General features: G+C 43.6%; 35 protein-coding genes (2 of these 35 only partly in view). 22 read left to right on the top strand and 13 right to left on the bottom strand.

All coding sequences use genetic code 11. The features are described from left to right. From pseB to EE116_RS03120, 13 genes are all read left to right on the top strand, one after another. Positions 1-190, top strand: the 3' end of a protein-coding gene (gene pseB, locus EE116_RS03180) for a UDP-N-acetylglucosamine 4,6-dehydratase (inverting) (protein ID WP_122873194.1). 809 nt of this gene lie to the left of the window's left edge; only the last 190 of its 999 coding nucleotides appear in the window; the start codon falls outside the window, past its left edge; it ends in the stop codon at positions 188-190. A gap of 193 nt (positions 191-383) precedes the next feature. Next, on the top strand, positions 384-1514 hold the full coding sequence (gene pseC, locus EE116_RS03175; protein WP_122873193.1) for a UDP-4-amino-4,6-dideoxy-N-acetyl-beta-L-altrosamine transaminase: 1131 nt from the start codon (positions 384-386) through the stop codon (positions 1512-1514). Between the two features lie 13 nt (positions 1515-1527). Next, on the top strand, positions 1528-2223 hold the full coding sequence (pseF, locus tag EE116_RS03170) for a pseudaminic acid cytidylyltransferase (RefSeq protein ID WP_122873192.1): 696 nt from the start codon (positions 1528-1530) through the stop codon (positions 2221-2223). A 6-nt stretch (positions 2224-2229) separates the two neighbouring features. Continuing rightward, a complete protein-coding gene (locus EE116_RS03165) occupies positions 2230-2454 on the top strand; it encodes a hypothetical protein (protein WP_122873191.1) in 225 nt (74 codons plus the stop codon). Next, a complete protein-coding gene (pseG, locus tag EE116_RS03160) occupies positions 2444-3304 on the top strand; it encodes a UDP-2,4-diacetamido-2,4,6-trideoxy-beta-L-altropyranose hydrolase (RefSeq protein WP_122873190.1) in 861 nt (286 codons plus the stop codon). The genes EE116_RS03165 and pseG overlap by 11 nt, the downstream gene beginning before the upstream one ends. Next, on the top strand, positions 3289-3765 hold the full coding sequence (pseH, locus tag EE116_RS03155) for a UDP-4-amino-4,6-dideoxy-N-acetyl-beta-L-altrosamine N-acetyltransferase (RefSeq protein ID WP_122873189.1): 477 nt from the start codon (positions 3289-3291) through the stop codon (positions 3763-3765). Before pseG ends, pseH begins: the two co-directional genes overlap by 16 nt. Positions 3766-3773: 8 nt before the next feature. Beyond that, a complete protein-coding gene (gene pseI / locus EE116_RS03150; RefSeq protein WP_122873188.1) occupies positions 3774-4802 on the top strand; it encodes a pseudaminic acid synthase in 1029 nt (342 codons plus the stop codon). Next, positions 4802-6871: a motility associated factor glycosyltransferase family protein gene (locus tag EE116_RS03145; RefSeq protein WP_206159233.1), complete on the top strand. Its 2070-nt coding sequence runs from the start codon at positions 4802-4804 to the stop codon at positions 6869-6871. Before pseI ends, EE116_RS03145 begins: the two co-directional genes overlap by 1 nt. Before the next feature lie 71 nt (positions 6872-6942). After that, complete coding sequence (locus tag EE116_RS03140) at positions 6943-7728, top strand: ABC transporter permease (protein ID WP_122873187.1); 786 nt, start codon at positions 6943-6945, stop codon at positions 7726-7728. Next, positions 7725-8948, top strand: coding sequence for an ABC transporter ATP-binding protein (locus EE116_RS03135; protein ID WP_122873186.1), 1224 nt, complete (start codon positions 7725-7727; stop codon positions 8946-8948). The genes EE116_RS03140 and EE116_RS03135 overlap by 4 nt, the downstream gene beginning before the upstream one ends. Beyond that, entirely contained in the window at positions 8941-12546 is a 3606-nt protein-coding gene (locus EE116_RS03130; protein WP_122873185.1) for a glycosyltransferase, read from the top strand. Before EE116_RS03135 ends, EE116_RS03130 begins: the two co-directional genes overlap by 8 nt. Then, entirely contained in the window at positions 12546-13577 is a 1032-nt protein-coding gene (gene gmd, locus EE116_RS03125; RefSeq protein ID WP_122873184.1) for a GDP-mannose 4,6-dehydratase, read from the top strand. The genes EE116_RS03130 and gmd overlap by 1 nt, the downstream gene beginning before the upstream one ends. Continuing rightward, positions 13567-14424 (top strand): NAD-dependent epimerase/dehydratase family protein, encoded by an 858-nt coding sequence (locus EE116_RS03120; RefSeq protein ID WP_122873183.1) that lies wholly within the window; start codon positions 13567-13569, stop codon positions 14422-14424. Before gmd ends, EE116_RS03120 begins: the two co-directional genes overlap by 11 nt. A gap of 282 nt (positions 14425-14706) precedes the next feature. On the opposite strand, the gene EE116_RS03115 is transcribed toward EE116_RS03120, so the two are convergent. The 8 genes from EE116_RS03115 to EE116_RS03080 form a co-directional block, all read right to left on the bottom strand. After that, entirely contained in the window at positions 14707-18423 is a 3717-nt protein-coding gene (locus tag EE116_RS03115; RefSeq protein ID WP_122873182.1) for a surface layer protein SapB11, read from the bottom strand. A gap of 199 nt (positions 18424-18622) precedes the next feature. Beyond that, positions 18623-22462: an autotransporter outer membrane beta-barrel domain-containing protein gene (locus EE116_RS03110; protein WP_122873181.1), complete on the bottom strand. Its 3840-nt coding sequence runs from the start codon at positions 22460-22462 to the stop codon at positions 18623-18625. Between the two features lie 216 nt (positions 22463-22678). Beyond that, positions 22679-26848, bottom strand: coding sequence for a beta strand repeat-containing protein (locus tag EE116_RS12695; RefSeq protein WP_241091620.1), 4170 nt, complete (start codon positions 26846-26848; stop codon positions 22679-22681). Positions 26849-27153: 305 nt separating this feature from the next. Then, positions 27154-30423 (bottom strand): DUF4214 domain-containing protein, encoded by a 3270-nt coding sequence (locus EE116_RS03100; protein WP_122873180.1) that lies wholly within the window; start codon positions 30421-30423, stop codon positions 27154-27156. Positions 30424-30534: 111 nt separating this feature from the next. After that, entirely contained in the window at positions 30535-31833 is a 1299-nt protein-coding gene (locus EE116_RS03095) for a TolC family protein (RefSeq protein WP_122873179.1), read from the bottom strand. After that, positions 31823-33106, bottom strand: coding sequence for an HlyD family type I secretion periplasmic adaptor subunit (locus tag EE116_RS03090; protein WP_122873178.1), 1284 nt, complete (start codon positions 33104-33106; stop codon positions 31823-31825). The genes EE116_RS03095 and EE116_RS03090 overlap by 11 nt, the downstream gene beginning before the upstream one ends. A 1-nt stretch (position 33107) precedes the next feature. Beyond that, entirely contained in the window at positions 33108-34841 is a 1734-nt protein-coding gene (locus EE116_RS03085; RefSeq protein WP_004321446.1) for a type I secretion system permease/ATPase, read from the bottom strand. Then, positions 34828-35940: a SapC family protein gene (locus tag EE116_RS03080; protein ID WP_122873177.1), complete on the bottom strand. Its 1113-nt coding sequence runs from the start codon at positions 35938-35940 to the stop codon at positions 34828-34830. Before EE116_RS03080 ends, EE116_RS03085 begins: the two co-directional genes overlap by 14 nt. 255 nt (positions 35941-36195) lie before the next feature. Here EE116_RS03080 and EE116_RS03075 point away from each other — a divergent pair, with 255 nt between their 5' ends. From EE116_RS03075 to EE116_RS03030, 9 genes are all read left to right on the top strand, one after another. Continuing rightward, on the top strand, positions 36196-38901 hold the full coding sequence (locus EE116_RS03075) for a DUF4214 domain-containing protein (protein ID WP_122873176.1): 2706 nt from the start codon (positions 36196-36198) through the stop codon (positions 38899-38901). Between the two features lie 168 nt (positions 38902-39069). Next, entirely contained in the window at positions 39070-41703 is a 2634-nt protein-coding gene (locus tag EE116_RS03070; protein ID WP_122873175.1) for a DUF4214 domain-containing protein, read from the top strand. Positions 41704-41962: 259 nt separating this feature from the next. Beyond that, on the top strand, positions 41963-43444 hold the full coding sequence (locus tag EE116_RS03065) for a flagellin B (RefSeq protein WP_122873174.1): 1482 nt from the start codon (positions 41963-41965) through the stop codon (positions 43442-43444). Positions 43445-43716: 272 nt separating this feature from the next. Next, positions 43717-45825, top strand: coding sequence for a type I DNA topoisomerase (gene topA / locus EE116_RS03060; protein ID WP_122873173.1), 2109 nt, complete (start codon positions 43717-43719; stop codon positions 45823-45825). A 327-nt stretch (positions 45826-46152) separates the two neighbouring features. Further along, positions 46153-47073, top strand: a complete 921-nt coding sequence (locus EE116_RS03050) for a biotin synthase (protein ID WP_338120537.1) — start codon at positions 46153-46155, stop codon at positions 47071-47073. 802 nt (positions 47074-47875) lie between these two features. After that, positions 47876-49048, top strand: a complete 1173-nt coding sequence (locus tag EE116_RS03045) for a cation:proton antiporter (RefSeq protein ID WP_122873170.1) — start codon at positions 47876-47878, stop codon at positions 49046-49048. Further along, positions 49045-50319 (top strand): citrate synthase, encoded by a 1275-nt coding sequence (locus EE116_RS03040; RefSeq protein WP_122873169.1) that lies wholly within the window; start codon positions 49045-49047, stop codon positions 50317-50319. Before EE116_RS03045 ends, EE116_RS03040 begins: the two co-directional genes overlap by 4 nt. A gap of 341 nt (positions 50320-50660) precedes the next feature. Then, positions 50661-51533 carry a 3'(2'),5'-bisphosphate nucleotidase CysQ family protein gene (locus EE116_RS03035; protein WP_122873168.1) on the top strand — a complete coding sequence of 291 codons (873 nt, stop codon included), beginning with the start codon at positions 50661-50663 and terminating at the stop codon, positions 51531-51533. A 171-nt stretch (positions 51534-51704) separates the two neighbouring features. Continuing rightward, complete coding sequence (locus EE116_RS03030) at positions 51705-52235, top strand: hypothetical protein (RefSeq protein WP_122873167.1); 531 nt, start codon at positions 51705-51707, stop codon at positions 52233-52235. A 167-nt stretch (positions 52236-52402) separates the two neighbouring features. Here EE116_RS03030 and tsaD read toward each other — a convergent pair whose 3' ends face one another. The 5 genes from tsaD to EE116_RS02995 form a co-directional block, all read right to left on the bottom strand. Next, the gene (gene tsaD, locus EE116_RS03020) at positions 52403-53401 is read right to left on the bottom strand and encodes a tRNA (adenosine(37)-N6)-threonylcarbamoyltransferase complex transferase subunit TsaD (RefSeq protein WP_206159258.1); all 999 of its coding nucleotides are present in this window, start codon (positions 53399-53401) and stop codon (positions 52403-52405) included. Positions 53402-53455: 54 nt separating this feature from the next. Next, positions 53456-53650: a hypothetical protein gene (locus tag EE116_RS03015; RefSeq protein ID WP_122873164.1), complete on the bottom strand. Its 195-nt coding sequence runs from the start codon at positions 53648-53650 to the stop codon at positions 53456-53458. A 418-nt stretch (positions 53651-54068) separates the two neighbouring features. Further along, entirely contained in the window at positions 54069-54872 is an 804-nt protein-coding gene (locus EE116_RS03010; RefSeq protein WP_122873163.1) for a toxin-antitoxin system YwqK family antitoxin, read from the bottom strand. A 508-nt stretch (positions 54873-55380) separates the two neighbouring features. Continuing rightward, positions 55381-56709, bottom strand: a complete 1329-nt coding sequence (gene creD / locus EE116_RS03000; protein ID WP_122873161.1) for a cell envelope integrity protein CreD — start codon at positions 56707-56709, stop codon at positions 55381-55383. A gap of 97 nt (positions 56710-56806) precedes the next feature. Then, positions 56807-57671, bottom strand: the 3' portion of a protein-coding gene (locus EE116_RS02995) for a hypothetical protein (RefSeq protein WP_122873160.1). It continues 38 nt past the right edge of the window; 865 of the gene's 903 nt are visible here — the last part of the coding sequence; its start codon lies beyond the right edge, outside the window; it ends in the stop codon at positions 56807-56809.

Raw genomic sequence — 57671 nt, 5'->3', positions numbered from 1 at the left:
CTACGAGTTTGACGACCACTACGTGATCAGTCCGTCGATCAAATTTACGAGCAAAGACGACGACTTTAGCACAAACGCGCTAGGCGAAAAAGGGCATCTCGTGGAGGAAAATTTCGAGTACAGCTCGGATAAAAATAAAATTTGGCTAGATAAAGACGGGCTTTTGGAGATGATCGAGGCTAGTAAATAAATTTGACTGAAATTTGAGTTAAGCGTATAAAATTTATAAAAAACGGGGCGAAGTATTTTTGCGTTTAGACGAGGCGGAAATGAGCCGAGCGAGGGCGCATACATATAGTATGTAACCGAGCTTCGGCGAAATTTCTAACGAAGTATAAACCAAAAAGACGAGCCTCCAAAAAGACAAGCCGAAAAGGATAAAAATGATACCCTACAGCAGACAACAAATCACCGACTCCGACATCGCTGCCGTCGTGAGCGCACTAAAAGACGATATCCTAACGGGCGGCGACAAGGTCGGCGAATTTGAGCAGGCGATCGCAAAATACGTCGGCGTAAAGCACGTCGTAACGATGAACTCGGCAACGAGCACACTTCACGTCGCATATCTGGCGCTTGGCGTGAGAGAGGGCGACGAGGTCGTAACTACGCCCATCACGTTTGCTGCGACGGCAAACGCAGCATTGATGGCTGGAGCAGAGGTTAAATTTGCGCCCGTTAAATTTGATGGAAATATCGACGAAAACGAGCTTGAAAGCCTCATCACGCCCAAAACCAAAGTCATAACGGCGGTTGATTTCGGCGGCAATCCCGTAAATTTGGGCGCTATCCTAAAACTAGCCAAGCAGCGCGGTATAAAGGTGCTTGACGATGCGTCGCACGCACTGGGCAGCTCGCAAGGCGGCGTAAAAGTCGGCGCAAAAGCGGATGTTAGTATTTTTAGCTTTCACCCCGTTAAGCCACTAACGACGTTTGAGGGCGGCGCGCTAGCAACCAACGACGACGAGATCGCGCGCCTAGCACGCCTTTACCGCTCGCACGGCATAGCTAAAAAACGTCTCTGGGACAGCGATCAGAGCTTGCTTGGCTACAACTACCGCCTACCCGACGTCGCCTGCGCGCTAGGACTAAATCAGCTAGAAAGGCTAGACGAAACCATCGGGGCGCGCGAGAAAATCGCTAAATTTTACGACGAAAAATTTGAGAAAAATCCATATTTTAGTACCATCAAGTTACCTGACGACGTCGTTAGTTCGCGCCACCTCTACCCTATCTTGCTATTTCGCCAGTTTTGGTGCGCCAAAGAGGACATCTTTGCCGCCCTTCACGCGCGCGGCATCGGCGTGCAGGTACACTACAAGCCGACTTATAAATTTAGCTTTTACCGCGAGCGCTACGGCGATATTTCGGTGCCTAGCGCTGAGGATTTTTACGCCGCCGAGCTTAGTATCCCGTGCCATCAGTGCATGGGCCTAGAGGACGCAAATTTTGTCGCAGATACGCTTTTTGAAGTTTTAAAGAGCTTTGACATGCCGCAAGGCTGCAGGGTTTAGGGCGGTAAATTTGATGAGAGACAACCAAAACCGCGCCCTTTGTGTCATCCCGGCTCGCGGCGGCAGCAAGCGCATACCGCGCAAAAACGTTAAAGATTTTCTAGGCAAGCCGCTGATAGCCTACAGCATTGAAGCGGCGCTAAATTCGGGCGTTTTCGAGCGCGTCATAGTGAGCACCGACGATGCTGAGATAGCGGACGTCGCCATCAAATTTGGCGCGCAAGTTCCGTTTATAAGAGACGCCGCGCTGAGCGACGACTACGCCACCAGTAGCGACGCCGTAGCGGACGCGGCGAGAAGGCTAGGCGGCGGATACTCTCATGTCTGTTGCCTTTACGCGACCGCGCCGCTTATCACGGGAGAAATTTTACGCGAGGCATACGGCAAATTTGAGGAAGCGGAGTGCGAGTTTTTATTTTCCTCGACCGAGTTTAGCTTCCCTATCCAGCGCGCGATTAGGCTTGGTGATGACGGCGCCGTAAATATGTTTTACCCGCAGTTTGCGCTCACTCGCTCGCAGGATTTAGAGCGAGCTTATCACGACGCAGGCGCGTTTTATTTCGGTAGGCGCGAGGCGTGGCTGGAGAAAAAACCGATCTTTGCGCCGCACTCAAGGGCGTTTTTGCTTCCGCGAAATTTAGTCTGCGACATCGACACGCCGGAGGATTTCGAGTTTGCGCAGAAGCTTTACCGGATAAATTACGACTGAGGACAAATGCAAAAAGATTACCTAAAAGCCAAAATATCGGTAGCTAGAACGCTCATGCAGATCTTTGCGGTTGCGGGGATCTTGCACATATTTTATCTAGCGGCTAACTACCGCGGGCTAAACGAGATTCAGATCCTATTTTTCGCCTCTGCCGGCGCAGTTTACCTCATCGCCGCCGTGTGTTTGACGCTTAGAATTTTAAATTTGGCGGAAAAACTTGATGAATTTTGACAAAATCTCAAATCTAAAAACCCTCATCCGCGCCGATAGCAGCTCGAAAATCGGGCACGGACACATTAGGCGCGATCTTATCTTGGCGCAAAAATTTAAAGACGTTAGCTTTGCTTGCATCGACCTACCGGGCAGCCTCGCAGGCGAGATACCCTACCCCATTTTCACGCTAAAAAGCATGGACGTAAGCGAGCTGGTAAATTTGATAAAAGAGCATAAATTTGAGCTGCTTGTGATCGATCATTACGGCATTAGCGCGGCGGACGAAAAGCTAATCAAAGAGCAAACGAACGTCCAAATTTTAAGCTTTGACGACAACTACAAAGAGCATTTTTGCGACCACTTGCTAAACGTAAATATCTACGCCCAGCCCCAAAAATACGCAAATCTAGTGCCGGAAGGCTGCGAGCTGATATTTTCGCCGCTAGTTAGGAGCGAGTTTTATGGCGAAGCAAAAATCAAACGCGAGAAAAAATTTAACTACCTCATCGCGCTAGGCGGCACTGACTCGCTAAATTTGACCGCCAAAATCGCCTCAAATTTGCTCGCTAAAAACAAAAAAGTAGCCGCCATCACGACGAGCGCAAACGTAAATTTAGCAAATTTGCAAATTTTAGCGGATAGCGAGCCAAATTTTAGCCTTTTTATAAACTCAAACGAGGTGGCGCGACTGATGAACGAGAGCGAAATTTTAGTGATTTCGGCTAGCTCGCTCGTAAATGAAGCGCTGGTTTTAGGCGCTAAATTTAAAGCCGTGCGCGTCGCGGATAATCAAAACGAGATGGCACAGTGGCTAACGGCAAACGGGCGCGAGATCTACGAGGCGGACGAGATATGCTTGAGCTTATAAATTTCACTGATCTAACTGACGAGCAAATTTTGATGATTTTGCGCTGGCGAAACGACGAGCGCGTCGCAAAATATATGAAAAACAAAAGCGTGAGCGAGCAAGAGCACAGAAAATTTATCGCAAATCTGAAAAACGACGAAACGAAAAGGTATTTTTTGGTAAAAGAGGATAGCGACTACATCGGCGTGATCGATTTTGTGGATATCGCGGCGAATTCTTGCGAATTTGGCATTTACGCAAATCCGGGGCTAAAAGGCAAAGGCAAAATCCTAATGCAAACCATCATAGAATACGCCGCCAAAACGCTTAAGGTCGGCGAGCTAAAATCGTGCGCCTACAACGAAAACGAAAAAGCGATCGCGCTATACCACAAATTCGGCTTTGAAATTTACGGGCGCGACGAGCAAATGAGCTATATGTCGTTATCTTTACGCAAACTTGATATAATGGCTAAAAGTTAGGAAAATTTATGAAAATAGCAAATTTCGACACGAACAAAAAGGTCTTTATCATCGCCGAACTCTCGGCAAATCACTCAGGCAGCTTGCAAACGGCGCTTGACACGATAAAAGCCGCCAAGCGCGCGGGCGCGGACGCCATAAAACTGCAAACATACACGCCTGATAGCCTCACGCTAGATTCGCGCGGCGAGGACTTCATGATAAAAGGCGGGCTGTGGGACGGGGCAAATTTGTATGAACTATACCGGCAAGCTCTGACACCGCGAGAGTGGCACGAGCAGCTTTTTAATGCGGCGCGGGACAAAGGGCTAGTCTGCTTTTCAAGCCCGTTTTGCAACGATGATGCGGACTTTTTAGAGAAATTTAACCCGCCCGCTTACAAGATAGCAAGCTTTGAGGTTACGGACTATGATTTCGTGAGATACGTCGCGCTCAAAGGTAAACCGATCATCATCTCCACGGGCATCGCGACCGAGCAAGAGATCGCCGACGTCGTGCAAATTTGCAAAGATGCGGGAAACGAACAGATCGCGCTTTTAAAATGCACGTCTAGCTACCCTGCTCCGCTTGATGGGATGAACCTGCGCACGATCGCCGATATGAAACGAAAATTTGGCGTCGAGGTCGGCTTTTCAGATCATACGCTAGGCATCGTAGCGCCCGTGGTCGCCGTGAGTCTGGGCGCTCGGATAGTCGAAAAGCACTTTATCCTAGATAAAAGCGTTCGCAGCGTCGATGAAGCTTTTAGCTTGGACGAGCGGGAGTTTGGCGAGATGGTAAAAGCCGTGCGAGACGCCGAAGCGCTGCTTGGCAAAGTAAACTACGAGCTAGATGATAAAGCCGTGCAAAATCGCCGCTTTTCCCGCTCGCTTTACGCTTGCGCGGATATCAAAGAGGGCGAAATCTTTAGCGAAAAAAACATAAAAAGCGTGCGTCCGGGATACGGCTTGCACCCTAAATTTTCGCCGGAGCTACTGGGTAAAAAAGCAAAAAGAGAGATAAAATTTAGCGAGAGAATCACAAAGGAGGATATATAATGGCTAAGAAAAAAGAGGACGAGTACCTAAAACTAAATAGCTTACAAAAAAAAGGCGCTCGCGAAAATCAAACAAGCGACAAATGCGATAAAAATATCGATGAAACCGTCACAAATATCGCAAATCCTATTTTCAAAAAAAATCTTCAAGCGCTTTTTCAACAGGACGAAATTTTAGCCGCGCGCCTTTGGGGCATGAAAGAGACCGAAAAATACGATGTTTTTATAGGAAAAGATCCGATAGATATAAACATCATCGACAATAAAACCCTAAAATACGTCTACGAAAGTCCGGCTAAAGACGTTCTGCACTCTTTAGAGCTGATCGAAAAAGAGTATAAAAGATATCCTATCATGTACTTTTACGGTCTTGGCAACGGTATTTTTTATAAAGCCTTGCTAAAAAACGAAACGCATCAAAAAGTCATAGTCGTAGAGCCCGAGATAGAGATTATTTATATAGCATTAAATTTAATCGACTTATCCGAGGAGCTGATTAGCAAAAGGCTGGTTTTATTTTTCTCAGAATTCGCAACATACTCGCAGTTTTATTTTACAATCTCAAAAGAGATTTTTTCATCTTACGCTAAAACTTATAATCTGCATATCCATACGCCATTTTATCAAACTTTTCATGAAGATATAGTGAGAATAAATAAAGACTTCACTAGAGCCGTATCTCAAATAGTGGTAGCTCACGGCAATAGCATAGACGATACCCTAATAGGCATAAAACACCACATAGAGCATATTCCGGAGATGGTTACAAACTATTGCTATACGGATTTAGTCAGAAAAAGACACGGGCTCATGGATACGGCAATCATAGTATCTACCGGCCCGAGCCTAGATAAACAGCTTGAGGCGCTTAAAAAATTCGCTCCGTATTTTACGGTTATCAGCCTTGACGCATCGTATCCTATTTTGTTAAAGCACGGCATAAAACCAGACTACGTAACATCAATCGAGCGCGTAGAAGCTACGTCCAGCTTTTTTAAAAACAAAAACAAAAAAATAGACGAAGATATTTATTTTATAGTAGCGTCGCTAACGCATAAAAAAACGGTAGATAATATTTTACCGCGCCGCCTAGCTCTTACGATGAGACCGCAACAAAGCGAAATAGTATTTAATATGCCAAAATACGGCTATCTCGGCATCGGCCACTCTACGGCAAACCAGGCTTATCAGTTAGCTTACGCTCTCGGACATAAAAATATTATTTTAATAGGTCAAGATTTAGCCTTTGCCCCGGACGGCAAATCTCACGCCAGCGGGCATGCATTTGCTCAGGCTGACGAATACCTATACGTAGAAGCTTACGGCGGAGAAGGTGAAGTAAGAACGACCTATATATGGGATAAATTTAAAAATCAGTTTGAAAAAGATATAGAGCAGGCTAAAAACGAGCAAATCACTACCTATAACTGCACGGAAGGCGGTGCTAGAATACAAGGAAGTATCGAAAAACCGTTTTTGGAAACTGCAGAAGAGCTTAGTAAAGATAAAAAAGTAAAAAAACTACCGCACATAGAAAAAAACAGCGAAAAAACAGCAAACAAAGACCTGCTCAAAGCCTACAAATTTATCGTAAAAAAAGTACAAACTCAAAATAAAGCAAAACAAAGAATAGAAAAAACATTCCTAGAACTAGTTCCCAAAATCGATAAGATAATGAAGATCAAAGATGAAGGCAAAGTAGACGAAAGTCTATTTGATCCACTAGTAAAAATTATCGACAAAATAGATAAGCTAAAAAATTACATTAGCGGACAAAATCTAAAAAAATATATAGAAAACGTCTTGCAAATCGCCGTATATCATCAAGAACTAGAGCTAGCCAAAATTTCGGTCGCACCCAGCGATACTAAAATGGAAAAAGTAAACAAGCTGCTCGAGTGGGCCGAGATGCACAAATACTGGATGTTTTCGGCTGCAGGCGGCATAAATGCAGATATGGAAGTAACCAAAAAAGCGTCCGAAAATTTAGTCAAAGAGCTAAAGAAGCGAGGACTAATAGAAACAAGCGAAATCGGAGAGGTAAAAGAGGAGTTTAAGCTAAGCATTTAAATTTCGATTTTTCTTTATTTTTAGCCTTTATTTGATAAAATCACGCAAATTTAGCTAAATCGGACGAAAGATTGTTTTCAAATATTTATACGTATAGGTTTTTTATCGTAAATTCGGTCAAAAACGAGTTTATAACCAAATTTGCAAAAAGTAAACTGGGCGTAGCGTGGGCGATACTGCATCCGCTAGCCCAGGTGCTCATCTACGCGACCATACTCTCCTCAGTACTCTCGGCCAAGCTGCCCGGCATCGATAACAAATACGCATACGCGATCTATCTAATGAGCGGGATGCTTTGCTGGATGCTTTTTAGCGAGATTTTTTCGCGCTGCATCGGAATTTTTACCGATAACGCCAACATAATCAAAAAAATGTCTTTTCCCAAAATCGTCCTTCCGGCTACCGTAGTTTTAAGCTCAGTGATAAATAATCTCATTTTATTCGCCGCAATAGCAGTCGTATTTGCTTTTTTGGGACATTTTGCCGGCGTAAATTTGATCTTTTTGCCGATTTTATCCGTCATTACTATGATGTTAGCCGTAGGTTTTGGGCTGTTTTTCGGCGTGATAAACGTCTTTATGCGCGACGTAGGCCAGATCATCGCTATCGTCTTGCAGTTTTTATTTTGGCTAACGCCCATCGTTTATATGACGAGCATTTTACCGTCAAATTTGCAAGAGCTTATCTACATAAATCCGCTTGTGGGCGTCGTTAGCGGCTATCACGATATTTTGATCTACGATAAGACGCCGGATTTTTCGCTTTTGATTTATCCGATTATTATCGGCGCGGCAAGCCTTGGAGCTGCGTTTTTCGTTTATAAACGAGCCGAAGAAGAGATGGCGGACGTTTTATGATTTTATCGGTTCAAAATATCTGTAAAACTTACTTGGATTACGAGAGCAACTTTAAGCGATTTGCCTCGTGGTTTAGCAAAAATAAAGAAGAAAAAAACGTAAAAACCGTGCTAAAAGACGTAAGCTTTGACGTGGGAGCCGGCGAGGTAGTCGGGCTAATCGGTCAAAACGGAGCGGGCAAGAGCACACTTTTAAAAATCATATCGCACACGCTAAAGCCCTCAAGCGGCCGCGTAACGAGCGGGGCTAAAATTTCGTCCATATTAGAGCTAGGCATGGGCTTTCACGGCGATCTAACCGGCAGGCAGAATGCCTACCAGTCCTGCTCTCTCATGGGATACTCGAAAGAGCAAATCGACGAAATAATAGCCTATATCGAAGACTTTGCCGAGATAGGCGAGTATTTTGATTATCCAGTGCGAATTTACAGCAGCGGCATGCAGATGCGCCTTGCTTTTTCGGTCGTCACGGCAAACCGCCCAGATATACTCATCATCGACGAAGCGCTATCGGTAGGCGATGTGTATTTCCAGCATAAAAGCTTTGATAAGATAAAAGAATTTAAAAGCCTAGGCACTACGCTCATCATAGTTTCGCACGATAGCGGTGCGATAAAATCGATCTGCGACCGAGTAATCTTGCTAGAAAAAGGGCAAATTTTAAAAGACGGCGAGCCTGAAGCCGTACTTGATTATTACAACGCCCTAATCTCAAAAAAACAAGACGTACAAATCTCGCAAGTAGCCCTAGAAAACGGCAAAATCGCAACCGTATCCGGCAACAAAAAAGCCTGCATAAAAAACGTTGAAATTTTAGACGCCGCAGGCAAAAAGATACAAAATTTAGAAGTCGGCAAAAAAATCAAACTAAAAGTAACGGTGCAAGCAAACGAAAATTTGCTCTCGCTAGTACTGGGCTATCAGATCAAAAATCGCTTCTCGCAGGTCGTCTACGGCACAAACACTTACCACCTAAAGCAAGCTTTAAAAAATCTCAAAAAAGGCGAGGAGTACGACTTTAGTTTTGAATTTGACGCAAATTTGGGCGTCGGATCGTTTTCCGTAACGATAGCGCTGCACGATAGCGACAACCACCTGCAAAACAACTACGAATGGCGCGACAACGCAATCATTTTTAACGTCGTAAATTTTAGCAAGCCCGATTTTGTCGGTCTTGCGTATCTTGAACCGAGTTTAGAAGTAAAGAGAATAAATGGATAAATTTTATAAAAGTTTCGAGGATAAATTTAGGGGAGATAAGAGCGAGATCAAAAAACGCCTGCTTGCTTATGAGCCGTTTTTGCAAATTTTAAAGCAAAATAACGAAAAGCCGGCGGCGGTCGATCTAGGCTGCGGCAGAGGCGAGTGGCTTGAAATTTTAAAACAAAACGGCTTTATCGCGCGCGGTTGCGACGTTAGCGAGGAGATGATAAAAGAGTGCGAGAAAAACGATCTTGAGGCCAAAAAACAAGGAGCGATAGAGTTTTTAAGCGAGCTAGAAAACTCAAGTCTTGCGCTTGTTAGCGCATTTCAGCTTGTGGAGCATTTAGAGTTTAGCGAGCTTTGCGAGCTAATAAAGCAAGCGCGCCGAGTTCTAAAAGACGGCGGTATCTTGATACTTGAAACGCCAAATCCTGAAAATTTACGCGTCGCTACGCTAACTTTCTATTTAGACGTTACGCACGTAAAGCCTATCCCACCGATGTTACTTGAGTATCTGTGCAAATTTGAAGGCTTTAGCGATACTTTTATGATGAGACTAAACTCAAATTTGAGCTTTAGCGAGGATTTGCAAAATCAAAACGTCACGTTAAGAGACGTTTTAAGCAGCGTCGGGCTTGATTACGCAGTTTTGGGGCTTAAAAACGGCGACGAAAAAACCCGCGAGGCGTTTTTGAGCGCGGCTAAAAGCGGCTATAGTTTTGAAGAGTTAGCCGATAGGTTCGACGTAGGGGCGTTTGAAAATAAAACTCAGATGCTCGAGCTAAAAAACGATGTTTGGAAGGAGTCTTTGGAGACAAAAGAGGCTCTTTGGAAAAGCTCGCTTGAGCTGATGGAAAGCAAAAATCAAATCGCAAATTTGCAAAACGAAAATGCGCGCCTACACGAAGATCTAGAAAATCTACTCGGCAAATATCTCGCGCTAAACCACAAAGTCTACGTCCTAGAAAACGAGGCTCCCGTTATCAAAAACGATATCGAGCATCTTAAAATTTTCGTCGCCAAATTTAAAAGGGTCGCAAAGCCGCTTATTTGGGTATATAAGTTTTTGAGATTTTGTAAAAATTTAGCTAAAGATAATCTCAAAAAAGCACTCAAATTCGGTATAAATTTAACCGAAAAGACGGCAAATAACAATCCTAAATTTAAAAAGAATCTCAAGATATTTTTAAATAAATTCCCGGCTCTTAGGGCGAGAATCTTTAGCCTCAAAGGGCAAATAAGGGACGATATCTACGTCTCGCAAGAGGGCGTTTTCGAGCCGAACGTTTTTGAACTAAAGCACTCAAAAGAGTACGAGCAAAATTTGGAGCTAAAAAATCTCAAATTTAACGAAAACTTTAGCGAGCTAACGGTAATCGGCAATATCAGCGGACACTACAGTCTAGCCGCGATAAACAGAAACATCATATTTAGACTACTAAACAAAGTAAAAAACGTCTTTGTTATCTGCTATCACGCAAACTATTTCGATAAAATCGAAGACATCGCGATAACCAAAGACGAGTATGAAACTCTAAGAAGCATAGTGCCGGATAAAAACGCACCCGCAATCAGAAGCGACGACAAGGTCGCGATCTACCACCACTACCCGCTAATCGAAGACGTGCGCGAAGGCTACGGCTTTGAGATCGCGGTATTTTTCTGGGAGGAGTCGCGTATCCCGCCTAGGACGATCGAAATTTTAAACGCCAAGTATAGAGGCATTTTAGTTTCGACGTTTTTTATCAAAAAAATCCTAATAGATAACGGCTGCTATACGCCCGTAAAAGTAGCCGACATCCCGCTAAAAATGCCGCCCGAGCCAAGCGTTTTGCAAGAAAATAGCGAACAAAAGCGCGAGATAAAGCTCTTTCACATCTCGTCGTGCCTACCTAGAAAGGGTGCCGACGTGCTACTACGAGCCTTTAACGAAGCTTGCAAAAAAGCTAAATTTGAGCTAAGCCTAACGATAAAAAGCTTCCCTAATCCGCACAACAGCGTAACCGAGCAAATCGAGCTTTTAGTCGATAAAAAATACAGAAGCAAAATCCGCGTCATACTAAACGAAGATTTAACCGCGCTTGACGTGGCGAACCTCTACGAGCAGTGCGATATCGTCGTACTACCGACGCGCGGCGAGGGACTAAATATGCCCGCGATCGAAGGCGTACACTACAAAAAGCCGGTTATCTCCACCGACTATAGCGGCCAGTGCGAGTTTCTGGACGATAGCTGCGAGTTTATCGGATACAAATTTGCGCCGGCCGTTACGCATTTTAATCTAAATTATTCATTTTGGGCGGAGCCTAGCGTCAAGGATCTAAGCGAAAAGATCCTCAAAGTAGCCGAGCAAATTTTACAAAACCGCACGCCAAACATAGAACCGCTAAAACAGAAGGTCGATGAAATGATGTTTGGCGAGAAAAACGCGCTAAATTTTATCTCGAGCATCTCGCATCTAAAGTCCTTTAAAAACGAGCCAGTAGGGCTAAAAATAGCCTATTTTTCGACGTATAACGCCGTTTGTGGTATAGCCGAATACTCAAAATACCTAACGGACGAGCTTGCGCGGGCGGGCGCAGATTTGCAAATTTATACTTGGAGCGAGCAAAAGCGCGCCAAGGATTCAAATTTAAGTAAAGAAAACGACGAGATCAAAGTCTTTGAAATAGAGCGCGAAAAGCTACTATCGGGGCTTGAGACGGATGCGAATATAATTTGGCTACAACATCATTTTACCTTTTTCGAGATAGACGAAAAGCTAAAATCAGACGTCCTCGCTCTAAAATCTCAGGGAAAAATTTGCTTTATCACGCTTCACAGTACTAAGCAAATCCTAAACTACCCGCACCAAACTCAGCAAAACTGGCACGATACGCTTTACGAATTCGACCGAGTTTTCGTCCACAGCATCGACGATCTAAATACGCTTAGACTACTCGGGCTTGCCGATAACGTCACGCTAGTGCCGCACGGAACGCAAAATTTAACGAGCGCTCAAATCAAATGCAAAGAAGCGGACGGCAAATTTAGGGTAGGATTTTTAGGACTGCTATTTGCGCATAAAAACCTACCTGTGCTACTAGAAGCTTTTGCGAAATTCAGTCAAAATATAGACGCAAAACTAGTGATAATCAGTCCGGTCGCAAGCGCGGACGGCGAGGCGGAGCTACAAAGATGCCGCAAGATTTGCGAAAAGCTAAATTTGAGCGAAAAAATAGAGTGGCATACGAGCTTTTTACCGATAGAAACTGTAAACGAAAAACTAAGTTGTTGCGATGCGATCGTATTGCCGTACGGACAGACCGACGAGGGTAGTAGCGCAGCAGCCAGAGTCTCTCTAAGTCTTTGTAAAAACGTTATAGTTACGCCGTCAAGAATCTTTAGCGAGATGCAAAATATCACGATAGCGGCGGATGGTTTTAGCGACGAGGATATCCTAGAACAACTAGAAAAAGTAAAAAATAATGAAATAGATGGTAAAATTTATGATAAGCGCATAAAATGGCTAGAAGAAAACAGCTGGCAAAATATCGCCGGTCTTTATTTAAGAATCTTTAAAGCCATAAATACTGATCATAATTTTATGCGACATTTAAAAAACGGAGAAGAATAATGAAAAAAGCTATAATCACGGGCGTCGGAGGCCAAGACGGCGCGTATCTGGCTAGATATCTGATCGATCTAGGATACGAGGTCTACGGCGGATACAGGCGAGCGGTGAGCCCGAATTTTTGGCGATTAAACGAGCTAGGCCTTTTAAACGAGCCAAATTTTCATTTGGTGGAGTTTGAGCTAACCGACCCATTTAACATCCTAAGCGCCGTTAATGAACTAAGACCCGAGGAAATTTACAACCTAGCCGCTCAAAGCTTCGTGGGCGTTAGTTTTAAAGAGCCGTTTCACACCGCAAACGCTACGGGCATCGGCGCGCTAAATATACTAGAGGCGATAAAGACGGTCGATAAAAGCATCAAATTTTATCAAGCCAGCACATCCGAGATGTTTGGCAAAGTCCAAGCCGTCCCGCAAAGCGAAACCACGCCCTTTTATCCGCGTTCGCCGTACGGAGTGGCAAAGCTTTATGCGCATTTTATCACGGTAAATTACCAAGAAAGCTATGGTATTTTCGCCTCAAGCGGCATTTTATTTAATCACGAAAGTCCGCTAAGAGGGCTTGAGTTCGTCACGAGAAAAATCACGAATACGGCCGCAAAAATCGCCCTAAAAAAGGCTAAGACCTTGGAGCTAGGCAACCTAGACGCAAAGCGCGACTGGGGCTATGCCAAAGAATACGTCGAAGGTATGCACGCAATGCTACAAGCTCCGGCCCCCGATACTTTCGTACTAGCTACCGGAGTAACGACCACGGTTAGGGATTTTGTAAAGCTTAGCTTTGAAGCGCTAGATATCGGAATAAAATTCGAGGGCGAAGGCATAAACGAAGTCGGACTAAACGACAAAGGCGACGTGATCGTAAAGATAAATCCGGCATTTTTTAGACCCGCGGAGGTCGATCTGCTAATAGGCGACGCCTCAAAAGCCAAGCAAAAGCTCGGTTGGAGCGCAAAGACTGATCTAAAGGGACTTTGCGATATGATGATAAAATCCGATCTAAGGCGCATCGAGGCGGGATTTGAGTTCTAAGCGAGTTTTTATCACGGGGATCGAGGGCTTTACGGGTCGCTATCTGGAGCGATACCTTTGTGCGCTCGGCTACGAGGTCTCAGGCAGCGCCCTGAGCCCTAGCGCGCCTAATCATACGCGCCTTGATCTGCTTAACAAAGACAGCATAAAAGCCGCCTTTGGCGCAAAATTTGACTACATCATCCACCTGGCAGCAGTATCTTTTGCCATGGCCGATCCCGCCGAGATAAAAAACGCAAATGAAATCGGCACGCTAAATTTGCTAGAGGCTCTAGGTTCCGTTAAATTTGAAAAGGCGATCTTTGCAAGCTCGGCTAGCGTCTACGGCGGAGGAGATATGCCCATGTGCGAAAACTCTCCGCTAAATCCGCAAAGCATATATGCCGAAAGTAAAATTTTCATGGAGGAGCAGATAGCCAGAAGCGGACTGCCTTTTATCATCGCGCGCCCATTTAACTACACAGGTGCTGGACAAAGCGAAAATTTCCTCATACCAAAAATAGTGCGACATTTTAAAGATAAAGCTCATACAATAAAACTCGGAAATTTGACGCCAAAGCGCGAATATAACGACATAAACGATGTTGTGAGAATATACGAGCAACTACTAAAACTCGAAGCTAACGATAAAATTTTTAACATTGGCTCTGGTAAGGCTTATAGTATTGAGCAAATTTTACAAATTTTACGCTGCCTAAGCGGACATGATATAGCGGTGCAAAGCGATCCCCGATTTATCAGAGCAAACGATCCCGCCCTACTCGTCTGCGATACAGCAAAACTACAAAACTATGGCATAGTTCCTTGCAATGGAGAGATCGAAAAGCTACTCCGCTCTATGCTTTAGATCTATACATCTTGCAATACCTTGACCAAAATATAACATTTAAATTTTTATATAGCTAAAGCAAGCTCACATCTTAATCACTAAGGTCAGAATTCGCGCATAGGCGGCCGGAACACCCATTTTGACTACTTTTTTCTACTGACTTTATTTGAGGCTTTTAATACAAAATAAGACAATGCGCAATCGCAAACATTATATATCGCTAAAAATGATTTTTATATAAAATAATTTTATGAAAAAAAGGAGTTCGGCAGGTAAAAACCTGCCGAAAAGAAGGAGAAATCAGAATGCGTTAATAGTAACCTCACCAGCATTAACTGTTGTGTTAAGGTTAGCAATATTTACGCCCGATAGTTTGACGATAGTGTCGCCTGCGCCAAAGTCAGTATCACCTGCAGCAGCGTTGTATACCAAATACGTATCATTTAGATATGAATAAGCATATATCTTACCGGCTTGGTTGTTAGTAGGACCATCAAAGAATCCGCCAAGTTTAGCCGCAAGAGCGAAGTTATCTTGTGCGTTTCCGTTGGCATTTAGAGTTACTTTTTCTATAGCAGTGGTACCGCCGGCAAATTTGATCTTATCGCCTACATTTATCTTATCTATGGTTACAAGTCTAGTATGAGACTCGTTGGCACTATCAAAACCTGCGCCTATAACCGAAGCACTAACATCGAATGTATCGTTGCCTGAACCGCTTTTGATGGTTATATTTTGACCTTTTGGATCTGCGTCGGCATGACCTGGGGTTAGGAAAGTTCCTGTCTTAATGGTATTCTCGCCTTCGCCTGCATCGATTGAAATTTTTGCAGCTTTTTGATCGCCCGCTAGAGTAATAGTATCGTCTCCGTCGGTAGCTTTTATGTCCTCTATAACTTTACTTGCAGTATTTGTTATAGTACCTTTCTCTACATTTTTTAAGCCGCTAAAGTCAATTTTTGTTAGCTTTTCAGCATTGGTATCGTCAAACGTGTACTCGTCGGTAGCGTCTGTACCCATATCGCCCGAGATAGTAGCTGTTTTTAGATCATTACCGTCAACTCTTTCAGAACCATTAACAAGCGAGAATTTTGTAGCAGCAGTTACAACCAACTTATCAGCCTGAGCAGACGTAGTAATATTGGCAACGAAATCTTTTGAATTGATATCTTGCTTCATAGTGATGTTAACATCTGTTGAAAGTGGAGTTTGAGTAGAGCCTTTATAGACTACAGTATCTGCCACGATACTGGCAAACTTATTTGCACCTATAGTTTTACTTAGGTCTACCGTTACGCTATCGGCACTTACAGGTCCTGTGTTGCCAAGATCAACGATACCCTTTGTGTTTCCAGCGTCGATGTTTATGCTCGTGCTTTCTTTTACTTTTATCTTGCCATCTATAACGGCGGCGCTTTTTAGATCTAGAGTACCGACTTTAACATCTTTTAATACGTCTTTTAGCGTAATGTTTACGTTTTTGACGTAGTTGCCGTTTATATCTCCTATCCCGACCGCGCTAGTCTCATTTTGACCCTTAATATTAGTTAAGCTGATATTTACGTTCTCTGCTTTTATATTCGCGATAGATACTTTGCCTGTTACGTCTTTAGCTGTAAAGTTTACATCATTTTTAACGTCTATGCCGTTACCGCTGCTTATTTCGACATTAAATCTAGAGTCGCTAATATCAAATGTAGCGCCGCTATTTTTAGACTTGATTTCGTCTGCTATTTTGATGTTACCGATCTTATTAGCCACGAAAGTTATCTCGCCGCCTACGTCAAATTTATTTACTTCGATATCGTTTGTGACATTTTTAAAGTTAAAATTTGCACCGGCATTTGTCGTCTTTTTCGTAGTTACGTCTCCTACCTTTAAAGCCGTTACGTGGCTTGAGCCTTGATAAACGGTAACAAGATCATTTACGTTTAGTTTTACGCCGTTTTCAGAATCTATCGAGCCAAGATTGTGAAGCTCGACTAGGCTTGCTACAGGCATATTGGCTAGCCCTTTTACGTTTATCTCAGATATATATTTGAGGCCATTATTTAAAACATCAAGAGCACCCAATGTAGCTATGTTTAGCGTTTTCACTCTTGCATCCTCGTGGATATCGAAAGTAAATTTCTTAGGATTATTGTTGGTTAGATTTATAGTCTTAAGCTCGTGAATATTTCTTAGAGAAAGGCCCGAATTTTCAACCATATTTACATTCACATTAATTGTAGTAGCCTTTGGCGCCTCAATAACGCTGGCTGCATTATCAGTAAGGTTACCATTTACAGTTTTAACCGATTTATCTAAATTTACAGTAAGATTTTTGGACTCAGAAACCCTTACTTTACCGATTAAATCTTGAGGCGTAGTCACGTTATCTATCGCATAGTTAATGGTGTCAACAAATTTGTCGTTTATATGCAGTATACCGTGGCCGTTTCCTGCGCTAGCAGCTTTTGCATCCACTTTGTCTGTTAAATTTACAGTCGTTATACTAGAACTTGTAACAACTAATGTTTGATCAAGCTGGCCCACTTTTAGGCTCTTAACATCAGTTTGTCCAGTCAAGTCTAGAGCGCTCACGTTATCATTTTTATCAAAGATTTCGATATTATCAACGCCTTTTAATTTAATTTGCTTTAATGCGTCCACTTTTTCTATCTGAAGAGTATCATTGCCAGCGCCCATGTCTATAGAAACAGAGTTGGACTCAAGTTTTCCTACTTTTATCGTATCATTGCCGTTACCGCTTTTGATGCTAGTGTAGTAAGCAGACTCGGTTAAATCAGCCGTCAAATTTCCAATAAGCGCCGATGCATCAAGGCTATTCACAAAGTCTTTAAATGGAGCATCTGGGTTTTTATCTTTGGTGGATATAGTTAAATCCGCCTCGCCTTTTACCGTGATAAATTTATTTTCCACCTCTTTTATATAACTAGCGTTTTCTCTAGTCGTAATGTTTAAGGTCTCAATACCGTTAAATTTGACCTTAAGAGAGTTTTTGTGGCTGTCGGCTTCCGTATCCGGAGTAACTCTGCCCACATTGTTTAGGATTAAATTTTGCGCGTCATTATTGCCTTTTACTAGATCAGTATTATAGGCGATACCAACTTCAGTTGAATCTTTTTGATCTATTACCGTTAGATCAACTATATTAGATAGATTTGTTACTCTAACGCCGTTTGCACCATGAGTAGACACGGACTGCAAGCCCTCTACCTTATCTGCATTAAATACTCTTTGGCTATTTGAAGTATTGACTAAATTTAGTCCCTCAATATTTTTAGCATATCCGGTTGTAAAGCCAGTGAAACTATCGTCGATTTTAACATTCAACATATCATTGCCGGCCCCGCCGTCTATCTTGTCTTCAACGCCAAGGGTATTTTTATCAGCAAATGAGCTAACGACCGCGCTATATATATCCACGCCTGCACTTCCGGTCAGTGTTTCAGCCGTGTTGTTTAGCGTATGTACGGTGGCATTTGCCAAAGCATCGATTTTAGCCTTCTGTTCATCCAAATTTGTAGCCGTGGTCGTTCTAATAATTTCTTGGAATATTCCATAATCATAGTTGCCTGAACTATCGGTTTGAATGTTTGGTATTTTTTCAGCCATGTAAGCAGATATAGCAGTCTTGTTTTCAAAAATCTTAGCCGCCACAGGATCTGCCGCTTTTGCGATGTCGGAAGTTGCAACTTCAAATAATTTAACTAGAGTTTCACCTCTACTGTGACCTAGCTGAAGGTGCAAAACCCACGAATCGATACCGTTTGGATCTTGAGTATAGTCTTTGCCCAGGATGTTTTTATATATTGTTTCGATGTAGCCTCTATCGCTATCTATCGTATTTCCATAGTATGCCAAAGCCGCAGGGGACTCTAGCATTAGCTGGGCTAGCTGAGCTTGGGTTTTATTGGCTCCCGCCGCCACCCATGCGTTAAAGCCCGCGCCTTCAGGGGCACGATTAAATAACGCTACGTAAAGCTGTGCAACTTGTGCTTGTGTTACTGCCATTAAGGACTCCTTTTTAGTGTGTTTCTTGAGTTTTTGGGTATCTTTACAGAATACTATTGCTAATTATAGCATAAAAATACTGGAAAAGAGAAAATGGATAGACAAATTTAAAAATTCAAATGAAGAAAAAGTGTAAAAATTTTATAAAGATTAACCTGCAGTTAAATTTAACTGCAGGTTATACTGCATTAAAGCCGGCTTAGATCGTGAATGTTCCGCTATCCAAGAACGGATTTAGGTCTTCGATATTTTGGCCCGCTAGTTTTACTAGATTGTCGCTAGCCGTAAGAGCCGTCCTTGCACCATCAGCATCTTTTACTAAGTATGTATCATTTTTATAAGTAAATGCCCATACCTTATTAGTTACAGTAGCAGCAGCATCAGTCAAGACTTTATTTACAGCATCTTTTAGTGTATCTTCCGCATTTAGATCCGTAGCTGTATATTTAGCCCACTCGCTTACAGTACCTAGCTCTATCTTGTCGCCTTTTTCGATATTGACTAGAGATACGTATTTGCTGGCATTTGCGTCAGTTACTGCGGCATCTAACTTAAATGTATCTACGCCTCTACCGCCATCAATAGTAACTACGTTAGGTTTTTCCGTAGTGCCTGCAACTGTTATCGCACCGACAGTGATCTCATCTTTACCGTCCGTTGCTACCAAGCTTAGAGATTTCTTGTTTACGGTCATTATGGTTGTTAAGTCGATAATGCCGTGCTCAACGCCTTTTAGTCCACCCAAATTTACTGTTTTTAGATTATTTGAAGCGACTAGATCAAGAGTATATTTATCCTCGCCATCGCCTAGGGTTCCGGTTACCGTAAATGTTTTAGCATCCGCAGTTGATTTAAACACAAATTCATCTTGTCCAACAGAGCCGGTTACATCTATCTTCGAGTCTACGTTTATCTTATCTTTTGAAGCCGCCTCTAAGGTTACAGCTGCGCTGGCTGTTATAGCAGAGCTTTTATAAACGATCTCACCACCCTTGATATTTCCTATGGTGTTAGCTTGTAGAGATTTGCTTAGATCTACCGTTACCTTTGAGTCTGCGCCGGTGTCGATATTGCCTATGTTTACTATGCCTTCTGTTACACCAGAGGTAATGTTTACCGCACTCTTATGAATGTCATAGAAGTTTGGTGACTCTTTTATAGCTATAGCACCTACATTTAACTCTTTTGCTAGTTTATCGGCTGTTACTGTATATGTAGTGCCTTCGTTTTGGTCGCCATTGCCAAAAGTACCTACGGTCACGGAATCTTTTACATTAGTAAATTTAAGCGTAGCGGTAGAGTCTATCTGGGTTCCGCTGATGTTGCCGATATTAATCTTATCGCCCAAATTTTTAAAGTCGCCGTTTAGCGAATTTAGATTTGAGATGTTGCCTATAGTTACGGCATCTTTGATGCCATCTAGCGATAGATTGGCCTCATGAGCTTTACCGTTGGTAGGGGTTGCCATTAGATCAATATCTACTACTTTAAAAGTTTTTTCTACATTTTTCGCTACGATTTTTATTTCGCTAGCCTCTATACCAGTACTACCGACGGTTACGCTATCTTTCATATTCAAGAAATTTAGCAATATTGCGGATTTTTCCTTTGAATTCGAGATATCTCCCAAATCAAATGCCTTTTTGATATTTCTATAGTCGCCGTCAAGAGAGCTTAGGTTTACGATGTTTCCTATATCTACTCCTCCTTCGACGTCAAATATAGCCATTCTCACGTTATCGGTACTCTCTGTAGCGATAGTATCGGCATCCATATTGCCTATAGTTAGGTCTTTTGCTAAAGTTTTGGCGATTATTACAGTATTACCTGATTTTATATTGCCAATAGTTGCATTGTCTCTAATATCTTCTAAATTTACGTTAAATCTAGCGTTTATTTGAGTATTGGTTATTACGTTACCTACAGTTAGGACACCGAGCTGTTTGGCTGTCAAATTTATGCCGTGAAGCGAGCTGTTGTGACCCAAGTTACCCAAAACAACATCAGAGTCAGTTGTATCGTCAGATTTGATAATACCTTGAAGACTGATTTCGGAGATATTTCTCAAATGAGCCTCGTTGCTTGTGTTCAAATCTTTTATGTTAAAGCTAGAAGCAGTTTTTACGTTTAATGTGGCTAGTTTATCAAGTGCTTGGAGCGTATTGTTTACTCGTAGTTCAAAATCCTTACCCTCATTTACATAGTTTATAGTCTCGAGAGATGCTGTATCGATTAGTCTAAAGCTATCGACGCTATACTTGGTCTTGTCTGCTGATTTTTCTATGTTCATGTTTAGAGTCTTTAAGCTAGTAGCCTCCAAAGACTGCTCACCGCCGCCCAAGTCGCTCACATTTGAGTATTTGTCTATGTTCATAGTAAGCTTGGTAGCGCTATTGGCAACTATTTGCTTTGTAGTCGCAAAATTTGGCACACGGTAAGTACTCAAGTCGCGATCGGTGAAATTTATAGTATCTAAAGTAGCTGTAGTTACGTTTACCCTTGTATTCTCTACATAATCAGTGTCAATGTTTAAAGTAGTGATCGCTGAATTTGTAACATTTACGGTGTTATTATTCTCTACGACCGTTACAGACTTCACGTCTTGGGCATTAGCTAGGTCTATAGTGCCATTGTTGTCCTTTACAAATGTTACGTTTTCTACGTTGCTTGAGTTTAATCTTCTAGTTCCAGACAGGTCCTCAAACTCTATGCTATCATCGTTAGCGCCACCGTCTATGACTAGATCAGGATTTGCTCCTGCTATACCGTTAAATTTAAATAGATCCTTACCGCTACCGCCTTTTACGCTCTTTAGCTGAGTAGAAGTTTTTAGTCCGGCCGTCAAATTTCCGGTAAAGCCTGAAGCATCTAAGCTCTCCACGTCTGCACCGGTGTTAATGTCTAAATTTACATTTCCTTTCACGGTTATGTTTTTATTATTTACATCTTTGATATAGCTCTCTTGGGTTCTTGTGGTGATGTTTAGATTTTCAATACCGTCAAATTTAACGCCTACGTGATTTTTATAGTAATTGTAAGCAGGGTTTGAAACTAGATCGTCCGTTTTATTACCTACGTTTTCTAGTACTAGCTCTTGAGAGTCGTTTGAGCCGGCAACGGTGCTTGGGTTGTACACTATCGCTATCTCGCCTCTTTTGATATCGTTGGCAGACAAGGTTACGATTTTTGCTTCATTTGTTAGTCTTGAAGCATAGTCGCCTATCATAACTACGTTTTGAACATCTTCCATGTTGTTCATATTGAAATATCTAACAGCATTTGAAGTGTTTGTAATTTCAAGATTTTCGATATTTTTAACACTACCGGTAGTTAGGCCTGTAAAGTTCGTATCAAGTGATACTTTCAATGTATCGTTACCGCCTTGACCGTCAAGCTTGTCTGCTGCCTGGAAAGTATTTTTACCCATAAAGCCGCTTACAACGGTTTCAAAAATATTATCGCTATTATTACCTTTGATATCGTCTACGTTTGTAGTAAAATTTACTTTTACGGCGTCATCAACTAGTCTTTTTTGGTGAGCTAGGTTGTTGGCGTTTGTCTCGCTGATGATTTGCTTGAATAGAGTATAGTTATAGTTGCCTTCTTCGTCTTTATCTACGTTGCCTATTCTTTGAGAAACGTATTCAGATATAGCTATCTTGTTTTCAAATACTTTAGCAGCTACAGGGTCTGCGGCTCTTGCTATATCAGACTGCGCTACTTCAAATAATTTAACTAGCGTTTCGCCTCTAGTGTGGCCTAGTTGTAGGTGAAGAACCCATGAGTCTATACCGTTTGGATCCTGAGTATAGTCTTTGCCTAAGATGTTTTTATAAATCATCTCTACAAAATCTCTATCATTGTCGATAGCGCCGTTAAAATACGTTTTTACTGCAGGGGCTTGAAGCATAGTGTCGGCAACTTGCGCCATAGTTTTGTTGACGCCGTCGGCCATCCAGTTTCTAAGGCCTTCTCCTTCTGCCGCACGATTAAATAACGCTACGTAAAGCTGTGCAACTTGTGCTTGTGTTACTGCCATTAAGGACTCCTTTTTAGTGTGTTTCTTGAGTTTTTGGGTATCTTTACAGAATACTATTGCTAATTATAGCATAAAAAAATTAAAAGGAATAAAATTTGTTTAAGTATTTTAAAAAAGTTTTAGAGAGAGGCGACTTCGATTTATAAAATAATAGATCAAAGATATCAAATTTTGAATAAAAATTCGGCGATATTAAAACCGCCGAATTTTTGCTTTTTAAAAATTAGTATTTGTTACGGTTAGCATGCCTGAGTCCAAAGAGGCATCAAACCTATCAAAATGCGACAATCCTGCAAGTTTAACAAGATTATCGTTAGCATTTAATGCACTACTATTACCATCGCTATCGTTTACCAAATAGGTGTCGTTTTTATATACGAAAGCCCAAACTTTATTTGCAACATTAGCATTGCTATGGGTCAACACTTTATTTGCAGCAGCCGATAGGCTAACTTCACTATCTAGATCCGTAGCAGTATATTTTTCAAAAGCAGTAGTTGCTCCTAGCTTAATCTTATCACCCCTGTTGATATCGGTGATAGTTGTGTATTTGCTAGCAGTAGCATCAGTTTTTACAGCAGACAAGTCAAACGTATCGTTGCCGGCTCCACCGCTGATTTCAAATTTCTTATTAGCAGTTAGGGCTGCAGTACCGTCAAATACAAAATCGTCATCGCCAGCACCTAGGCTTACTTTGATATCCTTAGTTTGAGCAGCGTAAAACACCACCTTATCGTTGCCTGCACCGCCCTCTACAGTTTTTAAGCCAGTAGAATATATATTCATTTGGGTTGCAGTAGTTGCGCCTTTGATTGCAGTTAGATCCGTGCTTGCTACTGATGTAGTTAGCTCAACTTTTCCGCTACCGTTTGTGTAACCACTTAGATCAATAGATTTTAATGCAGTTAAATTAGACGCGTCTACTTGCAAATCTGAATTTTGACCAGCGCTTTTCAAGCTAGAAGGGTTGGTTATACTACCTTTTATAGTCATGGTCTCTATGACGGAGTTACCACCAACTGCATTTATAGTTCCTTTAACGTTAGTTAAATTTGCCACAAAATCCTTCGCTGTGGTATCCACAGGTGTTTGAAGAGTAATTGCAAATTGACTTACGTCATCTCCTGCATATCCATTTATCGTTAGATTGTTTTGGACATTTACAGTTGTGACGCCGGTTATTGGCGCAGTTACGTTTGAAACTTCCATAGTTACGTTTTTACCGCTTACGAACCCAAAAGATGCCGTTTCTAGGTATGTATTTGTTCCAGTATTTATCATTACGTCGCCATCGGTTGCAGTTGCACTTTGTACGCTCAATGATTTTAGGTTATTTACGTTTAAATTTACGCTAACGCCACTTATAGCCCCAAATGTTGCTGTAGCATCATTATCGCCAGTAGTAACATCAATATTTACTTTACCGAAATTTTTAACGCCGCTAGAGTTATCGGCAGCAGTCACCGCACCTACATTTAATGTTTCCTGACCGGCAAATTTCAAAGTAACGTCTTTATTTAATGAGGATACACTGCCCACTTGAACACTAGCATCTTGTATGTTTGTATTGGTTGTAATATTTACATCGCCTCTAGTAGCAGCCGTAGCTCCGTTTGCAGATACGTTACCTATAGTTACGGATTTTTGGTTAGATACAGTCACATTGATATCTTTTGCATTGGCAGTCAAATTTCCATATGTTAAAACAGCATCTGTTATACCATAAGCTGCATTTGCATTTACCGTCAGGCCTTTTGTTGTTCCGATTACACCCTGGATATTAGTAGTGCTTTGTGCAACTGTAGCTGTAGTCTTAATAGTGGCCGAGCCGGCAACTTGTATATCATTAGTAGTTTCGCCAAGCTTCAAACTCTTATATCCGCTAGCAGTTACATTCAGGTCTTTGTTTGCTTTCAAAAGGTTTCTAACAAATACTTCACCGTCCGTTACGCTACTATCTGAGGTATGATTTATGGTTACGTTTCTGCCTATAGTATAAGCATTACTATTGGCACCATAAGTAGCCTTAGACCCGCCCTGTGTAAAGTGCGTTGTTAAATTTACATCGCCTGCAGCATTAATAGAAGTTACATCCAATGTTTTTTGTCCGTTAGCATTTATGGTTACATTATTAACCTGATATGTGTTAGTTGGGGTATTATTATCAAGAAGGCCAATAAATCCGTACGTTACCGTAGAGTCCTCTTTATCCGTAGTAGATATTAGGCTTACGTCTCTAGTGGTATATATTTTATCGTTTGCAGCTACGCTTAAATTCTTTAATCCTTCGGCTTTTAAAGAAATATCTTGAACGCCTTGAAGAGGAACCGGAAGATAGGTCTTATCGCCTACTGCTCTAAGAGTTACGCTAGTGTCGTCGCCTGTACCTTTTAGATTGATTTTACTGATGCCGCTTAGCTTATTGTTTATAGTATAGTCTCCCTTTGTCTCTACGTTTAGAGTCTTTAGGTTGTAGGCATTCGTATCGTGGCTTCCCGAAGCGTTTAACGCCGTAATACTAGCCGTTATATCTTTATCGGTCTTATTTACTACGTTTAGCGTTTCAAGAGCAAATACGCTGTTTATATCTTGATAAAAAGTACTACCGTTAGCCGTAGTATTTTCTAGGGTAAAGTCTAGCTCTTTTACGGTATTTGAGACTACGCTTGCACTAGTAGTGCCTTGACTTGCAGGTACGTCGCTAGCGTTGGCTACTTTTACGTTTAGCTTTTCGGTTCCGTTTGCGGTTATGCTGCCGTTACCTTTTTCTATAACGAAATCTCTTATATCGGTACTATTGTTTATAGTTACGTTTGTAGAGTTGGTAGCTTTTGCGTTTACTTTTGCTATCTTAGAGTTAAGTATATTTACGGTAGCGCTAGTTCCGTTAATACCAAGCTCGGTTATCTCTTGCGCTCTTGTAAAGTCTAGTACTGAAGCGTTGGTGTTGATATTTAGTACTTCCACTCCCGTCATCTCTACGTGCTGGTTTCCGTTTATAGCGTCTATGAAGTTTACCGTATCCTTGCCGGCTCCTCCGTCGATAGGTATGATTCTTCCGCTGGCTCCGGTTACGTTAAACAAGTCGTCTTGTCCGCTGCCTTTTATGCTTTGAACGTATCCGTTGGCTTTTACGTTTGCAATTAGTTTATTGCCTTTATATTCGGTAGCGTCAAAGCTATATAGTCCGCTCGTAGTATCTACCGTTAGATCAGCCGTTCCTTTTATATGCATAGTCTTTATGCTTGCAACTTGATCCGGTTGTCTAATCGTATTTGATGTAAAATTAGTTAGCTTGCTAGCTCCTCCTACGGCGTTAATGGTTAGAGCTTCTATATGGTCTCCGTTAACGGTAGTTATGTTTATTCTAGCGTCTTTATCCATGTTTACATTATTTACGACGATTTCCTGGTTATCGTTGCTTCCGGCTAGTACGTCGGTATTATAGATTAGATTTAATCTTCCCGTATCGCCGTTTCCGCTTAGTTTTAGATCGTTGACTAAAAGTTTTACTTTGTTCTCCGGGTTAATAACGTCTACCTTATTCTCGCCGTTTAAGGTGATGGTTTCTAGGTTGTGGATATATTTAGTGTCAAATCTTAAATCGCCGTTGGTCTTGTTGGTCAAATTTAGATTCTCTATATTTTTAACCTCTCCGGTTCCGTTAGTCATTCCGTAGAAGTTAGTGTATAGATCTAAATTTAAAGTATCGTTTCCGCCTTTGCCGTCTAGCTTATCGGTAGCTTTAAACGTAGTTTGTCCTACGGTAGCAGATACGGCTCCGTTAAATACGTCTGATTTGCCTGTTCCGCTTACGTCGTTAGCGTCTGCTGAAAGATTGTGGATAGTAGGAGCTATAAGAGCGTCTATTTTTGCTTTTTGCTCGTCTAGGTTGGTATTATTAGTAGTCGCTATTATATCTTGGAATAAAGAGTAGTCGTACGCTCCGGTTTGATCGGCCGGAATATCTGCTATCTTCTCGGCCATATACTGAGAGATGGCTGTTTTATTTTCAAATACCTTAGCGGCTACCGGGTCTGCCGCTTTTGCTATAGCAGAAGTAGCTACTTCAAATAACTTAGCTACCGTATCTCCTCTGGAGTTACCTAGTTGAATGTGTTTTACCCAGGCGTTAATACCGTCCGGATCTTGAGAATAATCTTTACCTAAGATATTTTTATAGAGCATCTCCACGAAATCTCTATCGTGATCTATGCTGCCGTTAAAATAGGCTAGTGCCGCCGGAGAAGATAGCATGTCGTTAGCCATCTTAGCTATCGTACTGTTTGCTCCCGCGTTTACCCACGCGTTAAAGCCTGCGCCTTCGGGTGCGCGGTTAAATAACGCTACGTAAAGCTGTGCTACTTGCGCTTGTGTTACTGCCATTGAGGACTCCTTTTTAGTGTGTTTCTTGAGTTTTTGGGTATCTTTACAGAATACTGTTGCTAATTATAGCACAAAAAAATAAAATTTGTTTAAGAAAATTTATTTATAGAATATTAGGAGAGCAAAAATTTATTTATGCAAAATAAAATACAGAATTTTAAAGAAAATAGACTTACTATTAAATTATAATTTGGTCAAAAAATGTTTTTGACCAAATTTTAAAATGTGAATAACTTTGAATTAAATTGAAATAAAAAGGATCATGCAGACTTTCCCCCGACTGCAACATCGGGGAAAAAATAGGATTAGTTGATATTCAATGTGCCTTCCGTATAGTCTGCAGTAAGAATAAGGTCATCTGATCGTACACCAGCTAGTTTAACAACCGTATCGGCAGCGGTTAGAGTGTCCGGCGTGCCTACGGCAGTTGATGTTGCGTTATGAACGACATACGTATCTCCAGCATACGTAAAATAGAATACTTTATTCAAAATTGGAGAAGCGGATTGGTTGCTTGCTATTGCAAGATTAATCGCCTCTTTAAGCGTCGTAGCATCTTTTACTACGCTATCTTCTACTCTCTCAAAACCAGAAGATTGGTTTAAGGCATCGAATTTAATCTTATCGCCGCCAGAAGCATCACCTACGACAATATATTTGCTAGCATCCACATCGGTCTTGGAGCCCCTAACATCAAACAAATCATTTCCTGCACCGCCGTTTATAGTAACAGTTTTGTTGGCAACTAGATCTTTTGTTATAATCTCGTCGTCGCCTGCGCCAAGGTCAATATCAACATTGTTTGCAACATTTCCGATAAGCATATTGTCAATAAGCGTAACCTTGTCATCTCCGCCAGTGGCTTTTAGCGATAATAAATTTGTGTTGGAGTTTTCTAGGGTTATGGTACCTTTTTCAACATTTTTAAGTCCGCTTAAGTCGATAGTCCTTACCGTATTGGTAGTATTTGCAGTATTTAAACTATAAATATCATAGCCTGCGCCCAAATCGCCCGAAACTTTAATGTTTTCAACAGTATTAAGAGTAGCGTGGTTACTGTAGGTGATATCAAGTTTATCGCCTTTTACGGAACCTTCTATATCCGCTTTAAAATTTCTAGCCCCAGCCATTGCAACTTGTATATTGCCATTTGCTCCTGTTATTTGTGAAATTTTAAGGGTAATATCGTTTGCTGTTAAAATTCCTCGCAAGTGGGTTAGTCCAAGAGTTTGGCCAAAATCTACATTCATTTTATCTGCATAAATATTGCCAAGCTCCGTTTGATGCGCAGTACCGCCCTTGATAACAAAACTATCTTTTACGAAAGTTTCAATATTTCCACCGCCGACTAATATAAATTTTTGAATATTAACGCTATTGTTAACAATATTTACAGATCCCGCATGCTCGATATCAAATTTTACTTCGCCTTGAGTGTTGTTGTTTAAAAACGCATTAATTGTACCTTGCGTATTTAAAGTAGCGTTTAGAGATTGGTATCCTTGTTTTTCCATAGTAGCCTGCAAATGATCTGCCGTCAAGTTTATATCCTGGATAGATAAAGCAGTGCCAGCAACTACGGTAGCTGATGATTTTTCGGACGTTCCTTTTAGATTAATAGTAGAAAGCGACTCAAGTTTCTCAGGGTCGCCTGTGAAATCAAATCTACCAGCCGTGGTAATATCAAGATTTTGCAACGCTTTCATGTTATTGTCAGTAGCTTTAAATACGCTGTCTTTTTGAACGCTCACAATTTTCATGGTAGTTGCTTTTTCAGCCTCAAAGCTAAGGCCTTTAGAAACAACATCTAAAGAGTCTATGTTAAGATTTATAGACGTAGCTTTATTGGCAGTAACTTTTGCGTTTCCTGACATAATACCTTTTAAGTTAACATTAAGGCTTGTGGCTTCTGCAGCATTAATGCTTCCCAGTTGTGTATCATACGGGTTGTCATTAACATAATTGATAGTTTTTAGGGCAGTAGAATCTATTGTAATAAGGTTGCCACTTTTAGTATTTGTTATATAGTCTAAAGTATCTACCTTAGAATTTATAATATTTACTTTTGTATTAGGAGCTTGAGTATCTTTTAGACCTATAGTCAGTCTAACTACATCAGGCGATTTTTCCAAGTCAACAACAGCCGGGTTAAGAGGGTTGGTAACTGTAGCATTTTTAAATATCAGATGCTCGACAGAAGACGTAACAAGCTTTCTTGCAGTATCAAGACCGCCAGTTAGGTTATCAAATTCTAAAGTATCGTAGCCTTTTCCGCCGTCAACACGCAAAACACCAATAGCGCTTGCATCAATGTCTGCTTTAATAGTATCGTCAGCGCTACCGCCTTTTATATTTTCCAACACTGATTTTGATTTAACCAAATCAGCAAGCAACTTGGCCTTCAATTCAGAAGCATCAAAACTTTTAGTATTTGCAGCAACGGCAACATCCAGACTTGCGTCACCAGAAACCTTAACGTTTTCAGTATTTACATCTTTAATATAACTTGCTCTACCTTGAGTCTTGATATTCAAAGTCTCTATGCCGCTAAATGTAGTGGAAATAGAATTTGATAGCATACCGATAGGAGTACTTGCGCCTACATTATCGAGAGTTAAATTTTGCTCATCAGTGTTGCCAGATACGGTACTAGACTGGTATGTTAGCGTTATGTAGTCATTTCTAAGGTCGGCAACGCTTAAATCGATAATATTAGCCAAGTTAATAACCCTGACTGCATTATTTCCGTCAAGTTTGGCACTCTTAAGACCAGTAACACCGTTAGCGTTAAACTCCTTAAGCGCTCCGCCATTGTTTATTAGGTTTAAATTTTCTACATTTTTTAGCTCACCAGTAGTAAACCCATTAAAATTTGTATTCATAGTAACGCTTAGAGTGTCGTTTCCTGTGCTACCGTCAATTTTGTCCTCAGGATTAAGAGTATTTTCGGAAAATACAGAGCTTGCGACAGCTTTTATGACATCAGTTTTAGCTGTACCATTAATAGTATCCGCTGAAGTAGTAAGCGTATGGAAATCAGCATTTGCCATCTCGTCTACCTTGACTTTTTGCTCAGCCAAATTTGTAGAATTTGTAGTTCTAATTATCTCTTGGAATGGCGTATAGTTGTAATCGCCCGTACCGTTTTGACTGATATTTGAAATTTTCTCCGCCATATATTTAGAAATTTCGGTCTTATTCTCAAATACTTTTGCCGCTACAGGATCTGCTGCTTTGGCTATTGCAGAAGTAGCTACGTCAAAAAGTTTTACGAGCATATCGCCTCTTGAGTTTCCGAGTTGAAGGTGTTTTACCCAGGCATTAATGCCGTCAGGGTCTTGAGAATAATCTTTGCCCAAGATATTCTTGTAGACCATCTCTACAAAGTCTCTATCTTGATCTATGCTACCACCGTAATACGCTATAGCCGCATCCGATTTTAGCATATCATTAGCTATCTGCGCTTGAGTTTTAGTTGCTCCTGCGCTTACCCATGCGTTAAAGCCCGCGCCTTCAGGGGCACGATTAAATAACGCTACGTAAAGCTGTGCAACTTGTGCTTGTGTTACTGCCATTAAGGACTCCTTTTTAGTGTGTTTCTTGAGTTTTTGGGTATCTTTACAGAATACTGTTGCTAATTATAGCATAAAAAATCACTTAAAACGTAAAAATTTAAAAAATAAATTTTACTTAAACGCTCTTTGCAAGTCCCGCATCATATCAACCGATATATTAGAATTAAGCCACTGGATTTCCAAATATGCGAGGACCAAATTATAAGATGCCGTTAGTGCTTCGTTTCTGGTTTTAAAAACTCTAGCGCGAGCATCAAACAAATTTACCGCATCTTTCAAGCCCTCTTCGTAGCCTCTTTCTATTGATTTTACATAAAGCTCCGCATTTTCCAAAGAGCGCTTCATTAACTCGCATTCGTCGATATAATTAAGATAGTTATTTATCGCTCTTTTTTGGCTGATCTCTATCTCTTTTTGAATATCTTTTTGTTGTTCGATGCTAGCTAGTCTTAGTAGTTTACCCTCCTCTACTCTTGAGCTGGTCGCACCGCCCGTATATAAAGGCAGAGTAAATCGCAACATAGTATCCAGCTTTCTTCTTCTGTCGCCCGAATAGTTATTGTCTATGTAATACAAATTTGCATAGCTGATGCTAAAATCAAGCGTAGGGAGATGCTCGCTTTTTCTCTTTTTGTATTCTTGTTCTGAGATTTCGACGGCCAAAACGCTGTCTTGAAATTTAAAATTTCTTGCTACGTCGCTAAAATTCGACAAATTTACTTTTTTGAAAAATTCGGTATCGATGTTTGAAAAGCTATCCTTCACCTCGATCTCTTGCCCGACTAGCTTTACTAGCTCTAGCTTTGCTACTTCGATATTTAGCTTAGCTTTGTTTACGCCCAGCAACGCCTCGTCTAATCTAACCTTAGATTCAAGCATATCCATTTTATTTACCAGCCCGAATTCCAAAGACTTCTGCATTTGGTTGTATTTGGCTCGGTTGGCTTCCTCGTAGCTCTGAGCAAGAGCTAGCGTCTCTGATGCGAAAGTATAGTTAAAATATGCCTCCACGACCCTTTTTGCCAGTTCTTGTTTGGTATTTTCATACATCAGCTCGTTGCCGCGCACCCTGATCTCTTCTTGATTTCTTTGATACCAGATTGCCGGCCTAAATACGCTCTGACTAAGGCTAACGCCTACTTTTTTATAGCTTTCATTTATTTTTGATACTCTTCGCCTATCCATTCTGTCGTATTTTTCGCCGACATATGCAGCTTCGGCGTTAATGGTCGGCAAAAACATGGCCGTAGCTTGAGATAGCCTCTCTTGAGAGGCTATACTATTATACATGGTCATTTTAAGTTCATTATTGTTTTCAAGCGCCATTTCGTATGCCTGAGAAAGGCTAACGCTTTGAGCAAAAGCTAAATTTGAAGCCAACAAGGCCGAAAGTAAAATTTTAGTCTTCATTGAACGCCCTTTTAAACATATCTATAAACGGCTTTAAGACATACTCAAGCATCGTCCTATCGCCGGTTTTGATCATTACTTCGACCGGCATTCCGGGAACTATAAAAAAGTCGTTTCTTTTAAACTCTTTCATGCCCTCTTCGGTAAGCTCGGCTTTAATATCGTAAAACGAGTGACCTGCATTATCCTGAATACTATCGGCCGATACGTACGTTACTTTACCTTCCATGACGAAGCTCGGCCTGTGCTGAAATGCGCTAAATCTAATATCGGCAAGCTGCCCCACATGCACCGTATCGATATCTACTACGTTTAGTCTAGCCTCTACGACATAGTCGGTCTCGTCCGGCACTATGCTCATTATTCTCTCGCCCGGCCTTATTACGCCTCCGATAGTATGGAAGGCTAGTTCTACGACGCTACCCTCAACCGGAGATTTTACTATAGTGCGGTCGGATTGATCTTTTAAAGCATTATAGCGTTGTTGAAGATCCACAAGACGAGTTTTAGCGTCTTCAAGCTTTTTTAATACATCCTCTTTAAACGTTCTATCTCTTAATATAATTTGAGCTTGCGTCTCGGTAACTTGGACGTTTAGTCTTGCTATCTCGGCCTTGCCCGCAGCTATTTCACCCTCGACCGCCGTTTTTTCTCTATTTAAGTCGCGTAGCCTGACTTTGTCGGCCAACTGCTCCTTAAATAGCCTTTCCCACTCTTTAATCTCTTCGTTCAAAGACTTTATGCGGTCTTGTTTGGCGCTTACTATCGCATTTGCGCCTTTGATTTGATTTTCAAGCTGTTTTATTCGTTGCTTTAGGATGGATTTTTCTTCATCCAAAAGCTTTTTTTGCGCATTAAATATACTCAACTGCCCGTCTATAGCCTCTTTATAGCCCTCGATTTGCTTTATTTCGTCGCTAAATTTGACTTCCGTCGCATCGTCTTTTTGGGCTTCCAATCTAGAAACTATGACGCTGGTTCTTAAAAATTCTGCTCTAACTACGCTCATCTCGCTTTGCAAAGCAACGTTTTTTATCTCGACTAACGGAGCGCCCTCTTTGACCATATCTCCGTCTTTAACGAAAATTTTATCTACGACGCCACCCTCAAGGTGTTGGATGATTTTTTTGTTACTAACTACGCCTATTTTACCGACGGCTACGGCAGCGCTATTAAGAGGCGCCATGCCGAGCCAAATTCCAAAAACTCCGACTAGCAAAAATATAACGAACAACCCAAAATTTACGGTGCCTTTTTCATTTTTAAGTATCATCTTAGCCCTCCGCATCTTCTAGGCTTATGCTACGCCTTTTTTGTTGTTCTGCGACCTGCGGTTGTTGCGCATTTGCCTTGCCGAGCTCAGCCAATACCGCATCTCTGGCGCCAAAATACATCAATCTTCCAGCATTTAAAACGGCGATTTTATCAACTAAATTTAAGATATTTAGCTTGTGCGTTATTAACACTATAGTCGCCTTACCTTTCATCGACGCAAGAGCGGCAAATAGCGCTCTTTCGCCCTCTTCGTCCAAGCTAGCGTTCGGCTCGTCCAGTACGATTATTTTAGGCTCTTTATAAAGCGCTCTGGCAAGAGCGACTCTTTGGCGTTGTCCGCCGCTTAAGCTGGCTCCGCCTATGCCTATTTTGGTTTCATATCCGTCCGGTAAATTTAATATCATATCATGAACGTTGGCTAGCTTCGCAGCCCGTACGATCGCCTCGCTATCCAGTTCGCCGAATCTCGCGATATTTTCCGCGATATTTCCTTCAAAAAGCTCGACGTCTTGTGGCAAATACCCCACAAACTGACCCAAATGGTCGCTGTTGTACTGAGTGATATCGGCTCCGTCCACGCGCACTACGCCGTGAAATACAGGCCACACGCCTAGCATCGCTCTAGCTAGCGAGCTTTTACCAGCAGCGCTCGGACCGATAATCGCGCACATATCTCCGCTTTTAAGCTCGAAATTTATGCCCATCAAAGTAGGCGCTTTGCCATGAGGCGGTACTAGGCTTATGGTTTCTAGGAAAATATCGCCTTTTGGATCTGGAAGCTTAAGCTTTTCATTGTCGGCTGGGAAATCCTCTAAAAACTGCGAAAGTCTAGCATAGCTCTCTTTGGTGTTCTTATAGCTTTTCCAGCTTGAGATCAATATATCAAGCGGAGCTAGCGCGCGACCCATGATAATAGAGCCTGCGATCATCATGCCCGGATTCACTTCCTGCAAGACGACCAGATACGCGCCAAGGCCCAGCATAAGCGACTGGGAAACGACGCGAAATACCTTACTGATATTTGCATACATCCCGGCTTTTACGCTAGACTCGGAGTGAGCTTCTAGAAATTCATTATGCTTTTTGTGCCAAATTTTCTTTAAATTTCCGTTCATACCCATGGCTTGGATGACTTCGGAATTTCTCAAATTTAGATCGACAAAGCGAGTCTCGGCGCCAAAAGCATCATTTGACCTTTTTAGTCCGTCTTTAGTCGCGCCTTCGTTTAAAAGAGCCAGAATAAACAAAACGATCGCAGCCGCGATACTAAAATATCCAAAATACGGGTGGAAGAAAAACAGTATCAATATATAAAAAGGTAGCCACGGCGCGTCAAGAAACGCAAACACGCCGTTGGTGCTGAGATATTGTTTTATGGTATTTAGATCTCTCATCGGCTGAGAAGATACTCTGCCGGGCTGCCTAGCCGAGAGCTTAAAAATCGCGTCATACACTCTCTCGGACAGCCTCAAATCTATCTGGTTTGAAAAAACTACCAAAATTCTCGAACGTAAAATTTCGAAAAACATCATACATAGATATAAGAATATAACTATCAGAGTAAGGAAAAATAACGTATCAAGGCTTCTTGACGTTACGACCCTACCGTAAAGTTGTAACATATATAGAGGAGAAGTTAGCATCAAAACGTTTATGAACATGCTGAAAATTCCAGCATATATCATAGCGTGTTTGGATTTTTTAATACTCTCCTTTAGTTCATTTACTTTCATTTTCTTTTTTACTTTCGTTTTCTAAAATTCTACCCGCCAAATTTTCCAAATTCGTTAAGCTTCTAATGTGCGCATCTATAAGGCTTACATAACCTTTTCTAACAAAATCAGCCAAAGTAGCGTCGTCAAGCTCGTTTAGTTTTTTTCTGCTCACGACAGAAAAGCCTTTGATTAGGGTGATTTTTTTATCGTTATCAGAGACGGTTAGCTCTTTGTTTATCAAAATTCCAGCCTTTTTGATCTCTTCTAACGCTTTTTGCGTAGCCTCTAGCTGAGCATTGTAGTTTTGCATAGCGTTTATGGTGTTTTGCAAAAATTCGCTCGGCTCTTCATTTTTCTTGAATAGTTTTTCGCCTTTACCTTTTAGCTGAGGCGCATCCTCGTCTATACAAAGGATATTTTTATCTTCGACTTTAGCAAGAGTAAAAGGATAGTTTTGTAAGATCGCAGGCACGTAGCCTTTGTAGTTTTTATCTATTATTAGATTTTCATTTCTACCTAGTAGTACTAGCAGTTTAGGCACTACGTCGTTCGTGAAAACTATAGGCAAATCTTTCTCGCAGAAAAACGCCTCACTCGCCACTATCTCCGCAAACGGGAAATTTGGCAACGCATCTTGGTGATAAGACACTCCGTTATGTACTTCTGAATTTAAAGCAACTATTTTCATTTCAGTCCTTTTTTTAAAATTTTGAATCTCTATTTTTTTTGCTAAACTTAAGTTTTTGTCGATGCTTCTGAAGGTATATCCGCCGTTTTGCTGCAAAAATGCCAAAACATCTTCAAATTCGTTTATAAAAACGTCTCGGATTTCGTATCTTTTGATGTCGCTTTCTTGGATATAACCCCGCGCTTTATTCCTATTTCTTATAAAGGCACTATTTAGCTCTTGCATGATCTTGGGTATATTTAAGGACTTTAAAAATAGCGATATGGAATTAGACTCCAGAATGTAGCCTAAAATTTCCATATCGTATTTTTGCGTTAGGGAACTTAAAATTTCAACATAAAGGTCTTTTTCGCTTTGATCGGCAAAAAAGTTGCCCTTTTGTTTTATCAAAACCATTTCTGATTTTATTTCTCTAACCGCTCTACCCAAAATTTACCTTAACCAGTAACTAAAACATCAAGAATGTGATTGTAATCCTTTTATGCTTAAATAAATATTAAAAAGTGCCAGAGTAATTAATTTTATTTTTTAAGCTACAAATTCTATGGAATAGTTATTGCTTATAATTCCGCGGTAAACACTCGTTGTATTTTATGATTTTTTAGCCTAGATATCGTAATATACGATGTTTGTTGTTTACTATCATTAGTACGTAGTACTAAAATTCACTTCTAAGGAGCCAATATGGCAGTAACGCAAGCACAAGTCGCCCAGCTTTATGTGGCATTGTTTAACAGAGCGCCGGAGGGAGCCGGATTAAACGCGTGGGTAAGCGCCGGAGCCGCTAAAACCCAAGCGCAAATAGCCGACGATATGCTCAAAGCGCCGGCCGTACAGTCGTACTTTAACGGCAGTATAGATACCGATAAAGGCTATATCGAAAATATCTATAAAAACATCCTCGGCAAGGACTACTCGCAAGATCCGGCAGGCATAGATGCGTGGGTAAGGCATCTACAAGCCGGCCATACCAGAGGCGAGACGCTAACGAAGCTTTTCGAGGTAGCGGCATCGGCGGAGGCTAAGGCGGCCGATCCTAGGGCTGCTAAAATTTTCGAAAACAAATCCGCAGTCGCAGCCTATATGGCGGAAAAAATAGGCGATATCGGCAAAGACGGCAGCGGGAATTTCGACTACGCGCCGTTTCAGGAGATTATCAGGACGACGAACGAGTCAAATTTAGAAGCGCAAAAAGCCAAAATAGACGAGCTAGCCAGCAAAGGCGTCGAAAAGAGCCTAACCGACGGTCTAGACAACATAACGGGCACCGCGGGCAACGACGTATTTAACGGCGTTTACTACGCAGGCAACGGCACGCAAAAGTCTACTTTGTCGCCTCTTGACAAGATCGACGGAGGCGCAGGCAAAGATACGTTAAATTTGACCGTGTTTAAAAACGACGCTCCGCAAAATTTGACTACGACCGAGCTTCAAAATATCTTTAAAGGCGTAAGCAACGTCGAAAATCTAAATTTGATCTCGGAGACCCAGTTTGACGCCGGCGGAGTCAAATTTAACTTCGGGCTGGAAAATTTAAACATCTCTACCATAGGCGACGTGAGCATATCCGAGACCGACGCGACGAACAAAGTCTCCGTAAATACGACCGGCAAAGTTTCGCTAAACGCTAAAAATGCGCAGAATATCGATATCTCGGCAAAATCGGACGTGACCTTGATCGCGCAGGACGCTAAAACCGTAAACGTAAACAGCGAAGGCAAGGCAAATATCGCCGCGACCGCCGCGCAGACGTTAAATTTAAAAGCCAACGGCGAAACCGAAGTCGCAACAAGCGCAAAGACCGTAAATATCGATCTAAAAAGCAAAACCAACGCTCTTAAAAACTTCACGACCCAGGCCGCCGATTTGACTCTTGCAAATTTAAAGATAAACGACACGTCGGGAAATAACGTACTTATCGCATACGGCGCCAAAAAGATCAGCGTGACGGACGTCGATTTTGGCGCAAACTCCATCCGAACCGACGAACGGGACGTGGATTTTACGATGTCTTACGCGGACGAAGGCATAGCTAAACTATCCTCAAGCGCGGCCGACAAGGTAAAAACGCTAAATTTACACGCTAAAGCAGGCAAAAAAGGCCAGCTAGATCTAGGCAACATCGCGTCGTTAACCAAGGTCGCGGTAGACGGCGGCATGAGGGAATTTGCCATGGACTTGTCGGCTCAAGCAAATCTTACGAATTTCGACTCTAGCGCTTACGAGGGTAATTTCTCAAACCTAAAACTCAAAAACGTCCAAAACGCCACTGCAAAACTAGGCGGCGGGGATGATTTCGTAGAGATAGATAGCGCGGCAAATGTCCATAGTATCGACGGCGGCGCGGGCGAAGACACCATGGTCGTAACCTCTGCCGTAGCTACCGCGACGACAAATAAGCTTTCTCTTTTAAATTTTGAAAATTTAAAGATAACCGACGCCTTAAGTGGGGCCGTAGATATGACTAAATGGGCAAATTTGGGCTCCGTAACGCTAGCCGGCGGAGCGGGAGCTGGAGCAAAGATAGATAATCTAGCGAACAACTCTACGATAGTTGTCGAAAACGCCGCGATCGCAAACGATATAGCCGTAAATATCAAAGACGCGGCGAGCGGCGCAGACGATACGCTAATCTTAAAGATAAATCCTAAAGCAAATACGGCAGGACTGGACAACACCGGAAATTTCGTCATAGACGGCATAGAAAACGTCCGCATAGTCTCAAGCGCCGATACGGCAAAAACCGCCGCAGCCAAAAACGTAATAAACCTAAACGCTAGCGACGCGACTAAAAGCGCGCTATCGGGCGTCTACGTGAGCGGCGACGGCAATACCGAACTAAAACTAGGCGCAAATATCGTAAAAATAAAAGGCGTTGACGCAAGCTCGCTAACAGGCAAATTTACGTTTGACGCGGGAAATCACGTCGAAAGAGGCGGCGTCGTAAAAGGCGGTAGCGGAGACGATACGCTAAGCTTCGGCTCGGTAGCGGGTCTTAAAATAACCGGCGGAGCGGGAAACGACGTCTTTAAGGTCGGCAAGCTAGGAGCGGAGGCGAATTCGCCTTTTGGCACGGACAAGCTAAGCTCTATCACCGACTTTAGCAAGGGTGACAAACTATACACGGGAGGCGCCGCCGCGGAGTCAAATTCTATCGCCAAGTACGACTCAGACGCATCGCTAGATTTTGCCAACAACTTACGCGAAGCCGAAAAGGCGGCCGCTCAGCATGCGTCAAAGAGTGCGTATTTCACCTATCAGTCAAACACCTACATCGTTACGTCCGACGGCGTGCAAGGCGTAGGGCAGGACGACTACGTGACCAAGCTAGCCGGCACGGTAGATCTAAGCGGCGCGAGAGTAGATAGCGATCACAATATCGTCTTATAGTTTCGCCTAAATTCATTTTTATCCTTCATTAGCGGCAGGCCGACGCAGTGCGGTTCTGCCGCCTAAATTTTCATTTTTTTTATCTACGATTTATCGACAATCAGGAATTTAATGCTATAATCGCCATGGAATTAAACAAAATCCCAATTTACCCAAAGGAGGCCTTTTATGGCAGTAACAAAAGCACAAGTAGCCCAACTTTATGTGGCATTATTTAACAGAGCACCCGAAGGCGCTGGTTTAAACGCATGGGTTTCGGCAGGCGTTTTTAGAGATCAGGCTCAAACGGCAGACGCTATGCTAAAAAGCCCAGCTATCGCAGCGTATTTTAACGGTAGAATAGATACAAACAGAGGATATGTAGAAAATATCTATAAAAATATCCTAGGCAAAGATTATTCTCAGGATCCAGACGGCATAAACGCTTGGGTGCGCCACCTAGAGCTAGGACACTCAAGAGGCGAGACTCTAGTTACTCTTTTCCAAGTAGCAAGATCGCCTGAGGCTATCGCGGCAGACCCTACGGCAGCGGCGGTATTCGCAAACAAAACCGCTATCGCGGCATATATGGCTGAAAAGATAACCGACATAGAAAGCGACGGATCGGGCAACTTTAACTATGCTCCGTTCCAGCAGATTATCGAAACCACAAACAGCACCAACCTAGAGGAGCAAAAAGCTAAAATAGACCAGCTAGCAGACGCTGCAAAACCGGGAAGCAAAATTTTCACCACCGGAGTCGATACGCTTAAGGGTACCGAAGGCGACGATACTTTTAGCGCTGTTTACTATTCTGGCGACGGCGATAAGACCTCTACTTTGTCCTCACTAGACACCCTAGACGGCTTAGGCGGTAAAGACACTCTAAAAGTAACCGTACTAAAAAACGGCTCAAATTCGGAGCTTGATCTAGACAATATCGATAATGCCATGAGAGGCGTAACCAACATAGAAAATTTAGAGATAAGATCAGAGGTAACAATAAAGGCTCCAGTAGCACCGGTCTTGATGAGTAAACTAAACAAAGGTCTTGATAATCTAAGCATTACATCCCCTGGGGACATAAAGCTAGAAACCGATACCAAAGAAAAAGTAACGATAGATACGAATAAAATCGCCACTCTAACGGCGGATAAAGCAAAAGAGATATCCGTAAAAGGCGGAGATGATAGCGCTATATCCGCAAAAGAGGCTACAAAAGCTAGCATAAATCTAGGCACAAACACAAAAGTCCTAACCGTAGCAGCCCCAGACGGACTAAGCAAAGTCGAGGATCTAAGCCTAGAAAACCTAAAACTAGCAGCAGCGCTCACCGCGGCTAAACTAGTTAAAATTAACGTAAAAGACGTCGACTTTACCAGCGCCCAAATCACAACCAACGAAGAAAAAGTGGATCTAACCACAAACTACACGGAAAAAGGCACAGCCAAACTACAAGCAGACAATGCCACTCAGCTAACCATCCACGCTAACGGCGAAAAAGAGTCTACTATCGAGTTTGTTTCTCCTCACAACAAGTTAGAAAAAGTAACCTTTGACGGAAGCGCAAAAGATCTAAAAATCAATCTGCAACAAGAAGGCGCTCTAAAAGACGTAAACGCAGCATCCTTTACCGGAAATTTCGCTGAACTAAAGGTCAAAAACATCGCCGGCTCGCAAGTGCTTTTAGGCTCAGGAAACGACGTAGTAGACATAGATGATACAGCTGCCGAGCAAACTATCAACGGCGGAGCAGGAACGGATCTAATATCTATATCTACAACGATTGCAGGCGCTGGAGCAGATAAGGTAACGCTTAAAAATTTCGAAGGCATAAGGATCAACAATACTATTGCAAATGATATAGATATGTCAAAATGGGAAGGCTTTAATAATATCACCCTAGCTCAAGGCGCAAATGCGGGCAAAAGTCTTACAAAAGTCTTAAATAACTCTACTATAACGGTAGAAAAAAATGATTTATCAAACGATCTTGCAGTAGGGATCAAAGACGCAGATACCGGCACTGCCGATAAGTTAAATTTGGTACTAGATCCAAAAGACAGCACAAATGGCAAGGTAAAAGGTCAGTTCAAAGTAGACAATATAGAAAACATCGATATAGTGTCAAAATTGGACGAAAAAAAGATAGCTACAGCTGAAAATACCGTAAATCTAAAAGCTAGCGCCGACAAAGGCACTCTAGCTAACATAGTAGTAAAAGGCGATGCAAACTCAACAATACTAACTCTGGACGCCAATTTCAAAAAGGTAAAAACCGTAGACGCAAGCACGCTAAAAGGAGATTTCAAATTTGACGCTAGCGGTCACCTTGATGAAAAGTCGGTAATCAAAGGCGGAGCGGGCGACGACGAGATAACCTTCGGCAGCAGATCAGGCGTAACCGTAACGGGCGGAGCGGGCGACGATACGTTTACGGTAACAAAGGTGGGCGCTGACCCGGCGGCATTCCCTGCATCAAAAACGGCTACTATTAAAGATTTCTCTAAAGGCGACAAACTCAAAATAGGCGCAAATTTAGGAGGAACCATTGATCAAAATATCACAAGATACGATTCAACAAAATCGCTAGACTTTGCAAACAACCTATCTAGAGCCCTAGACGTCGCAACGGCTGCAAGCAACAAACTTGCTTACTTTACCTACACGGACCCTGATAGCAATGCGACAGACACATATCTAGTAAGAGCAGACGCTACCGCTGGCATAAGCGATGACGACTATGTAGTAAAACTAAACGGCATAGTAGATCTAGCTAATGCTACGCTTGCCGACAATAGCGGCCTACAGATAACCCTCTAATCTCCGCGATAAACCCCGACCTTTCGGGGTTTATCCTTTTTAAACTCTCAAATTTCTCTCTTTCAAATTTTGCCGAACGAATCAAATTTAACGACGGACCAAATTTGCGCCGCTCTAAAATCCCCTAAAAATCGTCCTTCTCAATCAAATTTGAAAAAATCAAAAAAAATTTTACCTCTACCCCTAAAGTTTTTTTGATTTCGTCCGATATAGTTTTTGAACGACAAGAAGTCGTAATTAAACTTTAAAAGGATTTACAATGAGTTTTCGTATTAACACGAACATCAACGCTCTAAACACACACGCAAACGCAGTCGGTAACAACCGCAACCTTTCTCTTTCTTTGGGTAAACTTAGCTCAGGTTTGAGAATCCAAACTGCAGCAGATGACGCTTCTGGTCTTGCTATCGCCGATAGCCTTCGCTCTCAAGCTAGCGCGCTTGGTCAAGCTATCAACAACGGTAACGACGCTATCGGTATCATCCAAGTAGCGGATAAGGCTATGGACGAGCAGCTAAAAATCCTAGACACAATCAAGGTAAAAGCTACTCAATCAGCTCAAGACGGTCAAACAACAGATTCTCGTCAAGCGCTACAAGCCGACATCGTTCGCCTAATGGAAGAGCTAGACAACATTGGAAATACAACGTCTTTCAATGGTCAGCAGCTACTAAACGGAACATTCTCTAACAAAGAATTCCAAATCGGCGCTTACTCAAACCAAACCGTTAAGGCTTCTATCGGTGCTACTACGTCAGATAAGATCGGCCTAACGAGATTTGAGAGCTCTAAGCTACTAACTAAAATGGACGTAGTATCTCTTACCTTCCTAAACGTTGACGGAGTAAACAACGTAAAAGTCGCTGCTGCTACCGTTTCAACAGGTCTTGGAAAAGGAATAGGCGCTTTAGCTGAAAACATCAATAAAGTATCTGATAAAACAGGTATCAGAGCTACTTACGATGTAACTCGCATCATGAGCAAGGCCGTAGAAAAAGCCTCTATCCAAAGCTTTGCTATCAACGGCGTAAAGATCGGTGATTTGGATGTACAAGCAAACGATGCCAATGGTGCCCTAGTAAACGCTATCAACAGAGTAAAAGACCAAACCGGCGTTGAAGCTTCTATAAATACAGAAGGCAAGATGGTTCTTACTAGCCGCGACGGTCGCGCTATGAGCTTTGCAGGCAAAGATATCGATAAAGTTATCGGCGCAAAAGACAAATCAGGCTTTATAGGTAGACTAAACCTAGTAAGACTAGACGGTAGAGATATCAAAATGAAAGGCGGCGGAGGCACTAAGCTCTCAGTAGCGTTCTCATCTGACGGTGGCGCACAGCAATCTGTAGCTATGAGAGATATTCGCGGACAGATAGATAAAAAACTAGCAACTGCTATGGGCTTCCAAAGAATGAAAGCCGATATAAGCTCTAACCAATCAGCAGGTGTTATGACTCTACGCGGCGCAATGGCTGTTATGGATATCGCTGAGTCTGCTCAAAAAACTCTTGATCAGATCCGCTCAGACCTAGGTTCTGTTCAAAATCAGCTTGTTGCAACTGTAAACAACATCACAGTTACTCAAGTAAACGTAAAATCAGCTGAATCTCAAATCAGAGACGTTGATTTCGCTGCTGAGTCAGCAAATTTCTCTAAGTTTAACATCCTTGCTCAGTCAGGAAGTTATGCTATGAGCCAAGCTAACTCTGTTCAGCAAAACGTTTTAAGACTACTTCAGTAGTTAACACTTTAAGGCCGCTTCGGCGGTCTTAAATTTCAAAAACCCAAACACCAATAGTTAAGACATCTCCAAAAATAATAGTTATTATAGACGCTAAATTCGGCGTCTATATCTTTAGAAGTGAATTTTAAAGTCGAGTTTTACCCGCTCGACTTTTTGCTTCAAATTTTATCCCATTTTTCCAAGTCAAATTTAAATTCAAACGGTAAATTAATGCCATTAGTTTAAATTTTTTGCTACAATTACCGCAAAAAATTAAAAAGGCTATATTAATGAAAAGCTTAATCATTGTGGAGTCCCCCGCGAAAGCCAAAACGATAAAAAATTTCCTCGGAAGCGACTACGATGTCATCGCATCAAAAGGCCATATCAGAGATCTACCAAAAACCGCATTTGGTATCAAGATCGAGGGCGAAAAATTTACGCCCGAGTACAAAATAAGCGCCGATCACTCCGCGATCGTAAAAGAGATCAAAGAACTAGCCAAAAACGCCGACCAAATCTACCTCGCAACCGATGAGGACCGCGAAGGAGAGGCCATCGCCTACCACATCGCCGCAGCCATCGGCAAAAAGCCGGAGAGCCTGCCTCGCATCGTGTTTCACGAGATCACCAAAAGCGCCATCGAGGCCGCTCTAAAAAACCCTCGCACGATAAATATGGATAGCGTAAACGCGCAGCAAGCACGCCGCCTGCTGGACCGAATCGTGGGCTACAAGCTCTCGCCGCTGCTAAATTTAAAAATCCAAAAAGGTCTAAGCGCGGGACGCGTACAAAGCGCCGCTTTAAAAATCATCGTAGACCGCGAGCGCGAGATTCGCGACTTTAAACCGATCGAATACCACAGCATCGACGCGGTTTTCAAAAAAGACCTTGACGCCGAGCTGGTTAAATTTGAAGCGCAAAAGATAGAAAAGCTAACGATAACAAACGGCGATAGAGCCAAATTTATAGTAGAAAATCTAAAAAGCGATAAATTTATCGTCCGCGAGATCGAAGCCAAAGAGCGCAAAACCGAGCCTGCGCCGCCGTTTATGACCTCGACGCTACAACAAAGCGCGAGCAACCGATTAGGCTTTAGCCCGAAAAAAACGATGATGATCGCGCAAAATTTATACGAGGGCGTGCAGACGCATCAGGGCTTTATGGGCGCGATAACGTATATGAGAACAGACAGCCTAAATCTCGCCAGAGAAGCCGTCGCGGCCGCGCGCGAGACGATAGAAAAAGAGTACGGCGAGCGCTACCTGCCCGCTAAGGCTAAAATTTACGCAACCAAAAGCAAAGGCGCGCAAGAAGCCCACGAGGCGATCCGCCCGACGAATCTTAGCTTCACGCCCGCTATCGCCGCACAATATCTCGAAAAAGACGCACTGCGCCTCTACACACTCATCTACAACCGCTTTTTAGCCTGCCAGATGAGCGCTAGCATTAGCCAGACGCAAAACGTATTCGTCGCCGGCGTAAAGGGCGAGTTTAAAATAAGCGGCCGCAAGGTGCTATTTGACGGATTTTACCGCGTTTACGGCGACATGGATAAGGATAAAATTTTGCCCGACTTAAAAATCGGCGACGAGATGAGCCTGCAAAGCATAAAAAGCTCTCAGCACTTCACCGAACCGCCGTCTCGATACTCGGAGGCCGGACTCGTTAAAAAGCTAGAAAGCCTAGGTATCGGACGCCCTAGTACCTACGCGCCGACCATCTCGCTGCTAACCTCTCGCGACTACGTCAAAGTCGAGAAAAAGCAGCTCGTGCCAAACGAGATCGCCTTTACGATGATGGGCGTTTTGGAGGAGCATTTTAGCGATATCGTCGATAGCGAATTTACGTCAAATATGGAAGAAAAGCTCGACCACGTCGCCGAAGACAAGGCCGACTGGCAAAAGCTTTTGAGCGATTTTTATCATCCGTTTATGGATAAAATTTCGGCCGGCAAAACGGGCATAAAAAGCCAAAAAGTAGCCACCCCTATCGGCGAAAAGTGCCCCGAGTGCGGCGGCGAACTGCTACTGCGAAAGGGACGCTACGGCGAGTTTATCGCGTGCGGAAATTTCCCTAAGTGCAAATACTCGCGCAATATCGCCAAGGCAGAACAAGGCGCGCAAGAAGGCGAAGCTGCGGCAAAGCCGAAAAAAGAGCTCAAAAAGATCGACGTACCGTGTCCAAAATGCGGCGGCGACGTCGTCGAGCGCATCAGCCGCAGGGGTAAATTTTACGGCTGCGCAAACTATCCAAAATGCGACTTCGTCTCAAACTATGAGCCGGTCGCCGAAAAATGCGACGAATGCGGCGGCGATATGATCAAAAAAGAGCTCAAAAAAGGGACGTTTCACGAGTGTACAAAGTGTAAGAAAAAGGTGCAAATCGCGGAGCAATAACGGCGGCTCGTCTTTTTATCCTATACTTCGTTGAAATTTAATTTTCAAGCTCGGCAGACTACATGTCTAGCCTACGCTTAAAAATTAAATTTCGCCTCGTCTAGAATAAAAATACGTCGCCTTACAAATTTAAAACACGCTATTGTGCCGCACACTTGGAAACAAAATTTGATTCCAAATTTAACTAAGCCAAATTTAGCATTTTCGCGGTGCGGGTCTCGGTGAGTAAAATTTGCAAATTTGACTTCAAATTTGAAATAAAAATAGTCAAGGCGAAGTATTTTTGTCATAGACGAGGCGGATGAGCAAGGGTAAAGGAGCGTATATATAATACGTGACTGCAGCTCGCAGCGAAATCCAACGAAGTATATAGCAAAAAGCCAAGCCGCTAAAAAAAGGAATAATCTAATGAAAACCATCATGTTATGCGCCATCTGCTCGGTGAGCTCCGGCAACTGCTCTGAGGACTGCGGCTACTGTACGCAAAGCGCAGGTATAAACTCCGATATCGAAAAATACAAAATGAAAACCGCCGATCAAGTAGTCGCCGAGGCCAAGATCGCGGCAGCGAACCACGCACTGGGCTTTTGCCTAGTCACCAGCGGCGCAAGGCTCACGGACAAAAAGACCGAGGAGATCGCCCGCCTCTCGCGCGCCGTAAATAAAGAAGTCCCAAACCTCATGCTGATCGCTTGCAACGGCATGGCGACGCTGCCGCAGCTAAAAGAACTAAAAAGCGCGGGCGTGTTTAGCTACAACCACAACCTAGAAACCTCGCGCGAGTTTTTCCCGCAAATTTGCTCGACGCATAGCTGGGACGAGCGCTGGCAGACCAACATCGATGCTAAAGAAGCCGGACTGATGCTCTGCACTGGCGGCATTTACGGGCTTGGCGAGAGCGAGGCCGACCGCGCTAGCTTTCAAGCTAGCCTAAAAGAGCTTGATCCGTTTTCTAGCCCGATAAATTTCTTTATCCCAAACGATGCGCTACGCGTCAAACGGCCGCCTATGATAGCGGATGAGGCGCTAAAAATCATCGACGACACCGTCCGCGCGCTACCTAACGCTCGCGTGATGATAGCAGGCGGTCGCGAGAAAATTTTAGGCGAACGCCAATACGAAATCTTTGATCACGGCGTCTCCGCCGTCGTCATCGGCGACTACCTCACGACTAAGGGCGAGGTCGCTAGCCGCGATATCGCCGAGTTTAAAGCGCGCGGATTTAACTTCGCAACGCTTTGCCACTGATTTAAATTTGCCTTTAAAGGACGGCAAATTTGCGGGCTCGATTTTGGCGGAGTAACCGCCAAATTTAGCCTGCTCTTAAAATGTGTTTTAGAGTTTAGACACTGCATTTCGCTAAAATTCTAAATTTGACGCACCGAGACCCGCACCTTTAAGATGCTAAATTTGGGTTGGCTAAATTTAGCGTTGCGAGTTTGGCTTCCTTTAGTAAAAAACAACCGTTTGAGGTTGTTTTTTACTTTGTTGTAAAGGGGGTGGGGCTTAAATTTTGCTTCGCCATGCTCGCAACTGCAAGCAGACGCGAAGTCGCTCCCCTCCCCCTACGACGCTTTTAATGTGGCGACACTGCTTTGCTGACGCAAAGCGTCGCAAATATGATTCAAATTTGACGTTTTCAAGGTGCGGGTCTCGGCGACTCAAATTTGCAAATTTGAAATTTGATTATAAGAAATCGGGGCGAAGTATCGCGAGATGATTTTTCGAGTTTTGAAGCAAAATTGAGCGTGCGCTAGGCGTGTAGCCTGCGGAGCGAAAATTTTGCGAAATCTCGGAAAAGCGCTCGCGAGACGAGTCGCTTAAAGAAAAATCAAGGCGAAGTATTTTTCTACTTCGCTACGCTCGTAGCTTTTCAAGAAGTTCTAGACGAGTCGCTTTTAAATTTGGCGACGGGAGTTACCTGGTCGGTAATGACCGAGCCAAATTTAAAAGTAACGAAGTATAGGGCAAAAAGACGAGCCCAAGCGGGTCAAATTTATCAAAGAATAAAAAACCTTAGGCTATAATCCCCCATTTACAAAGGACTTTCTTGCAGGCAAACGGACTAAGTATCCTCATCGCGCTAGCTTTTATCATCTTTACGTCGCCGTATTTTTCTAAAATTTTACGCATCCCTATCGCGCCCGTGGAGATTATTTTGGGTTCGCTGGCGGGATATTTCGGCTTTATCGGGTACAACGAGATGTTTAAAATCGTGAGCGAAGTAGGCTTTTTCTACCTCATGTTTTTAGCGGGCACGGAGGTCGATCTCAAGCTATTTTTCACGATAGATAAAAAGATCCTAAAAACGGGCGTCATCTATCTGGCGATACTTTACCTGCTCGCGGCGCTGCTCACGTTTTCGTTTGATCTAAACCGCCTTTTTATCCTCATCATGCCGCTGATGGCCGTGGGTATGATATTTACGCTATTTAAGGAGTACGGCAAAAACGAGGAGTGGCTAAACATCAGCATGCTCATCGCCTCGATCGGCGAAGTCGTGAGCATCACGCTGCTAACCTTCGTCGGCGCGTATATGAAATTTGGCGCGGGTAGCGAGCTGGCGTTTTCGATCATATATTTGAGCGGATTTTTAGCCGCGGCAGTGATCGGCTATAAGACGCTAAACGTGCTATTTTGGTGGTATCCGCAGCTGCGCGTCATCCTGATGCCCCACTACGACAACTCCGAAAAAGACATCCGCCTGTGTATGGCGCTGTTTTTCGGCATCATCGCGCTTATGCTTTATTTAAATTTAGAGATAGCTTTCGGCGCATTTGTGGCGGGGACCTTTATCGCGACATTTTTCGATCACAAAAAAGACCTGCCGCACAAGCTTGCTAGCTTTGGCTTTGGCTTTTTGGTGCCGACATTTTTCGTGCATATCGGCTCGACGTTTAAGCTTAACGCCTTTATGATAGACGGAGTCGTGCGCGACGCGGTGCTGATAACGGGCGTCATGATAGGCTTTAGACTCGCTGCTAGCACGGTGTTTTTAAACATCCTCGGGCTAAAAAACACCATCCTTTTCGCGCTCTCGCACTCGATGCCGCTAACGCTTCTCATCGCCGTTGCTACCATAGCCTACAAATCAGGCGGCATAAATGAAAATTTTTACTTCTCTTTCATACTAGCGAGCCTAACTCAGGCTATAATAGTAACGATTTGTATCAAAATTCTAATGAGCTACGAAAATAAAAATTTGCAAAAGGAGCCAAAATGAGCGATACGGTTACGTTAACCGACAACAGAAACGGCAAAAGCTACGACTTTCCGATACTTCATGGCACCATGGGGCCCGACGTCATCGACATCTCGACCTTTTTTAGCGATACGGGGATGTTTACGTTTGACCGCGGCTACACTTCGACTGCGATGTGCAAGAGCACGATAACCTACATCGACGGACTAAAAGGCGAGCTGATGTACCGCGGCTACGACATCGCCTATCTCGCCGAGCACAAGACCTTTATCGACGTGGCGTATCTGCTACTAAACAAAGAGCTGCCAAACGAAAAGGAGTACGACGCCTTTAAGCTCGAGCTTAAAAAGCGCAGCTTCATCCACGAGGGCATGATGAAGCTCTTTGACGCATTCCCGGATAAGGCGCACCCGATGGCGATCCTGCAGGCGGCGGTTGCTGCGCTTTCTGCGTTTTACTCCGATCACCTAAATATGGACAAGCCAGAGGAGTATCACGAGATGGCGATGCGGATAATCGCCAAAATACCGACTATCGCGGCGTTTTCTTATAGATTTTCTCGCGGACTGCCGATCATTTATCCAAATTTGGACCGCGGCTTTACGGAAAATTTCCTCTACATGATGAGGAGCTATCCGTACGAGCACGTAAATTTGCGTCCGATCGAAGTTAAGGCGCTAGATACGGTCTTTATGCTGCACGCCGATCACGAGCAAAACGCCTCCACGACGACCGTGCGCACGGTAGGCTCGACGCACGCGCACCCGTATGCGTGTATAGCTGCTGGTATCGGAGCGCTATGGGGCTGGGCTCACGGAGGCGCGAACGAGGGCGTCATCCGCCAGCTAGAGCAGATCGGCTCGGTCGAAAACGTCGATAAATACATCGCCCGCGCCAAAGACAAAAACGATCCGTTTAGGCTGATGGGCTTTGGTCACCGCGTGTATAAAAACTTCGATCCGCGCGCAAAGGTGCTAAAATCTATGTGCGACCAGCTGTTTGACGAGATCGGCATAAACAGCGAGCTTCTAAAAATCGCCAAAAAGGTCGAAGAGATCGCGCTAAACGACGAGTATTTCATCTCGCGCAACCTCTACCCGAACGTCGATTTTTACTCGGGACTGATTTTAAAGGCGCTTAGCATACCAAACGATATGTTTGCGGTTATTTTCGTCATCGGTAGGATCCCGGGCTGGATCAGTCAGTGGATAGAGCTAAAAGAGCAGGAAAGTATCAAGATAGTCCGTCCAAGACAGTTGTATGTAGGCGAGACGAACAGAACGCCGAAATAGCGCGTTGTCTTTTGCGCGCCTTTAAATGAGCTAGAAAATTTTGAGCTGCGACAGACTATTTGTCTAGTCTTGCTCAAAATTTCCGTCGCAACATTTAAATTCATCGCAAAATACATCCGCTTATCGATTTGCGTTCAAATTTGAGCTCAAATTTATAAATTTAACTCCATCAAAATTTACGAAACTCGCGACGCTTTGCGTCAGCAAAGCAGTGTCGCCACATCTCACGTCGTAGGGGTTGGGGGATTGTTAAGGGGGAAGGGAGCGACTTCGTAATTCAAGCCCCTTCCCCCTTAACAAGAAAAATCAAAATATTAAAAATACAGCAAAAAGAAACCAAAATGCAAAATTTAAACGAACTATTACGCTTAGCCAAGCTTGCGGCCACAAAAGCAGGCGACGAGATAATGAAATTTTACGCTCACAAGGGCTTTGACGACGAGATTTTAGCGGCTCGTTCGACCTTGAGCGAAAGCGTATGCGGCAAAAACGGCCGGGATTTCGAGGTAAATTTAAAAACCGATCATTCGCCCGTGACTTCGGCCGATCTTGCAGCAAACGCTGCGATATTCGAAACGTTAAAAAGCTCGCAAATTCCGATCTGCTCGGAGGAAAAGATTTTGGGCGAGTCCGCACGGACGTTTTGGCTCATCGACCCGCTAGACGGCACGAAGGATTTTATCGAAGGTAGCGGCGAGTTTTGCGTCTGTATCGCGCTCATAGAGGACGGTCGCCCGGCGCTCGGCGTCATCTACTTGCCCGTTACCGGCGAAATTTATAGCGCGGCAAAAGGCGAGCCAACGCAAAAAGAGCTCTATAAAAACGGTGCGTTTATCCAGCAAACTCTAACCGCAAGCAAACGCGCTCCGCAAACGATAATCAGCGGCAAACGCGGCAAAAACGTAACGGCGGGCAAGCTCGCAGCCGCCCTAAATTTGGACATCGCGCGGCTAAGCTCGGCGATCAAATACTGCCGCATCGCCGAAAATCTCGCGGGCGCATACATGCGCTACTCGCCAAGCTCTATCTGGGACAACGCCGCGGGCGAGATGATCGCTGCGGGCACGGGAGCGAAGATGATCGATCTAGCGACGCTAAAAGCGCCGATCTACGACGCAGCCTCGCTAAAAAACAACGAATTTATCGTCATCGCAAAGGATTTTTTAGCCCGCGAGGATGAAATTTTACGAGCGATAAAGCAGATAAATTTATAAACTAAAAAGCGACTCGCCGCATTTCAAATTTAAACGGCTCAAGTAAATACATTATATAGCAATGCCAAATTTAAGACCAGCTAGACGAGAGTCGATAAATTTCATTTAAAATTTAGCTAAAATCGTAGTCAAATTTCAAGCCCTAAGTCGCCAAACGTTTAAAGGAAACAATTGTTAAAAATCATAAAATCAGTTCTTAGCGTCATTTTCCAGGCTAGAATTTTATTTATCCTTTTTTATTTTTGCGCCTTCATTACTTTTGCGCCCATGGCGTCTATCTTGGGTGCGGAGATGAGCCAAATGACGCTTTCTGCGCTATTTAACCCGCTCACGATATTATCTTGCGCATTGCTTGCCGTTTATATCGGTTTTAGGGTCGCAGCATATAAAAATCACGGCATAGATTGCAAAATGGACGCCGTATTTTTCATCGCTTTGAGCTGGATATTTTTTATGCTGTTTTGCTTGGCGACGCTTCTTGCGACTATTTTATTTTTGGAGGATTTTAGAAGCTTACCGTCGCGAGAATTTTGCTCGTTACTTTTGGTGATGGCGATTTTTGCGGCATGGCGCACGCTTAAAAGCTCAGAATACAAATTAAGCGTATTTTACGAGCAAAAAGCCAGCACAAAAACAAGCATAGTCAAAATCTTAATTTATTCAGTCTTAGCGTTTGCGGCGATTGTCGCGGTATTTTTTTAGCGAAACGATTTTAGATTCTATAAATTTGGCGCTTTTAGCTCATCACGCCAAATTTAGATTTGCCGTGCTTTATGATTGCTCGCTCACAACAGCACCACAAAAAGCTAAATTTGGGGTAATAATCGCCAAATTTGAGCCAAAAAGCAAATTTCAGCCAAAAGCCGAAACTAAATCCTCGTTAGCTCGCTTCTAGGGCTAGCCTGTAGATCAAGCCCTGCAAACTCGCCGCGCAGGTACTTTTCGCGTCCGGCGCGCGCGATCATAGCGGCATTATCGGAGCAAAACTCCAGCGGCGCGCAGATGAGCTCGCAGCCGTATTTATCGCATAGAGCCTTTAGACGGGAGCGCAAATTTAGATTCGCGCTCGCTCCGCCCACGACGCCGAAACGCTCGAATTTACGCTGGGCAAAGATCTTTTCCAGCTTGTTTAAAATATGCTTGCAAGCCGTATTTTCAAAGGCAAAGCAGATGTCGGCGATCTCCTGCGCGCCCAGATTCCCGCTTGCGGCAAGCTTTTGGGTTTCGACGCGAACCTGATTTTTTAGCCCCGAAAAGCTATACGCCGTGCGCGCGTCGCCAAGTAGCGGCACGGTAAATTTAAACCTCTCGCGCCCGCTCTTTGCCGCCTTTTCGACCACTACGCCGCCCGGATACCCAAGCCCCAGCATCTTTGCGACCTTGTCAAAGCTCTCGCCGAAGCTATCGTCCATCGTGGCAGCCAGCACGCCGACAGCCCCGTCCGCGCCGATATCTAGCACCATCGTGTGCCCGCCGCTAACTAGCAGCACGCCCGTAGGCAGCCGAGCCTCCTGCGACAAAAATAGCGAATACACGTGCCCGGCGAGGTGGTTTACTGCTATCAGCGGCACGCGCAGTGACGAGGCGAGCGCCTTTGCCATCGCGACGCCGCCGACTAGGCTCACGGATAGCCCCGGCTCATTCGTGACGGCGACGGCTTTTACGCGGGGTAACTCCGCCTTGATCTGCTCTAAAATTTTAGGCAGCGCGGCGGTGTGAAGCCTGGCGGCTAGCTCCGGCACCACTCCGCCGAATGCGCAGTGCTCGGCATCTTGCGAGATTTTTTTGTGAAATTTTAGCTCCAGCGTTTCTATATCGAGTAGCGCCACCGAGCTGTCGTCGCAGCTGCTTTCTATGCCCAAAATCAGCCCGTCCGCACTGCTACTTCGTAAATTTTCGCTCATTTTGTAAATTTTCCTTTTTTAGCGCATTTTACCGCTTTTTGCTTTCGCGGTTATAAATTCGACTCGCTTTTTGGAAATGGCGGCAAAATACGCGCGCAAATCGCTTGCCGTAAATTTGCGACGAAACTGAATTTGATGCACCGAGACCTGCGCCTTTAAGGTACTAAATTTGGTTTTGTTAAATTTGGTTTTGTGCATTAGCTTTTTGCGCAAATCAACCTTTCTTGTTAAGGGGGAAGGGGCTTGAATTACGCTCTGCTTTGCAGTTGCGAGGCAAAGCCGAAGCAAAAGAGCTCCCTTTTGTATCCGCCTTTATCTTTTCTTCGGGGAGAGGAAGGGGGTACTACTTACGAAGCGTCGCCCCTTCCTCTCCCAAGCCCTCTCCTACCCCACTGCACGTTCAAGGGGTGCGACCGCGCTGTCGCGCCGCACGTTTTTTAAATTTGCGTTTTTGCGGTACGGGTCTTGGTGGCTCAAATTTGCAAATTTGAACGTAAAACGATAAGGCGAAGTATTTTGAGATGATTTTTGGGGTTTTGAAGTTAAAATTTGACGAAGATAAGGCATGTAGCCTATCGAGTCAAATTTTAACAAAATCCGCAAAAAGCGCTCAAAAGACAAGCCGAAAAATTTAAAATTTCTCCTCTCTTATTATTTTCCCCCTCTCATCATACTCCCACTCGATCTTATTTTCGTAGTCGTTGAGCGACTTTAGTCGGCCGTTTGGATAAAACGTCTTTACCCAGATAAATACCGTGTCTTTTTGGTAGCTCGTGTTTTCGATCTCGCCGTTTTCGTCGTAGTTTTCGTAGTAATCCTCTTTAGGCCCCGAGCGCACCGTGATAAAGTGCTTTTGGCGGGGTTTGCCGCTACTAGAGTAGGAGAAGTTGTTATTGTCGGAAAAGATACCCAGCATCACGTCGAATTTATTGCTCGATTTATATAGCCCCGCGACGTTGCCTTCGTCAAAGGCCTCTTTGACTTCGACGTTTATATCGTCCCACAAGCACAGCTGCAGCGTGCCACTATGCATGCCGTCCGCATGATAAAAATCTATCTCAATCCAGCGCTCTTGGCCGCTTTTGATAAATTTCACGATCTGCTTTTGTGGGTGATGCAAGGGCGGCTTGATATAGCCGTATAGCCTACCGTAAAATAGCGTCTCGCCCTCAGGCGTATAGATGCGCTCATAGACGTTGTTTAGCTCTAGGCGGCTTTCCGGATCGTACTCGCCCGTCCTTTCTACGTCGTAGCTAAACCTCATCTCCAGCTCGCCCGTTTGCTTGCCTTTTAGCTTTGGTCGCGGGGTAAATTTTAGCTCGCTCGGGGGTAAAATTTGAGCGTTTTGCTTCGCGGAGCTCGGTTTTTCGCCGCCAAATGCCTGCGACGAAGCGGCAAAGCTAAGCGCCAAAAATAGCGCGAGAAAATTTTTCATTTTTATCCTTTAAATTTTTGTATTTTTAAAACGAGCGTGATTATAGCGTTAAATTCGGATAAATTTTTAAATTTTACTCGCCGAGACCCGCACCGCGAAAATGCTAAATTTGGTTTGGTTAAATTTAGCGTTGTGAGTTTGGCTTCCTTGAGTAAAAAACAACCGTTTGAGGTTGTTTTTTACTTTATTGTAAAGGGGGTGGGGGCTTAAATTGCGAAGTCGCTCCCCACCCCCTTTAAATCCCCCTCCCCCTACGACGCTTTTAGGGTGGCGACATAGCTTTGCTGACGCAAAGCGTCGCGAGTTTTAAATCAAATTTGACGTTTTCAAGGTACGGGTCTCGGAGACTCAAATTTACAAATTTGAATGTAAAACGATAAGGCGAAGTATCGCGAGATGATTTTAAATGTTTTGAAGTAAATTTCGTCCCAAGACTAGACATATAGTCTGTCGCAGGGCGAAATTTACGAAATCATTTAAAAGCGCTCGCGAGACAAGCCGCAAAAGGCTAAATTTTCAGCCCGTTTTCGTACCAATCTATCTTCCTGGTCAAATACATCACCAGCGCAATCACCGCAAATATCATCACGCTACCCATCAAAAGCGCGTAGTCCTCAGACTGCAAGATGCCGTAGAGCAAGCAGTAGCTAACTCCGTGTACGAGCGCAATAAAAACGCCCCATTTGCGTGCCCGAAAGATCGCCGAGCCGTAAAAAAGTATCGTCGCACACACGGCTGCGGCCGCAACGAGATAGCTAGCTAAAAAGCTAATATGCTCGGAAAACGAAAGCACGAGCAGGTAAAATAGCACATCGGCGGCTCCGATGAGTAGGTACTGGATCGGGTGAATGCGGACGCGGCTGTAAATTTCGCACAAAAAGATCGCCAAAAACGGCACCGCTAAAAACAAGATCGCGTAGGTCACGCAGCGCGCGATGAGCGAGTAGTTGTTTACGGGACTGATGAAGCTAGCCTCGACGCTCTCCAGCCCCATCTCGCGCCTGCCGTCCATGATCCACGCCTGCGAAACGCCAGTGCTAAGGCCCGAGATCTCCCACTGCGCGTTAAAGCCGCTGCTAGTAACTTCGCGCGATTTAGGCAGCCAGCCGCCGCTAAAAGACGGAGAACTCCACGAGGATTTTACGTCAAATTTATTATCCTGCCCGACGGGAACGAAGCTCGCGCTCTGCCCGCCCTGCATAGATAGCGCGCCCGCTAGCTCAAAGCCGCCGCTTGCTAAATTTGCGGGTAGTTTGTAGTGGACGCTTTGGGCAAAGGGCGAGTATTTAGGCGGCGCAAAAGACTGCGCGAGTTCTTGGCCGTTTGCTTTTAGCGCGGGAAACGCGGTAAAGGTCTTTTTGCTGCCCACGCCTAAAATCAGCGTCGCCTCGCCTAGCAAAACGTCGCTTTCTGTGATATTTAGCTGCTCGAAATTTAGCGGCGCAAATTTTGCTTTTAGCGCGACGTCGCCGTTAAAGACGGGCACGCTAAATATACCGCGCTTTAGATACTGCGGATTTAGCTGGGTCGATAGCTCGTATGACTGAGGCGCTATCATGATCTGCTCGGTCGTCTGCGATACCGCCGCTACGCCGTTTTCGTTGTAGATCGCCGCTTGCTTTTTATACGGCACTGAGATCAAAACACCCTCGATCCTAAGCTCCCCGCCGACGGGCTGCATGATGGACTCCTCGGCGGTGCGTTTGACGTAGGCGCGGTCAGAAATCATCGAACTGATGAAACCTAGCGGGATAAGCAGCAGCAAAAGCAAGACGAAAATGATGACGGGCTTCGTCCAAAAGCCGCCCCTGACGCTGTTTATGATTTTGTTTTCCATTGGATTTCCTTTTGATTTTTTTCACTGCAATTTTAACCGGAAATCGTAATAAATCGGTAAGAAAGGTTGTAAATTTAGAGCAAATTTGACGACAAATTTAACCGCGTCGCAAGCTGCGCTTTCTAAAGTAACTATAAATCCAAGCCCCAAGCAATAAAACCGCCGCGAGGCAATACATATAAAAGGCCGCGCCGTTTTCATACTCCACGTCCTGCGCGGTAAAGATAGGCTGCGACATCTCCGGGTTTCGCGCCGCCTCGTCCGCGATCTGTGCCATCACCTCATCATCATGCACGCCAAGCGTGATCTTTCGCAGATCTATGAAATTCGTCCGCTTATCCAGATGCCTGCCGCTGCGACCCGTGACGTAAACGCTATGCGAGTAAAAATTTAGATAATAAAATCCCGCGTCGTCTTTCAAAAGCCTTTCCGAGATCTGCCGCACGGCGCCTTTAAACGGATTATCGCCCGCCCTTTTTAGCGCGCTTAGCTTACCGCCATCTCCGCCAAATTTATAATAAACGTACCAAAGCGCGTCTTTTATCCAGCCCTCGATACCGCTGCCGCGCGGACGATTTAAAATTTTATCCTTGCTTAGATAAAATATGCCGTTTTTGCTCGCAAACAGCATGTATTTCTGGTGGCCGCTCTGAAAATTTAGCGGCGTATAGGGCTCGTTTGCAGCCTCAAACCTCTCGCCGTCCATAAACACCAAGCCCGTAGCGGGATCAAAAAGAAACTCTATGCCGGCATTTGGCTCCGCGAGATACATCTGCTCGCTAGGCGTGAAATTTAGCCTCTCGCCGCCCTTATAAACGCTGCGTCCGTCGCTCAGCCACCGATCGACCGGGCGAAAGTGTGCGGGCAGCTCGCGCGAGCGGTCATACACCGATAACTCATAGATAAAAACGAGCGAGACGAACATCGGCACGAAAAGTACCGCAAAGAGAAGCCTCAGCGCC

The organism is Campylobacter showae, from assembly GCF_900573985.1.
GTDB classification, from domain to species: domain Bacteria; phylum Campylobacterota; class Campylobacteria; order Campylobacterales; family Campylobacteraceae; genus Campylobacter_A; species Campylobacter_A showae_E.
This window is presented reverse-complemented; position numbering and strand designations above follow the sequence as displayed.

Bases quoted from the DNA above. Each gene is read 5' to 3' on its own strand.
- EE116_RS12695 (WP_241091620.1), bottom strand. From the start codon at position 26,848: ATGGCAGTAACACAAGCGCAAGTAGCACAGCTTTACGTAGCGTTATTT.
- pseH (WP_122873189.1), top strand. From the start codon at position 3,289: ATGCTTGAGCTTATAAATTTCACTGATCTAACTGACGAGCAAATTTTG.
- EE116_RS03010 (WP_122873163.1), bottom strand. From the start codon at position 54,872: ATGAAAAATTTTCTCGCGCTATTTTTGGCGCTTAGCTTTGCCGCTTCG.
- topA (WP_122873173.1), top strand. From the start codon at position 43,717: ATGAAAAGCTTAATCATTGTGGAGTCCCCCGCGAAAGCCAAAACGATA.
- EE116_RS03145 (WP_206159233.1), top strand. From the start codon at position 4,802: ATGGCTAAGAAAAAAGAGGACGAGTACCTAAAACTAAATAGCTTACAA.
- EE116_RS03135 (WP_122873186.1), top strand. From the start codon at position 7,725: ATGATTTTATCGGTTCAAAATATCTGTAAAACTTACTTGGATTACGAG.
- EE116_RS03035 (WP_122873168.1), top strand. From the start codon at position 50,661: ATGCAAAATTTAAACGAACTATTACGCTTAGCCAAGCTTGCGGCCACA.
- EE116_RS03070 (WP_122873175.1), top strand. From the start codon at position 39,070: ATGGCAGTAACAAAAGCACAAGTAGCCCAACTTTATGTGGCATTATTT.
- EE116_RS03090 (WP_122873178.1), bottom strand. From the start codon at position 33,106: ATGATACTTAAAAATGAAAAAGGCACCGTAAATTTTGGGTTGTTCGTT.
- EE116_RS03115 (WP_122873182.1), bottom strand. From the start codon at position 18,423: ATGGCAGTAACACAAGCACAAGTTGCACAGCTTTACGTAGCGTTATTT.
- EE116_RS03075 (WP_122873176.1), top strand. From the start codon at position 36,196: ATGGCAGTAACGCAAGCACAAGTCGCCCAGCTTTATGTGGCATTGTTT.
- EE116_RS03130 (WP_122873185.1), top strand. From the start codon at position 8,941: ATGGATAAATTTTATAAAAGTTTCGAGGATAAATTTAGGGGAGATAAG.
- pseF (WP_122873192.1), top strand. From the start codon at position 1,528: ATGAGAGACAACCAAAACCGCGCCCTTTGTGTCATCCCGGCTCGCGGC.
- gmd (WP_122873184.1), top strand. From the start codon at position 12,546: ATGAAAAAAGCTATAATCACGGGCGTCGGAGGCCAAGACGGCGCGTAT.
- EE116_RS03095 (WP_122873179.1), bottom strand. From the start codon at position 31,833: ATGAAGACTAAAATTTTACTTTCGGCCTTGTTGGCTTCAAATTTAGCT.
- EE116_RS03165 (WP_122873191.1), top strand. From the start codon at position 2,230: ATGCAAAAAGATTACCTAAAAGCCAAAATATCGGTAGCTAGAACGCTC.
- EE116_RS03040 (WP_122873169.1), top strand. From the start codon at position 49,045: ATGAGCGATACGGTTACGTTAACCGACAACAGAAACGGCAAAAGCTAC.
- creD (WP_122873161.1), bottom strand. From the start codon at position 56,709: ATGGAAAACAAAATCATAAACAGCGTCAGGGGCGGCTTTTGGACGAAG.
- pseG (WP_122873190.1), top strand. From the start codon at position 2,444: ATGAATTTTGACAAAATCTCAAATCTAAAAACCCTCATCCGCGCCGAT.
- EE116_RS03100 (WP_122873180.1), bottom strand. From the start codon at position 30,423: ATGGCAGTAACACAAGCACAAGTTGCACAGCTTTACGTAGCGTTATTT.
- EE116_RS03110 (WP_122873181.1), bottom strand. From the start codon at position 22,462: ATGGCAGTAACACAAGCACAAGTTGCACAGCTTTACGTAGCGTTATTT.
- EE116_RS03085 (WP_004321446.1), bottom strand. From the start codon at position 34,841: ATGAAAGTAAATGAACTAAAGGAGAGTATTAAAAAATCCAAACACGCT.
- EE116_RS03065 (WP_122873174.1), top strand. From the start codon at position 41,963: ATGAGTTTTCGTATTAACACGAACATCAACGCTCTAAACACACACGCA.
- pseI (WP_122873188.1), top strand. From the start codon at position 3,774: ATGAAAATAGCAAATTTCGACACGAACAAAAAGGTCTTTATCATCGCC.
- pseC (WP_122873193.1), top strand. From the start codon at position 384: ATGATACCCTACAGCAGACAACAAATCACCGACTCCGACATCGCTGCC.